This is a genomic window from Gilvimarinus gilvus (assembly GCF_030518155.1).
In the GTDB taxonomy this organism is placed as follows: Bacteria; Pseudomonadota; Gammaproteobacteria; order Pseudomonadales; family Cellvibrionaceae; genus Gilvimarinus; species Gilvimarinus gilvus.
Genome location: NZ_JAULRU010000731.1, coordinates 1 through 56,813 on the forward strand (window position 1 = coordinate 1; position 56,813 = coordinate 56,813).

The following is a 56,813-nucleotide window of genomic DNA, read 5'->3' on the forward strand; positions in this document are numbered from 1 at the left end:
ACTCACTGCCCTCAATTTTAGAGAGACTCAACATTCCCTCAACCGACTGGCTGGAAAGCTGCTGCCATATTGAAAGCCAATTCAGTCAAGCGATTGGCTCTGTAACCAAAATCACGGAGCTTTGTGAATCTCTAAACCAAAAATGGATGCGCGGTATTCAAAGCTGCCGACGACTATTTCCCGCTTAAAGTTAAACGTGGACCAATAACCAAAGATTATACCGAAAGGTAGGGATTTTTATTTCTGGAAATCACCGAATTGATTGAAATTCTCTTTACATACATTGAACTTTAACCTTTCCCCAATTTAACAAGACCTTGAAAACAACGCATGAAGAAAATCAAAGATTCCCTTTAATTTGTGGCTGTCCTAGTGTTTGCATTTAATTTGTGGCTGTCCTAGTGTTTGCCCAATTTAACAAGACCTTGAAAACAACGCATGAAGAAAATCAAAGATTCCCTTTAATTTGTGGCTGTCCTAGTGTTTGCATTTAATTTGTGGCTGTCCTAGTGTTTGGAGCAAGGATTACCAGATCACCCGTCTTGGCTGCTGGGCCCACGCCCGGCGCAAACTGATGGATGCGAAGGCCGCTCAGAAAAAAGGCAAAGCGGGCAAAGCCGATCAGGGCCTGGCGTTTATCCAAAAACTGTACGCCTTAGAAAAGTCCATAAAGGATCAACCGCCGGATGAGCGCTACCGAAGGCGACAGCAAGAGGCCAAACCGATCATCGATAAACTCAGAGCTTGGCTTGAAAAAAGCTTGCCTCACGTGCCGCCGCAAAGTGCGATTGGCAAGGCACTGTTATACCTGCACAACCAGTGGGACAGGCTCGTGCGCTACTTGGACGATGGCCATTACCCCATCGACAACAACCGGGCAGAGAACGCCATCCGACCGTTCACTGTGGGCCGTAAAAACTGGCTGTTCGTCAACAGCCAGGCTGGTGCCAAAGCCAGCGCTAATCTATATAGCCTGATCGATACGGCCAAGGCCAACGGACTCAACCCGTACGCTTACTTGAAGGTGGTTTTTAAAGAGCTGCCCAACGCGCAGAGCCTTGAAGCCATTGAGGCCTTACTGCCGTGGAACGCTAGCAAAAATTTAGACCAAGTGTAACTGGGTGGTTGGTTTGGCGCTTACTAGTGTTTCATCAAACCTGCACCACTAACCAAAGATTATACTGAAAGGTAGGGATTTTTATTTCTGGAAATCACCGAATTGATTGAAATTCTCTTTACATACATTGAACTTTAACCTTTCCCCAATTTAACAACACCTTGAAAACAACGCATGAAGAAAATCAAAGATTCCCTTTAATTTGTGGCTGTCCTAGTGTTTATATTCTCTGAACCAAAAATGGATGCGCGGCATTCAAAGCTGCCGACGACTGTTTCCCGCTTAAGCTAAAACCTGTTCCGAAAATTCAACGATTATGCCGAAAGGTAGAGCGCCGGGTGTCTGAAATTCATCGATTTGATTGAAACACTATTTATAGGTGTTGCGCTTTAACCATCTTAAAAATTTTTCAGCCTATTGAAAAATGATTTGGCGCAATCAAAATTTTCTTTCAGTTTATGGATGTCCTAGTGTTTTGTTTATGGATGTCCTAGTGTTTTTTAAGTTTATGGATGTCCTAGTGTTTTTTACGACACATTGAAAACAACGCATGAAGAAAATCAAAGATTCCCTTTAATTTGTGGCTGTCCTAGTGTTTGCCGTTAGGATTGTTTTTCAAATTTAGCACCAACAGAAGTTAGGTATGCAATGGCAATTATCGCTCCATCTGCCAACCCCATTAAATTCAATATTGTTACTTCATATGCAGTATGAATCCGGAGACCGTAGCATAGCCCAAGAACAACAGAGAAAAAATAGAATGCAACAAACCCAATTCTTGCGAAACGGTTAAAAAAGAATAGGCCTATTAATAATACCAGCCAAACAACCAACGTGCCCCAATATGTTAAGTGGCTGGTCGGAATTACCGCCCCAAAGCCATCTTGATCAAGTAGGTACAGCTGTTCATTTGAGAGCCACATGTAGTCGAAATATGGCATTGACCAAAATATGAGACTCAAAACGGCCGCAAAAACTACAAGACCCCTGAAAATTGATTCCATGTAAAAATCCTAACGCCCAAATATGTGGCGCCCGACGCAGGAGGGCGTCCGGCGCGTGAAACGCGCGTACATGATTTGATTGTTATGGCTAAACTTCGGTCTATCTAATTGAGCCATTCGCCCGATACCCTTCGCGATGCCTTTAATTCCAATATGCCCCTATAGACCAGAAACACTGACAGCAAAAGATACACGCCCATCCAAGCCCAGAAAACCCGCGGGGTCGCCGCGAGAGCGACTGTAGGGGCAGCCGAGGATGTCGCCAGATATGCTGGGCTTGCAAGAGTATAAAGCTCTCCGGTGTACAGGCCATAGACAGCCATTCCTGTGCAAGCCAAGGCGAGAAATATTGCCCCTATTCCGTCTGCTATAAGCCGTCGCTTACTCATTCGTTCCGTCCATAACGCCTCAAACACCGGCTTGGTGAAGTTGGCGGCTTTTTTGCGCAAGCGAAAAAGGTGACAGCTTTACCAATTCCGCGTGCTTTGACTTGTTAAGGTTGTCGTTGATCATTGCCATCTCGATCCATAAGCATCATTTCTCTAAAGAACGATTTGATACTGCCCTTATGTAAAAATTCATCCATACATTCATGATCAAGTAAAACCGGAAGAAAGCCCGAATCAATATTGAAGGCATACAAATTCCCCGCAAAGTCATCGCCAATAACTAGATAGTTGATGCCCTTCGTTTCGTACCAAGAGAAGTCTTCATCTTCATGACACAGAGCCGGCCTATTGTAGATCATGTACTGATCCTCTCGCGCAGAACCTGCGCCAATTTCCATTAGGTAAGAAGTGTATTCATTCGGCAATCCTGGGAACTCGAATTCTAGAGCTTTGCATTCATCTTCTGAGAGAATATCCCGCTCATTGTTTTCATCAGACGGATCTTCAACTCTTTTTAGAAACTGGATTTCGTCTTCGTACAAGATAAAACCTTAACGCCTTGCTCACCGGAAAATTAGGAGCACAGCGAGTAATTTTTCCGAGTGCAGCAACTTGTTAGCCATTTTGATGCTGCAGCGGTTTCCAATTCCCGAGTATTTGAGCATTTTTTTCTAATCTTTCTGATACTGTTTTTCGAAAAGCAAGAAACCTATCAGCCTCGGTAGCCTCTCCATTTTTTACTACCTCAGCTAAAGTGGCCCACGCTTCTTCAGCTTCTACATCCTCTAAATTAGAAAATGGCCCCTGCAAGGCAACGTAAATATCATTACCAAGCTCCTTTGCAAAATTAGATGATATTGGACTTGGCTCCCTAATAACCAAATAAAACACAAGGATTGTGTACACAGCTAAAAATGCAATTATCGCTGGTATTAAAATGTCTCTGTAAGGCTCAAAAGAGTAAGCCATACCACCCAGAACTGCTTCTACCATTAGAAGGATAAGCACTAAAAAAGTAAATGGATCTTTGACTTTATCCAGTAGTCCAGTATCGATGCCAGCCATCTTACGCTCCTATTACAGGAGGATTCTCACCTCTCGATTTCGTTAAATTGATCAGGGCTTTAGCTTCTTCTTCTGAGAGAAGGAAGTTGGTTGCCTGAGGAGCTCTAAACAAGAGAATATTCTTTAAGATAGCATCACCTTGAAGCATGGATTTTGATAGCCTTTCTCCAAATTTCTCCTTGTAAGTGACATCTACGCCATAACTGTTCCAGTCATCCTTTATATAAGGGTCTGAGTCGATTACTCCCCAACCATAAACTCCTTTGCGTTCATCAGGTCCGGCCATCCAGAAAAAAACATAGTCCCCCACCTTCATTTTTTTCCGGTAGCGCGTGGCATACCACGTATCTTTCTTATTTTTAACTAGCTCAGTTTCTAGATCAAAACGATCTGGAACTGATTGAAAAATATAAACGTTCATAAAAGATCCTGATTTCTTGATAATTCCTGGATGGCTAACAGTTAATTCAAAAGACTAAGTAAAATCCCCCGCGGCAATATAACACCCCGAGAAGTTAGACGAAAAAGTGTTGCTAAGCAATTGATATTACTGAAATAAGGAGCTATTTTTGACAGTTCCTTGTCCGAGAAAAGAAAGACTCTTTCTTTATAATTCTGACTTTATTCGTTTTCTTTGTTCTGAACAACCCCTATGCAACCTAATGATTGTATTGCGGTTTTTACAACCCTCCCTCGAATTGGCGTCAAACTTTACTTAAAGCTACGTGAAAAAGTGTTTTGACAAATTTTGCGGGGCAAATTAACCAGTTTGTCCATACAAACCGGCAATGACGATTTATGCGTCACGGAGCCACCTTTCCCCATCTCATCCAGCCGAATTCGAGCTGGTTTTGTGGGTTAATTGCACATAGGAAAAGTGAATGCCGGAAGTCCGACGTCTGATGAGCATAGAAAGTCTGACGTCCGACGTCTGATGTCGGACGTGAAAAAACAATCATACTACGAAGTTCCCGACCCCTCCCGTCGCATCCAGCCGAAGGCGAGATAATTTTGTGGGTTTATTGCACATGGAGGTGCAATTAAGGAAAAGCGCTGGGAAGCGATCTTTTCCGACCCTCAAAATTAGCTCGAATTCGGGAACCCGAAGGGCTGAGATGCGGGGCGCGTCTTTTGGTTACTTTTCGTCGCGTCACGAAAAGTAACTCGCCTGCCGGGCGAAATCCGGCAAATGACTAGAAAAGAAAAGTCTGATGTCCGACGTCAGAAGTCTGAAACAACCCACGATCAGCAAAATGCGCTACGGAGCACGCTTCACCCATCTCATCCAGCCGAATTCGAGCTGATTTTGTGGGTTAATTGCACATAGGAAATGTGAATACCTGAAGTCCGACAGGAATAGAAAGTCTGACGCCCGACGTCTGATGTCTGACCGAAAACAAGGCCATACTACGAAGTGCCCTACTCCTCCCATCGTATCCAGCTGATACGTAGGCCAATTTGGGTGGTTAATCGCGCATGGAAGAAGCGAATGTCAGACGTCCGACGTCTGATGTCTGATGTCTGATGTCTGACGCAAAACAAAACTATGCTACGAAGCCCCCTCCCCCATGCCACTGAGCCGAGTGGAAATTGATTTTAGTGGGTAAGCACGCATGGAAGCGTGCGCAAGTATCGTTAGGCCAGGGAGGGCCTATCGAGACGGCCCACTAAAATTAATTGGAGCGAGGGGACCCGACGGGCCAGTTGCCGGGGTGAGTTTCTTGGCTACTTCTTTGCTCACCAAAGAAGTAGCTCGCCCCACCCGGGCGAATTCCGGGCAAAATTAAAAAGCTAAGCGTGACGTCGGATGTCTAACGACAGATGCAAAAGAAACACACACTAAGACAACCAAACCATCAACGATTCCCCAACCAACTTAACCCCCGCAAACGCCAACAACACATAACACACCCCATAAAACCACTTATCCGATACGCGGTGGTGTAGCCACACCCCCAACCACACACCAATGGGCGCCAACGGCAACAGCACCAACGAGGTATACAGCGCGCTTAAATTGAGCTGGCCCATCCACACATAGGGTACAAGCTTGATGTAATTCACCACACTGAAAAATAACACCGTGGTGCCCACAAACAAAGTTTTCGGCAAGTGCTGAGGCAACAGGTAAATGGAGATGGGCGGGCCGCCGGCATGGGCAATATAACTGACAAAACCGGCCACTGTACTCCAGAAACTGCCGCGCACCACACTGGCCTTTTGCACCGCCACGCGCTGCAACACGTGTTTACCCCACACGTAATGGCCAACAAAGTACAGCGCCATTACCCCCACCATAAAACGGATTTTATCGGCGTCCATATAGGTGAACATCGCGGCGCCCAACGCCAGGCCAATCATGGCGGCGGGAAACATAATCAGCAGGTTGCGTTTATCCCACTTGCCGCGAAAGCTCCAAAGACTCACTAAATCCATGCTGCACAGAATAGGCAAAAGCACGGCGGCGGCTAAGCGAGGGTCCACCGCCAGCGACAGAACCGGTACGGCGAGCGAACCCAAGCCGCCACCAAAACCACCTTTAGAAAGCCCAACCAGCAGTACCACGGGCACCGCCAACGCGTAAAAAATCCACTGATCTATCATGGCTGAATCCGTAAGAGATTGACTCGCTTAAGCGTCAAACCGTTGAAAAATAAGCGACGTATTAATACCGCCAAAAGCAAAGTTGTTGGACATTACCCGCTGACACTCGATGGGTTGTACCGCACCAGTCAAATACTGCAAAGGGGCGCAATTGGGATCGATATTGTTCAGGTTTAAGGTGGGCATTAGCCAGCACTCGCGCATCATGTGCAAGCAGGCCCAGGCTTCGATTGCGCCACCGGCGCCAAGCGAGTGCCCCAGGTGGCCCTTGCAACTGCTTACCGGCACCCGGTCCTGAAACACTTGGTAAGTGGCGGCACTTTCCGCCACGTCGCCAAACTGGGTGGCGGTACCGTGTGCATTAATATAATCAACATCGCCGGCGCTTAAGCCGGCATCGTCCAGTGCCAACTGCATGGTGATTTGCATGCTGGCACTGTCGGGTTGGGTGACATGGCCGCCGTCGGAGTTGGTACCAAAACCAATCACCTCACCGTAAATCTCAGCGCCGCGCGCCAGCGCGTGATCGAGTGATTCTAAAATTAACGTGCCGGCGCCCTCGCCGATAACCAGGCCGTCGCGGTCCGCATCGAAGGGGCTCGGGGTTTGGGTTGGCATATCATTTTTGGTACTGGCCGAGCGAAAGGTATCGAACACCGCCGCCTCGGTGGGGCACAACTCTTCGGCGCCGCCGGCAATCATAATGTCCTGTCGGCCGCTGGCGATGGCCTCATAGGCGTAACCAATGGCTTGGCTGCCGGAGGTACAGGCCGAGGAAGTCGGGTATACACGCCCTTTCACTTCGAAAAATACCCCCAGGTTAACCGCCGTGGTGTGGCTCATCATTTTGATGTAGGTGGTGGCGGTAATGCGGGACAGGTCGCGGTCGGTAAGCATTTGCGCAAATTCGCGAGCGGCGTCGGTGCTGCCGGTCGAGGAGCCATAGGCAATACCAACCCGGCCACCTTGCAGGATTGGATCATTGAGTAAGCCGGCCATACTCAGCGCATCACGACTGGCCACGGTCGCCATTTGCGACACCCGGCCCATGCTGCGAATTTTTTTGCGCGGATAGTTCCCGGTTAAGGCAAAGCCGTCCACCGGACCACCGAGCTGAGTATTTAAACCTTTAATATCAGCCCACTCGTGCATCACACGAATACCGCTGCGGTTATTTTTTACCGCGTCGCTAAAGCCGGGCCAATCTGAGCCCAGTGCGGTTACCGCACTCAGGCCCGTGATCACCACACGGGTCATGAATCGCCGCGCTTAATAATCAGCGATGTGTTCACACCGCCAAAGGCAAAGTTATTACTCATGGCGTATTGGCAGTCCAACTCCAGACCATTGCCGGTAATGTAATCGAGCGGAGCGCACTCGGGGTCGATATTGTCTAAGTTAATGGTGGGCGCAAACCAGCCGCTGTGCATCATCTCTAAAGTCATCCACGCCTCCAGCGCGCCGCAAGCGCCGAGGGTGTGGCCGATGTAACTTTTCAGCGAGCTAATCGGTTTGCCTTCACCGAGCACGGCGCAAGTGGCCTGTGACTCGGCCACATCACCTTTAGAGGTGGCGGTGCCGTGAGCGTTGACGTAGCCAATATCGTCCGCGCTCAGTTGAGCATCGTCCAACGCCATGCGCATGGCATCGGCCATGGTAACGGCGCGCGGCTCGGTGACGTGAGCGCCGTCGGAGTTGGTGCCATAGCCCACAATTTCGCCGAGAATGTTTGCTCCGCGCGCCTTGGCGTGCTCGTAATCTTCCAAAATCAGGGAACAGGCACCCTCACCCAACACCAAACCGTCGCGGTCTTTGTCGAAGGGGCGCGGGGTTAATTCGGGTGTGTCGTTACTGGTACTGGTGGCAAACAGAGTATCGAATACCGCCACCGGAGTAACGTGAAATTCTTCCGCGCCACCGGCCACCATGACATCCTGCATGCCGTACTTAATCGCTTCATAGGCGTAACCAATGCCCTGGCTGCCAGAGGTACAGGCCGAAGCGGTGGGAATAATACGCCCGGTCATGCCAAAGAAAAGGCCGATATTAACGGTGGCGGTGTGGGTCATGGTACGCAGGTAGGTGGACGCGGTTAAATCCACGGTGGTGTTGTCGGTCACCACCTTGGTCAGCGCCGGCACATCGCCCGGGGTGCCAATACACGAGCCGTAAGACACACCGACGCGGCCACTTTTAAGCAGTGGGTCGTCGATTAAGCCGGCCATGGCCAGTGCGCGCTCGCTGGCATCCACGGCCATAACCGACACGCGGCCCATAGAGCGCAATTTTTTGCGCGGGTAATGTTTCGGTGTGGTGAATTCGAGCGGTGCGCCCAAGCGGGTGTTAAGCCCTTCAATAGCGTCCCACTCGGCAAAGGCTTGCACTTTATTTTTGCCCGCGCGCAGGCCGGCCTCGACGCTGTTCCAATCGTTACCCAGCGCGCTGACCGCACCCACACCGGTAATCGCCACTCTACGCATTACAACATACCACCGTTAACAGAAATAACCTGACGGGTAATATAGGAGGCTGAGTCACTCATTAGGTAACCCACCAGGCTTGCCACTTCGTCGACCTGACCAAAGCGGCGCAAGGGAATCATTTTTTTCGCCTCGTCGGCAAACACTTCGTCGATCATATCGGTTTCGATAATGCCCGGGGCTACGCAATTCACGGTAATTTTACGCTTACCTAATTCCAACGCCAATGATTTGGTGGCGCCAATTAAACCGGCTTTGGTTGCGCTGTAATTTACCTGGCCGCGGTTGCCGGCCAAGCCCGCCACCGACGATAGAGTAACAATGCGCCCGCCCTTGCGCGCCTGCACCATGGGCATAACCAAAGGTTGCAAAATGTTGTAGAAACCGTCGAGGTTGGTGTGTATCACACTGTCCCAATCGTCTTCGCTCATGGCGGGGAAGGCGTTGTCGCGGGTAATACCGGCGTTACACACCACACCGTAAAACGCGCCTTTGCGCTCGACAAAATCCGTGAGTACATTGCGGGTAGTGGCGCGGTCGGCTACATCAAAGCACAACAATTCACTTTCGCGCCCCAAAGCTTGCACTTCAGCGACGACGGCCTGCCCCAACTCTACGCTGCCACGGCAGTGCACAATGACATCAAACCCATCGCGAGCCAGTTGCAGTGCGATAGCGCGGCCAATGCCGCGACTTGAGCCGGTCACTAATACTTGACGAGCCATAGATAATACTCCTGTTAGGCGAGTTGCCCTGCTTGTGCAATGCGCTGCGGGTCACTGGCCTGCAGATACTCTTCGAGGCTATCGGGGCGAAACGCCGAAAACTCCCCCTCGCACACCCGTTGCTCAACACCGTCAACGCACTGCATGATTGTTCCGTGGAAGGCCACAATAGGACCATCGATAAAATTTACGTCTACGTGAATGCGCAGCGTAGCACCGAGCGCAAAACTCGGCTGCTGTACTTGCAACTGACGGGCACTGATAAGAAAGGCGGGGCGAATCTGCTCACCACCCTCGCCGGACGGATCAATGTCAGCACTCTCCCCGCCGGGCTTTTCGGCATCGTGCAGCCCTACCCACACGGCCGCCGTCTGCGCCATATATTCAATGGCCGTCCAGCTCGGCACGGCATTTAAGCTCGCATCAAAAAAAACATTGTTGCTGTCTACAACCGCTTGCGCCACCACCGACTCCGGTGCCTGCTCGAGCACAGTATCGATTAAACGAAACGGTGGCCGGTGGGGAATTAAATGTTCAAGCGTCATCAGCCAGCCCAATAATCAGTGCGGCGTTATTACCACCAAATGCAAACGAATTGCTTAAAAACACAGGTTGGCCGCTGGCCGCCAAACAATCGCCTGTGTTAACAAGGTTCAGCTGGGGCAGTGCCGGATCGTAATGTCCGTCGTAGCAATGAGGCGGTAGTTTACCACTGCCCCCGGTTAGGGCCAGCCACATCAAACCCGCTTCAGTGGCACCGGCTGCACCCAGAGTATGGCCAATTTGCCCCTTACTGCTACTTACCTGCGGTTGATGTGGGAACAAACGCGAGATGACCGCCGACTCCATCGCATCGTTAAGCGGCGTGCCGGTGCCGTGCAAGTTCACATAACCGATGTCCTCGCGACGCAAACCGGCCTCGGCCAGCGCCATGCTAATGGCGGCCTCGGCGCCGGCGCCCTCGGGATCAGGCGCGGATATATGATGAGCATCGGAGGAGGCGCCGGCCCCCAGTAATTGAATTCGGTGGCGCAGCGGCTCTTTGCTCACCACAAAAAAGGCGGCGGCTTCGCCAATATTAATACCGCGGCGGTTGGTACTAAAGGGGGAGCACATGGTGTCGCTGACCGAATCCAGCGCGGCGAAGCCATTGACCGTCAGCCGACATAAACTATCGGCACCACCGGCAATAACGGCATCCGCCATGCCGGTGTCCAACAGACGTTTGGCGGAAGCGAGGGCATGCGCACTTGAGGAACAGGCGGTAGATAACGTATAGGCAAGGCCGTCAAGCTCACAATAGGCGGCCACTAACTCGGCCAGATTGCCAATTTCTTGCGCGCGGTAGGCGTAATCCGGCGGGGTAACGCCCGACTGGCTATAGCTTGCCACGGCCCGCTCGCCCTCGGCAATACCCGAGGTACTGCTACCGGCCACCACCGCAATACGAGATGATTGATAGCGCGTTTTTAGCTCGCCAATAGTATCGGATAACTGATCGACGGCGGTTAACGCAAGTCCGGCATTGCGACTGCCATACGCCGCCAGACGTTCAGGTACCGGTGCTAAATGTGCGGCAACCGGCGCGACATAGGTCGCCTTGCCCGGCACCCAGTCACACGAAACTAATCCGCGATGACCGGAAAACAAAGCACGGCTAACGCCGGTACCATCACCGCCCAAGGCGTTCACTAAGCCTAAATCTGTCAGATAGCACGCCTGACTCATGGTGAGGATGTCCGTAACGTTAAGGTTATTTTTGTGGGCGCTAGGATAACAGAATCCGGCTGGGCTTTGCGCCATTGCCATACCGGTTTAGTGTTGGCAAATAAGGTAATTTCCGCATTATTCTCAATTCGCGAAAGACCCGCCTGGCTCATACAAGCGGCGCTCAATTGTTCGCGTACTTGCCACCAGTACACAGCGCTGATTAAGTTCTCGGGCGACATTCCGCGGTACAACGGTTGCCGATTCACCGCCACCGATTGCTCCGCTATTAGGCCATTGAATTGTGGGTTGCCCAGCGTATCCATAGCGATATAACGCACGCCACCGGCCTCGGGCTGAACGCGCAAAATCAGTGGTATCGGCGCCTGTTCAGGCTCGCGAACGGAGACCAGCAAGGTGCCCTGGGCAGGCGTGGGACACACGGCCAGTTGCGGCGTGGGCAAAGGGCTGCTACAGCCCGCTGTAAACAACAGCGCTGCCAGCGCAAAGCCCGGAATAATAAAAACCCGTGTGACTCGCATTAGGCCGCAGAGGAGCAGAACTCGGCTAAGGCACGCATTCTGCGACGAGGCTCGGCGACAAATGGATTTTTTTCATCCCAGGCGTAACCGGCCAATATAGATGAAATCATTTCCCGCACGTTGACTGATTGCTCAGGGTAAAAAATAATGTCCTGGAACAGACCGTCGTACCAGGCATCGACAAATACACGGAACGTGTCTACCCCTTTGCGCAGCGGTATTTCGTAGTCGTTTTGCCAATCGACGGCCTCACCGTCGAGTTGTTTGGCCAGCACCTCTACCGCCATACTGGCCGAGCGCATGGCGATGGTAACGCCCGAAGAAAATACCGGATCGAGAAACTCTCCGGCGTTGCCCAAAAGCGCGTAATTGTTATTGGCCAACGACTTAACATTGCAGGAGTAACCGGTAATTTGATTGGCGGGGTACTTAAACTGCGCGCGTTGCAGTAGATTTGCCAGCACCGGCGACTCGGCCAACATGGTTTGCACCAACTGCAGAGGTGTAGCGGCACCGCGTTTACGCAATTTCTCTTCGCTCGCCACTACGCCTACGGAACACTTACCGCCACTAAAGGGAATAAGCCAGTACCAAATGTCGCGCTCTTCAGGGTGTACAGTGACCAATATTTTATTGCGGTCAAAATCGGTGGACTCAATACCGTCGTCAATATGCGTAAAGGCAGCCTGACGCACAGGAAAGTCCGAGGGAGTTTCTAAATCCAGCAAGCGCGGCAGCACACGGCCAAAACCGCTGGCATCCAATACAAAACGACAGTCGATTGTACGCGACTCGCCTTCCGGCGTTGCATAAGTCACGGTGTTGCCGCCACCATCATGCAACTGGCAATCGCTAATGGAGTGACAGTAACGAATGTCGACGCCTTGCTTTTGTGCTTCATCCGCCAGCAACTTATCAAAGCGGGCGCGCTCTACCTGAAAAGTGGTACCGTGGCCGGGAGAAAACTTTTCTTCGAAATTGAAGTAGGTACTGCGCTCACCCCAACCAAAGGCCGCACCGTTTTTAAACTGAAATCCGGCATCGCGCACCGCCGGCAAAAAACCGGCCTGTTCAACGTATTGCATACACTGGGGCAGCAAGCTTTCACCAATAGAAAAGCGCGGAAATTGTTCTTTTTCAAAAACGATCACACTAAATCCACGCTGTTTAAGCAGCGCAGAGGCAATGGCACCGGATGGACCAGCACCAATAATTACAACGTCCACCTGATCAGGTACAGCTGCCATACCGAAACTCCACTCTCTATTACGGTCGTTGCGCCAAGGGCGCCAAGAAAAATGCCAATACAATTCCCACAAACACCGCCATACCAAACTGGGCAATAGCTAGCGTACCGCTCAGGGCGAGTAGGCCAAACGATAGCACGGTCGTCACGGTCGATAAACCAATGGCCAGCAATGTAGAACGCACTAAACCTGCCGACTCGCGTATAAATAGGGTGTAATCGATTCCGATTCCCAATACCAACATCAGTGCCATGATATGAAACACACTAATAGCGTGTCCCATCACCAGCAGTAAGGCTAAGGTCACCACGCTGGCCGCCGCCGGCGGCGTCACCACAGCCAACGCCCCAAACGCACCGTAGCGCCAACACAGCAACAGCCAAATAAGCGCGTAAGCGAGCAACAAAAGGCCGCTGGCATTGTGGCGATAATGTTCAAGCAATTGGTTGGTGCGCCCGACCGGATCTACCCAACTGACATGCGGCCGGGTACTCGCCAATTGTATAAGCGCCTCAGAGCTAAAGGGCGAATACAGGTTCACAACGCTATAGACGCTGCCCGCATGAGAAAACAGCAATGGCACCGCCGCATTGGCGCCCGCGCTATTGAGCAGCTGCCCGGGAGCGATAATAGGCGCGGTAGTCAGGGAGTCGACAATGGTCGCCCGCCCGGATTCGCCGACGCCCAGACGCGTTAATAACTGCTCCAAAGCGCCGGAATCAATTACCCTCTGCTGCCACAACTCCAGGTTTTTGCGCTGCTGACCAGGGCTTGGCAACCAACGATTAAGTGTATCGTAGTCAGTCAGTTGTTGCGCGTCGCGCAATGCAGCCAACGCCTGGTCGGTTTGTTCCAGCCTTGCCAACAACGTCGCAGCATCCGGTGCCTGCACTAACAAGTACTGAAGCGCCTGCCGCGCCCCCAAAGAGTCGCGGAACGTCTCTTCCATTTGCTTGAGCTCAGCGGGCGGACTTTGCATTTGTCGAATATCGTCATTGCTTTGCCACAATGGCCAAATCGTCAGCGCTACTATGCCAAGCGCTAACCCCCCCAATGGACGATATAGGCCGACAAAGATCGCGCGCTGCATACCTTGTATAGCGTACAGCAGAGCCAATAGCGTTGGCGATGAGCCTGTGGCGTTGGGGCGGGCCAACAGCAGTGGGAATAAACCCATTACCGTAACAAAAGCGGCAATCAGTCCCGCGCTCGACATAACCGCCACCTGGGTAAAACCCGGAAAGCCGGTAGCGGAAAAACTCAAATAACCGGCGACACTGGTGAGTAATCCCAGACTCAGTGGCGCCAGTAAACGGCGGTAACCATCACTTAGTTGCCAGTGCGCGGCGGCATCAAAGCGCTTCGCGTAAAAATGCAAAGTGTAATCAATAGCGACGCCCACCAGGGCCGAGCCAAACACCAGTGCGATTACATGAACATGACCAAACCACCACTGCACCACGCTAAGCCCGGCTAACACTCCAACCCCAATGGGTACAAAAGCCAACACTAGCAACGACGGGCTTCGAAACACCCATAGGAACAGGCACACAATACCGAGCAGTGAGCCCAGGCCCACAGTAGATATTTCGCGCTTGGCCTGTTCGGTGCCAGCGTGGGTATAAAAAAGCGCGCCGGTGGTTAATATATCGGCACCGGGCAAGGTACGCACCTCAGCCAGTGCACTATCGAGCGCTTGAATCGCCGCCTGTTGCACTTGCAGACTAAACGGCGAGGCTGCCAGCGTTAACCGCACTAGTAGATACGATTTCCCATCGACATCTACTTGTGCAAAGCCTGCATCGTTAATGTGGAGCTTGTCTCCGGTTGGTTGCCAGTTGGCTTTAAAAGCCGCCAGCGTTCCCAGCGGGTCGGTTGCAAGCTCTCGCGAAGAAAATCCGCCGGGGCGCGTCATTAACCTGCGCCAAGCACTTTGACTTAATTGCTCCGCGCTCAGTTGGTTAAGTTGCGTGCGCGATGCCGGCGTTAATAACAATGCCGGATGCTCTGAGGCAAGACGAAACGGCTCATCCGCCATATCAATGGCTTTTATAGCCACTTTACTAAAGCACTGGCATTGCACTAGCTGTGCCTGGGCTTTTTCTAACGGTTGTTGCAGCTGTTCTACTTTGGTCGTGTGGACAAGAAGCAGTATTTCTCGCTCGACTTTTTGCGCACGGTGCTGATCCGCAATACTCTGTGCCGAACGCGCATCCTGCCCCGGAAACAACGCCAGAATGTCATTGTTAAACGTCAGCCTAGGCAAGGTCGCAACACCCAAGGCTACCGCGGCCAGCATAAGCACTAAACAGAGTATTTGAATGCGCCGCAGTGATCGCTTCATGTGCGCCACCGGTTACGGCTTTTTGCTACGGTAAATAAATTCGATTTGGCTGAAGTCGCCGTTTGGCTCCCGTACGGTGACCCTACTCATCTGTCCTTGCTGACCACTCACCACAATCGCAGCAATGGCCGAAGCTAAGCGATCGTTGTTCGGTTGCAATCGCAATTGCCAAGGTTCGCCTAACCCCTCAGCCGGCACCTGCAGAGTAAAAAAGCGATGCAATCCATCGAGTTTGAGCTCAAACAGTTTGCTGACAATTTGAAAAAAACCATACACGGATGGTTCGGTGCGTGCAGAAATTTCTAATTGCTCGCCATCGAGTGTTCGCAGTATCCGATCATCGCGCACCTGATAGAGTACCGGGAAGGGCTCTGTTACCGACCAGTCGATATCGCCATTTTCCTCCAATAAAAACTCGCCTTTCGACTGCAGAGGTTGCTCCAGTATGGCCATGTGCTTTTGTTGCACCATTGTGCCGCTTACCGGCAATGAGGCCGATAATTGTTCGGCAATTTGCTGCAGGCGCTGCTGGTCGGCTTCCAGGGTAGCCCGCCATACAACAGAGTCGGCATCAACCCGAGCGGGAGAGTCTGCCGCTGCGGTTAGCGCAGTCGCGAGCAATAATAACAAGGCAGGCAGTTTGGACATCGCTTAATTTACCTGCTCGGGCGTTTGGCTCTGTGTGTCCCAAAACGCTTGTAACTTTTGCGCAAATAGGTCGGGCATGGCATAACACATTTCGCCGCTGGCGAGATCCACGGCAACCTGCACGCTGTAGCCTTTGGTAAGAACATCGCCACTTTCAACATCGACAATGCGGTAGGCAATTTTTAAGCGGACTTCCCACTCTTGCAGCGTAGCTTCGATACGGATGGCACGATTAAAGCGCGCCGGGCGCACATACTTGATGCGAATATCCACCACCGGAAAGCCATAGCCGGAATCGCGCATGGCCTGATAATTGTACGCAAGCGCATCCAGTAATTCGCAACGCGCGTCCTCAAAATATTTGACGTAGTGACCGTGCCAGACGATGTCCATACTGTCGACATCGTAAAACGGTACTTTGCGATCTAGCGTAACCGACATGGCGTTGGCGTTAGTCATTTGGGTAAAGCTCCCAGCGTTGATCCCGGATAAGTTGAATCGTCTGACGCAAGACGCCTTCGAGCGCCCGATCTTCATCGACAATGTCAAAGTACTCGCGCACTTCGGCATACATGCTTTCCAGTGTCGGTGTTATGGCGCTGTGGTCAAAATCGCTCTGTTGTTTGCGCAAATAAAAGGCCTGAGTAGCCGTCAATAACCCTGCCGCCACCACTTGCTCGGTCAGCTCCAGTACCCGCTCACAATCGCGCGCAGCAATGGTGCCCATACTGACCTTGTCCTGATTGTGGCACTCGGTTGAGCGAGAAAACACGCTGGCCGGCATGGTGTGCTTGAGTGCCTCTGCGGTCCAGGCCGATGTTCCTATTTGTACGGCCTTAAAGCCGTGATTGATCATTGCCCGGTCCGGAGTCGCCCCGGAAAGGTTCGATGGCAGGCCATTATTGAACTTTACGTCCATAAGTAACGCCATTTGGCGATCCACCAAGTCAGCAATATTGGCAACCGCCACTTTCAGCGAATCCATTGCAAACGCAATGTGACCACCGTAGAAGTGGCCACCGTGTAAAACGTGCTCACCTTCGCCATCGATAATCGGGTTGTCGTTGGCACTGTTGAGCTCGGTTTCAATAAACTGGCGAAACCAGGGCAGCGAGTCTTGCAACACGCCGATAATATGTGGCGCGCAGCGCACCGAGTAGCGGTCTTGCAAACGATCGGAGTTGCGGGCCACTTCGGCCGCCTGTAGGTCGTCGTGAATCCAACGGGCGATTTGCCCCTGGCCCGGATGCGGCTTTACCGAAAACAATTTGCCATCGAAATGGTTGGTGTTGCCTTTGAGCGCAACACTGACCATAGCGGTGAGGCGGGTTGCCAACTTGGCCAGGTACTGCGCACGGTCAAACGTCAAACAGGCGATGGCTGTCATAACCGCCGTGCCATTCATAATCGCCAAGCCCTCTTTCGGGCGCAACTGCAGTGGTGCTAAACCTTGCGCCTGTAAAACCTCGGCGGCGCTTTTGCGCTCACCTTTAAAGTACACATCGCGCTCACCCACCAATGAGGCCGCCACGTATGAGAGCGGCGTTAAATCACCGCTGGCGCCAACGGAGCCTTCCTCCGGCACCACCGGTACGATGTCGCGTTCAATGTAACTTGCCAGGCGATCGAGTAATTCCATGCGCACGCCAGAGTACCCGCGCGACAATGACGCCAGACGCGAGGCGAGAATGGCGCGACCATGGGCGCGGTCAAACTCCCGGCCCAATCCGCAGCCGTGAAAACGCGTGAGGTGCAGGGGCAACTCCTCGACCAGATGCGGCGGAATCGATACGGTACAAGAGTCGCCGTAACCGGTGGTGACTCCGTAAATAACCCCCTCTTCTTGCCACAGGTCTTTGACAAATTGAGCGCTGGCCTCAATGCGCTGGCGCGATGCCGCATCGTCGGTAACGCGAGCGCTTGCGCCTCGCGAAATGGCAACAATATCTTCAATTGTGACCGGCTTACAGCCGAACTCAATGGTGTTTCGCGATGTGTTAACGGTCATTGTGGCCAGTTACTCCTGCATCTCGCTTATTAGTGTTTTGGTCATCGTTCCAGTAGTCAAAAAAATTGAACCACTGCAGCGGGTACTTACGGCACAACGCCTCTAAGTGTTGCAAATAAGCCCCTAAAATTTCCTGGCAAACGGCGTCGCGGTGACTGCGCGGCACCCGCCCGCCATCGTACAACAGTTCGAGGCTCGCTTCGTAGCCTGCGGGCGTTGTGTAACCCGCCATAAAGAACACCGGTACATCCAGCATTAAGGCCAACCAAAAAGGCCCGGTGGGAAATTGTGCCTGCGCACCGAGAAAATCCGCGCTGAAAAAGCGCTCACTGTTACCCGGGGGTAAACGATCCGCCAGCAAAATTAAAAACTCGCCCTGATCCAGCTTTTCTTTCAGCATCATAGCGGTCGCCGGGGTCACTTCTGTGACCTGAATCAAACGCACCTCTGCTTTATCGCTGGCGCTGCGCAACAGTTCGTTAAAATTTTCGGTATTGGCGGTGTGCAATATTACGTTTAGCTTGAGTGAGCCGTCGTTTTCCACCACGGCCCGGCACATTTCCAGGTTGCCAAAGTGCGCCCCCAGCAGTACCCCGCCCTGCTTCTTTTTTTGCAATTCCAGCATGGTGGCGTGGCCGGGGAAGCTTACATTCGTGCGCTCAATGCGTCCCATCCAGGCGCCGAGCCGGTCCATTAAGGCGCGGGCAAATGCCATATGATGGCGCCACACTTGCCAACGCGTAACGGGCTTATTGGTGGCTCGCTGTAAATACAACGCCGAGTGACGGCGCGTGGCGCTGCGCGTCAGGTAAAAATAGAACACCACAACGCACACCACCGGGTACACCAAAAAACGACCGCCGTGGCGATAAAACCAAAACAGCAAACGCATTGCCTGCAAATTGCCGCGCTCGCGAATATCCGTCCATTCGGGACGGCCGTGACCGTCACTCATGACAACACCTTGCGCAGTTTACGCGCCAACAATACCGGGGAGCGCAACAACATACCGGCCACCAGTTTTGTGTGCATCCAGCTGATGGCGATGTTGTCCCCCCAAATGCGAAAATTAGAAACACCTTGCTCAGGGTAAATGACTTTTGTCGGTACCGAAATGACGTCCAGCCCGCGCCAATATAAGCGCACCAATATTTCGGTATCAAAGTCCATTCGCTCGCCTATTTTGACATCGCGCGCCAATGCAATAACCGGCGCCAATGGGTAAACCCGAAAACCACACATGGAATCTTTTATATCCAGCGACAAGGTTTCTACCCACACCCAAAAATGCGTAATGTAACGGCTGTATAAGCGATGCTTAGGGACCGAGGCATCATACTGGGGAATACCCGCGACAACCGCCTCAGGTTGTGTCTGCGCGCGCGCAATAAAAACGGCGACATCTTCAACGCAATGCTGCCCGTCGGCGTCTATTTGCACCGCGTGGCTATAGCCTAAATTATAAGCATGGTGCATACCGAGCAGCACCGCCGAGCCTTTGCCACCGTTGGGGTATTGCTCTATCAGCTCACTGGCAGTCTCCACACTGAGGGCTTTTAACTGATCACTGGCCGCATCATCCCCACCATCGTTAACCAAGATACAGGCAATGCCCTGAGCGCGAAGATGGCGCAAGGCAGGCCCAACCAAGTGCGCGTGGTTGTACACGGGAATAACAACACAAGCGCTGAACGTGGGGCTCACGCCGGCAACTCCTCGACGCGCAGCGCGCCGCGCGAGCAATCACCCAAGCCATTGCGGTAGTGAAACTTTACCATCTGCTTTTGCGGCAGGTATTGTAAGGTCAGGTGCAGGGTTATGGGCGGCCGCACCAACTGCTGAAATTTATTGGACTGTAAGGCCTGAAATTGAAACTTGCGTGCAAAGTAGTGTTCTGCCAAGTGCAGCGCCCAACCTATTTGCACCACGCCGGCGAGCACCGGCAGGCCGTCGAAGTGGCCGACAAAGCAGGGAAAATCGTCAGTCAGTGGCAGTGACAACTCAACTTTGTTGTCACTGCGCTCAAGCACGCGCGCGGCGGGAGGCTGCAACATATTTATACTCGCGCCTCCAATAGGTTTTGAATATCCACAGCCAGTATCTTGCCCTGCGTATTGCGCGGCATAGCGTCGAGGTAGCGCCAGCGCCTGGGCAGCAAAGGCAATTCAAAATAATCCTGCAAATGTCGTTTCAGAATAATGTTCACGGGCCGTTTACCACGTACGGCAATAGCATCGAGCCCCGCTTGGGTCAGCGCCGCCACCACGCCGACTTCGTCGCGCCGACCGCGAACTATCGCTACCCGGCTCTCCAGCACCCACTCGTGCTCATTAAGGCGGGTTTGCATTTCATTGAGCGATAACCGCTTGCCTTCAACTTTAACCACGGTATCCGCGCGGCCCAGCAGCAAGAAGCGACCGTCGGGCTGAAGCTCTACACGGTCGCCCATCACAAATTCCGGCAATCCACCCAAATGATTGCCGCGTACGCGCAAACAGCCGTTTGGCGATTGATCGACGCTGACATTGGGCAGAGCAGTCCAGCACTCGGACTCATTTTGACGACGGTAGGCAACCCCCCCAGTTTCAGTACTGCCGAGAACCTCTATGGGCGCACGGCCTAACACTTCAGTTATGGCCAAGGCATCTGTCTTGGCCAATAGGCCACCGGAAGAAAAAACGCTGGAAAATGCTCCAGCCTGCGCACAGAAGGGTTCAGACTGCGGCAATCGGGAAAGGTGCGTCGGGCTTGACACCAACACAACCGGCGCCAGCTTTTCAGCTTGCTCGGCCAAGACCTCCGGGTAGTGACAGGCTGTTATCGCGAAAGGTGCCCGTCGCACCAACGGCCACAAGAGCACATGCAACAAGCCGTAAATATGCTGATGCGACACGGTCGCCAGTACCGGATGCTGTTGCACCTCGCCGGCAAAAGCCTGTTCCAGCTCGACCAGTTCGCCGTGCAAATCCGCCAACGTTTTGCGTACAGGCGTCGGTTCAGACGTGGTGCCAGAGGTAAACAAAATCATCTCCACCGAACCCACCCCGGCGGACTCGCTAAGCGCTTGTAAGGCTTCAGGTTTAGCTGTTGTTGCCAACAACCCGGCCGGGTGCCACTGCGGGCAATCCAAGGCCGGTAGCGGCTGATCGGTTATCAGTGCGGAGAAATAATCATTCATTTGACCTGCGGCCCCGGCCTGCAGGTTATGTGGCATAACGATGCGCTTACCGGCCAGTGCCAGTGCGGCGAAAATGCAGAGGAAGTCCCAGGGGGAGCTCAGCCACAGTCCAACGCTGTGTTCGGCTTGTTGTGCAATACTTGCGTAAAAGCGCTCTACCCGCTGTTTAAAGTCGTCGGCACTGAAGACGGTGTCGCCATCGACGGCAACGATATGGTCGCCACCTTGCAGCGCAAGATACCCTATGTCCAAAGGTTCAGTCATAACGCGTGTTTTTTATGAAATATTAAATGCCGGTAGGCGAACTCACCGCCAAACAGCAGTCCCATCAGTAGATAGGCAATAACCCCGTTGTACAGTGCCCAGACCTCTCGGCTGGCGAACAAGGCCGTCACCGCGGCCAGTGCGGCATTGACAAGAAAAAAACCCACCCAAATACGCGTCACCCAAGTGGTGTAGGTCAATACAATATCGGGTAGACCTTCGGGATAATCCAGTGCGGCAACTCGGGCAGGCAATGTCGGCGGGTGTACAAGGCTGTACATAAAGAAGCCCGCCATGGCCACATTAATGGCTGTCGGTAACAACTTTAGTAAGGTTTCATCGTTGCTCCACCACAAGACGGCGGCGGCGCTAGTCAGAGCGGTCACAATCAACAGCCGCTGCCACCAATGCTTTACCTTGCAAGCAAACCGCAGCAAGTAAACCGTAGCAATCGCCAAACCGAGGACTCTCGGTTCTAGCCATTGCATACCTACGTACACCAGCAATGGATACAGCAATAGCACGATCATGGCTACCACTGTGAGAACGCGCATCAGCCTTTACTCAGTAACTCGTCAACCACATCGACGGCGTCGCCGATCGTGCGCACGCCTTTAAACTGTTCCGGCTTGAGTTGCTTGCCCGTTACACTGTGAATTTTGGCGGCCAAATCAATAGCGTCGATGCTATCAAAATCCAAATCTTGATAGAGATCGGCGTCCAGCGAAATATCGTCCTCATCAATCATAAAGGATTGAATTAGGACCGATTTGAGTTGGTTGTAAATTTCTTCTTTAGTCATGGAACTGTCTATTGCCCGGTGCGTTACTGTGCCTGTTGTGCCAATACAAAATCTCGCAAACTGGCAACGCTGCGAAAGTGATCTTTATTTTGCTCGGAGTTCGCGTCAATTTTAACATTAAAGCGTTTTTGTAATGCCAGACCAATCTCCAGGGCATCGATAGAATCCAAGCCCAATCCGTCGCCAAACAACGGCGCTTCGGTTTCAATATCCTCGACACTCAGGTCTTCGAGCTCCAACTCCTCGATTATCATTGTTTTAATATCGTTATCAATATCGGTCATAGCGTTGTAAGCCTTCCTCAAAATACTGTTCCAGATAGCCGGTCAACAGCCGGGCCGCCCTGGGCTTATCATCAAAATCATCCACAATGTCACGTGGCTCTAGTACCTCGTGCAAATACACATCGATATAGGCTCTGCTGGGCGGAACCTGGTACCATTTTTCGCCTTTGACCAAAGTCAGCGGCTTGCAAGTAATAAACGCTGTCAGCAGTGGTGCCCCGGTGCGAACGGCAACGTTGGCAAACCCGCGCTTGAACGCCAATGACTGCCCCGCCGTGGTACGCGACCCCTCGGGAAAGATCAATACCGCCTGCCCGTCCGCCAGAGAGCTGCGACAACCTTGCAGCAATTTGTCCGCATTCTCATTGCTGATAAAACCCGCCGAACGCATCACCCCGCGGGTGAAACGACTGCGCCACAGTTCGCCTTTCACCACACAGTTTGCACCGGGCAGAGCGGCAAATAGAATTACCACATCGATCAGTGTTGGGTGATTGGCAATAACTATGCACCCAGGGGCTTTCTGTAAAAGGGCGCTATTATGCAACGTCACACGGATTAGTCCCAGCACTTCCATCATCTTGACGAAGCCTGCAAAGCTTTTTTGCTGCAGGCGGCGAATTTTACGGGTTTTTTCCGGCGAATTGGCGCAAAAAAGATGGTAAAGCGGAAACACAAACAAGGTTTGCGCGAGCGCCGCACCAGAAAAGCTAGCAAAACAAAAGCCGGTGGCGCAAATTCGCCAGGATCGATCCAGCCACTTAACCATGAGCGGCCACGCGCGCCCAACACCATTGATGACTAGCGCTGGCATGGGTAAATCGCGCCTTGTGGCCAAACCAGCCGGCGAGAAAGTTAATCATCATACTGTGGCGGGAGCGCGGCCCCTGTGCCTGTGCCATAGTCAGCTCTACCGCGTCGGCGCCCGCAGTTGGCGCCCGGTGCAGCAATATCCCAACCGCGGCGGGCATATCCAGTTCATCGCGATAAGGCTGGTAAAAATCGGCCAATGGCTCATCAGTATGCACCAGTAAAACCTGCTCGCGGCCTGTCGCCAGCCAGGAACAGGCCTCCTGCCAGGCAGCGGCCAAGGTATCCGAGCCCGCCGCCAAAGCCAGCGATGGCGTATGGATGTCTTTTAGAATGGTAAATAAACCCAGCGCTGAATTGTGTACCGACAAGCTAAACGCGTTGGGGCTTAAGGGCTCACCACTGGCAAGGTCCCGCAACAATTTAAATGTGCGTGCCGTATCGCCGTGGCGGGACGAAAAGATAACGGGCGTTTGCTCGGTCAGAGCGGGCGCCAGCGGCTCGGCGACTTCCATTGCTTGCCGGCCCCAACGCGTTAAGCGTCGACGCGTCATAGCCGGCACACCGCCTGCCGCCGGTTTGTCGTCACCCAGCGGTAGCTCATCTGCGCAAAAACCCTGCCAGTCAGCGCCGGTGCTCAGCCCTGGGGCCCAGGCGTGAAGTTGTGATACCCACACTTGCATAGAATCTTGTGCCCTTAAGTTGAATGCTTCACGCGCTCACAGCTGCAATACCAGCCAGTCCCGGCCGCTTTTTACAGCGAGGCAGGCATTTTACACCAGAGCGGTTGCCCCTCGCACCTTAATGGCGTATTTGCCACCCCGGCAAGCTCGTCGCGATTGCTGGTTAACAGGATCGCGCCAAAAAAGGTATAGTTGCGGCTTTCACGTGACACCCACTGAGGTCATCCATTGCTGAGCTTAGAGCGCGTTAGTTTTGCATATCGCAAACGGCAAGCCTGTATTGACGGGCTCTCACTGTCGCTGGGCGCGGGCCAAACCTTGGGCTTGCTCGGGCCCAATGGAGCGGGCAAAACCACGCTAGCGTCACTGGTTACAGGCCAACTTACCCCAACCTCGGGGCAAATTCTGTTTGCGGGGAAACCCGTCTGCTTGGGGCAGCAGGGTATTGCGCTGGTACCGCAAGAGTACGCGTTTTACGCGCGCCTCAGCGGCCGGGAAAACCTTATGTTTTTCGCCGGCTTATTGAATTTGCCCAAAAACGAGCAGCAACTGAGAGTCAATCGAGCACTGGCCAGCACCGAGTTGGCAGCCTATGCCGACCAAAAAGCGGGGACATTTTCGGGGGGATTGAAACGTCGGCTCAATTTTGCCATTGCCTTGCTGCAACAACCTCAGCTGATGATTCTCGATGAGCCCACAGCCAACGTCGACCCGCAATCACGAGCTTTTTTGTTAGGCACCATTGCCAAACTCAAGCAAGAGGGCGTGGCTATTATTTACACCTCACACTTGTTGTCGGAAGTAGAAGCTATCGCCGATAAGGTCGCGCTGCTGCATCGGGGCAAGATTTTACTGGCAGGCGAGCTCTCTGAGCTACTGGCCGAAGATCACCGCTACCTTTATATACAGCTCGCGCAAACAGCACCGGCCACTTGGCTGGACGCGTTAAGTATGCAGCGAGAGGCCGACAACTGGTATCGCTGCTCTATGCAAGAGCGCCGTCACAGTCCCGGTGAGATCATTAGCACTTTAGAACAAAAGGGCGCCGACATTCGGCAGATACGTCACGGTCAGCATCGCCTGGAAGAGGTGTACTTGCGCGCACTGGCCGATGCCGAGGCAAGCTTATGAATGCCTTGCTCGCAGCGCTAAAAAAAGAAACGTTGCTGTTTCTACGCGACTGGCACGCACTCGCGCTACTGTTCATTATGCCGATGGTTTTTATCGTCATTATGTCGCTGGCATTACAGGAGCGCTTTGGCGGTAGCGATGGCCTTCAACTTAATGGACAGCTACACGACCTGGCCCAGTCACCCAACAGCGTTCGGTTTACCCGCGAATTGGCATTGAGCTCGCACCTTAAACTTAACAGCGACCATGGCGAGCTAAACCAACAACGCGACTTGTTTGCATTGACACTTGAGCCAGGTTTCGAGGAGTCGTTAGCTGGCGAGAACCGTCAAGCGGGCGCCACCCTGGAGTTTGCCGCTGAGCTGGGCAAACGCGAGCGAACCTTGATTAGCGCGGCGGTACGTGAAGCTTTTGCAGTGTTAAACAGCACTCTATTGGCTGAAGAGATGGGCTATGACCGGCAATACGCTGAGCAAGAATTTCTGCGACGAGGATTTGTTGCCACACGCGAACACTCAGCGTTGGCAAACATAGACCCTACGCCTAACGCCGTGCAGCAAAGTGTACCTGCCTGGCTTATTTTCGCGATGTTTTTTGTCGCTGTACCGCTATCCACCGCGGTGATTAGTGAGCGCCATAACAGAACACTGACACGGGTAAAAACCTTTGGCGCCACCACCACGTTAATCTATGCGGCCAAATTGACGCCCTACTTCGTCATCAACATGCTGCAGTTGGCCTTAATGCTATTACTTGGCAACCAGCTTTTACCCGCGCTTGGTGCCGAAGGGCTGGCATTGAACGTAGCTCTTACTCCCCTGTTTATAATGGGTATATGTACCAGCTTTACCGCGTTAGCGCTCGCCAGTTTGATCGCGGCTCTGGCTTCAAGTACCGAGCAAGCAACGGTCACCAGCGCTACAGTCAATATACTATTGGCCGCGATTGGCGGCGTTATGATTCCGGTTTTTGTGATGCCACCGGTTATGCAGGCGGTGGCCGTCTGGTCACCCATGGCCTGGGCCCTTGAGGGGTTTCTCGCGGTATTGGTGCGCGGTGGCAGCTGGACTGCAATCGCACTGCCTGCAACAAAACTTTTACTGTTCGCCAGTACCTTGATGCTGCTGGCCATCGCACTATTAAAGAGAGGAACACAGGATGGTTGATAGCGTCACTGACGAGCTAAAACTGCGCCTTAAACAAATTATTATCGAGGAGTGTGACAAAGACGAATTAACCCCCGCAGATATTGCCGATGACGCTCCACTGCTCGGAGAGGAACTTGACCTTGATTCTCTTGATGTACTGCAAATATGTATGGCGGTAAAAAAAGAGTATGGCGTGCGTATTGAAGGCAACACCGCAGCGAGGCGGGCCTTAAAAAGTATAAACACTCTGGCTCAAACCATTGCGGATGACGCCCGCTAATGACTGTCTACCTACGTCACTTTGCAGCAAGCTGCAGTTTGGGCGCAAAACTATCGTCATGTATCGACAATTTAGAAAGTTGCCGACAACCTAATCCCGTGCCGCGAATATTTCACTGCGATGAGGAACAGGTTGTCATGCCTTACTTTCGCACGGCCCAAAGAACACCCACCAACTTTTATCAATGGCTAATCGAAGAACTTGATCAGCTACTTAGGGACGCCAAACTGGATGCCGATGCACGCCGCCAAACCGCACTGTTAATTGGCTCATCGTCGTTTGATGTGCACGTTTCAGAGCAACAGTACCGAACGGAAATCGCGAACCTTGGTAGTGAGCAAGCCGTGGCCATGCCTATAGTGGGTTATGGCAAATTGGCCGAGCGCTGTGGCGACGAACTTGGACTTTCACCACACCGCCACACCTACTCCACCGCTTGCACCTCAAGCGCCAACGCGATGATTTATGGCAAGCAGCTGATCGAACAAAGTCTGGTTAAACATGTATTGGTACTCGGTCTCGAACCTGAAAACAACACAAGCGCTTTGGGATTTTACGGGCTGGGGCTGATCTCTCCCAGTGAACAAATGCACCCGTTCGACAATGATCGCGATGGTTTAGTATTAGGTGAAGGGTTGGGGGCGGTGCTTTTAAGTGATAAAAGCCAAACACCTGAGCACGAGCAACGTTTTCGCCTTATGGGGGGGGCAATCGGCACAGACAACCACAGCCTTACCGCCGCACATGTGGACGGCGCCGAAATAGCGCGTGTTATTGAGCAAGCTTTAGCACAAGCCAATATTAAGGCACAAGATATTGCCGCCATTAAAGTTCATGGTACGGCGTCATTGAAAAATGACGAAGCCGAAGCCGCGGCTTTACACCGCGTTTTCGGCCCGGCCTTGCCCACCGCCTTTGCCTTCAAACCCTATATTGGCCACACTCTGGGCGCCTGTGGTGCATTGGAAGTGGCACTGACATTGGGCTGCCTGCAGGTAGGAAAACTTCCCTGCACCCCCAACGCCAAGGGTGACGGTGATCTGGGCATCACCATAACCAACAAGCCATTGCCAAGCCCAACCGGCTATTACTTGTTTAACTGCTTTGCCTTTGGTGGCAATAACAATGCGTTACTTGTGCACGATCAGGGGGCTGAGGCTAGACACTGATGTACATTGAAAATAGCTACTCACTACTTCACAAGGTGGATGCCAAAGCACCAGAGCTTGCCGATGCGCAAAGTGTTATTCAACACTGGCATGGCAAACGTATACGCCGTATTGATCGCTATATTCAACTGTGTGTGGCCGGCGGCCTGGCCTGCACAGAGAAGCGCGAACTGCCCGGCAATACCGGGGTTTATCTCGCCACACGGTGCGGCGCCGTATCCACCTCAGCGCTGGTGATGAAAACCATTGAGGCCGAAAACGAACTGCCCAAACCGCTGCATTTTATTAACACTCTGGGCAACTCGGCGGGTTTTTATTTAACCCAACTGCTGCAAGTAACCGGTACCGCTCTGGTACTGTCGAAAGAAGCCCATTCTTTCGAGGCGGCTTTGCTCCACGCACTCATGGATCTGTCTTTAGGCAAATCAGAGTACGCCTTAGTGGGTGCTTTTGATGAGGTAGCGCTGCCCGTAGAGCACCAACTAAAACGATTGAACTTCGCACCCGATGCGCCGGCACTTTTTGAAGGTAGCCATTGGTTGTTGCTAAGCAATCAACACAAGGCCCTCAATGTTTCTCTGCCCATTTTTGCCAACTCTCTGGTAGAAATTGTGAGCGTAACCCAACCTGCGGCAACCAATGTGCAATTGAGCTTCGCACCAACCGATGCCGAGCGAGAGCAGCTCAGCGAATATCAGGTCAATGTATTTTGCCAGCGCGAGCTCGATCAGGGGGTAGCGCCCCATGGCGCATTCAGTGCGGCATCACTGATCGACGCAGTATCCAAAACCGTTCCCATGTTACATATTAGTCGCAGCGACAACGGTTATTACTGCGCCGTGGCCCTTAATGACTAAGCAGTGCACGCAGCAGGGCCTCGTCGTCAGCAGCGGCAGCGCCCGAGGCTCCCACCGCACCAATGACGCCACCTTCATTTTGCAAAAGTACTCCGCCGGGATTAGGGTTAAATTGCCCGTAACTGGCACAGCTCAAAGCGCTACTAAAAGCATCTGAGAGCACACCGGCTTGGCGCAACCTTTCGAATTCCCGGGTATCGAACCCCATCCCCAAGGCTGCGTTCGCCTTGCCTTGAGCAATGGCCGGGCGCAAAGTGCCCACCCCATCCTCACTAAACGCAGCTTTGATAACCCCTCTGGCATCCAGAATGACCAGCGCCATTGGCGGCAATTGTCGTTGACGCGCAAGCGCAATGCCCTCGCTTAGCAGCTGCCATGTGTATTCCTGAGTGAGTGATCTCATCAACTTTTTCTCCTACGTGATCGGTAGGTGAAGATTATTGGCTAACAGAGGTGTAATAAACCCAAAATTGGTACATTCACTGTATACTTAATATATACAATAAGCCGTCATGGGGGGCACATGGATAAGTTGGCGTGTATGCGGGCATTTTGCGCCGTGGTTCAGCAGGGAAATTTCACCAAAGCCGCTGCACGGCTCAACACTTCCAAGGTATTGGTCAGTCGCAATGTCTCCCAGCTTGAAAGCCACCTCGGTGTTCGCCTGCTACAGCGCACCACTCGCCAGGTCACACTGACCAATGACGGCAGAGCTTATTACGAGCGCTGTCTGCCGCTACTGGAAGAACTTGATGATTTAAATCTATCGGTCAGCGAGCACAACGGCACTATTTCTGGGCGGCTGCGATTGTCCCTGCCCAGCGCGGATTTCAGTGAGTCCTATGTGCTACCGGCGCTGGTAGAATTAGCTAAGCGCTACCCTAATATATCGCTGGATATGGAGATGAGTGACCGGCAAGTCGATTTGGTGGCGGAAGGCTTTGATGCGGCCGTGCGTATTGGCCAACTGGAAGACAGCTCACTGGTAGCGCGCAAACTCTCCAGTATGAACATTATTGTTTGCGCCACCCCAAAGTCACTTAGCCAATGGCCACCTATAACCACCCCTCAAGACTTGGCCAACCTCCCCTGGGTTATCGACGCCAACTACCGGCGAGGCAGAAACGTAGAGTTTCAACGCGCCGAACAAAAAGTGCAAATTTCCGCCGAAGGTCAATTTCGTATTAACAGCGCCCGTGCGGTTAAAACAATGCTGTTACAAACGCCCGGTATTGGCTTGATGCCAGACTTTGTCGCGCGCGACTCACTTGCCAGCGGTGAACTGGTGCAAGTACTCAGCGACTGGCAACTTGGCAGCGCGGGCATTTATTTGGTTTACAGCCACCGTCGCCATCTAAGCCCCAAGTTACAGAAGTTGTACGATGCACTTTATGAGCATCTAAACGCTTAGCTCAAACTGTTTACTTATTGTTAACAGTTTATAACATTCATACCAGATTGTTATATTTTCTGCTCGGTGAGATAGTCAGTGCCACAGCAATTTGTGGAGGACTACACCATGCTTTATCAAGGAAAATGGCAACAAAACTGGAACCCCTATCAAAAAACCGGCGACAACGGCGATTTTGTACGTCAGACCTCGCAGTTTCGCTCGCAGGTCACACACGATGGCCGCGACTACGGTTTTAAGGCTGAGCCTGGGCGCTACCATTTGTATCTGGCCAAGATATGCCCCTGGGCCAGTCGCACTTTGATGGCTCGCGCGCTGCTGGGGCTAGAAGATGTTATTAGCGTATCGTTTGTCGAGCCTTTTCTGACCGACAAGGGCTGGCGCTTTGGCAATTACCCCGGTGCCGGGCCAGACCCACTGCATAACTTTCAACACGTCCATGAACTTTACACCCATGCCGATGCTCAGGTTACCGGCCGTGCCACGGTACCCATATTATGGGACAAACAGCGCGACACTCTGGTGAACAATGAGTCGGCAGACATTCTAAAAATGCTTAACAGTGTTTTTGCGCCTCTCGGCACTCGCCCCATTAACTTGCGTCCCGAGCCGCAATTGAACGAGCTAGACGCGCTCAATGACGACCTCTACCACCGTCTCAATAATGGTGTATACCGAGCAGGCTTTGCTAAATCACAAACCGCTTATGACGCTGCGGTAGACGATGTATTTAGTGCGTTGGATGATATGGAAGTAAGACTGAATCAGCGCCGTTTTCTGCTCGGCGAAAACCTGACCGAAGCGGATATTCGCCTATTTGTCACCTTGGTAAGATTCGATGCTGCCTACCACGGTCTATTTAAATGCAACCGCCGCACGTTGGCCAGTTACGCAAATTTGTCCCACTACCTGGAACGGATATACCAACTGCCCGGCATTGCCGAAACAGTCGATTTAGACCATATAAAAGCAGGGTATTACTCGGTGAAAGCGCTCAACCCTACCGGAATCATTCCAACCGGACCGGAACTGAACTGGAGGGCGGCGTCATGATGCCCAGTTTATTTTTATCACACGGTGCGCCGGACAGAATCTTGTCCAATCACCCCGCGCGGCAGTTTCTAAAACAACTGCCCGCCTACCTACCGCAAGCGCCAAAGGCGGTAGTGGTGGTGTCTGCGCACTGGCAAAGCCCGCGCCTTGCCATGACAGAAACCGGTACACACAACATCCAATATGATTTTGGTGGTTTTACCGAGGCGATGTACCAATTGCAGTATCCTGCGGTACAACCTGCATGGCTTACAGATCAGTTAGAGCAATTGCTAAACGCGGCCGGGCAAGAGGTACAAAAGAGCGACCGGCCTCTGGATCACGGTGCCTGGACCGTACTAAAAAACAGTTTTGCCAACGCCGATATTCCAGTGGCGGCTGTCAGTTTGACACTATGGCGTGACATGGACGCCTTTATCAACCTCGGCAAAACTTTGGCACCACTGGGGGAAGATAATATTTTGCTGATTGGCTCTGGCAGCGCAAGCCATAATTTGAGTCAACTCAACCGGTTCAATGAACAACCGCCATGGGTGCGTGAGTTTATAAGTTGGCTTCAGGAAAAGGTTGAGCAGCGGGATATTGGTTCGCTTACCCAAATGTATCAACGTGCTCCGCACGGGCCCATGGCACACCCAACGGCCGAGCATTATTTGCCCTTGTTGGTCGCTCTAGGTGCAGCAAGTGGCGACCGGGTCCAACGGCTACACGACAGCTATGAACTGGGCACGCTCAATAATTCAAGCTGGGCGTTTGGTGGTTAAGATTTTTCTACTTGAGAACGGCTAGCACCGCTAGCCATACCATGTTAGCAAACGGTACCGAGTAGATATAATATACTCGAAACTTAAGTCGACTGTTTACACCAGCTCTTCAACTGCAGCCAAACCTGTTTCTCTTGTTCTGCGCACGCGCGCAATTTATCAGAGATCCTCTTAAGGTTTATAGGCTCTTTTGATTTACATTCTTTCACCACAATAAGTGCGAACTCTCGCCAGGTATCGCCCACGTTGGTCATCGCTTTGGATGCGTCCGTCAGGGATTCGTCTCCGAGTAGCTTGGCCGATTCCTGCAAAAACGAGGCATAAACAAAACGAAAACCTGCACCACCGGTGCCGATCTCTTCTTGCATACGCACAATATGGCCGAGATACAGTCGCTTATCTTTTTCGCTACCGTTGAGTTTGTCGATTTTTTTAGCCAGGTAATGAATCCCGCGAATGCCAATAACAGGTAAAGGAGCACCTGTCATCACCTTAACGTTCTTGGCAATGGCTGCGCTGATCACTTTGGGGTAATCAATCCTCTCCGGTACGGAATCAATGGTATACATTAACCCCTTCGGCGCCAGTGGACCGCGCACAAACCGCGCCTTATTCAAATCTCGCGGCGCTATTTCCATCGGTTCTTCAAACACCGGATCACTGATTTGATAAACCGTTTCGCGCTTGCCGTAAACCAGAAGGTTATGTGCATTAAAATGAAAGCGCATTTCTTCGGGAAAATACGGCAAGTAATACACCGAAGTTTGCAGCCCCACCAAAACGTTTTTTTCGACCAGGTCGTCCAATGCGTTGGCCGCCGTCATGGGGTCTTTAAACTTGTGAAACTTCACCTCGACCCCCAAGCGCTTACACAAGCCCTTAATGATGGCACGGGGTGGTAGGCGATAGGCGATCAACGGCTGTCCACCCAGCTTTACAATCGGGATGTAAGCAAATGCCAATGCGTTCGCCAAACCAAATGCCATAGGCTCGCTAATGGGCAGGCCGTGATGGGTTAACAACGACGAGATAACACCGCTTTCGCAGTGTGCCGATTGGCTGTGGCTAAAAGTCATTCAGGTTTTTCCGGCAGAGATTGTATATAGGTGACGGGTCGATCCATGGCCTCGGCGTAGCGCTGCAAAACAGATTCATTTAAACGTACGAAGTGGCGGGGGTTAAAATGGCGCTTGACGCGCCAGCGCCATATACCCGTTAGCTGGCACAATAAAGGCAGGTCCATGCGACAGTCATACATATGAAAATACAGCGGTGATTTCGCGCCGGCAATGACCTCACTCCGGGCCTGCTCGGCCCACAGCTCAAACTGCGCCACCGCATCAAGAGTGGCGGTGGCTTCCACGTCCCAGCCGGTACTTTGCACCCCCTGATACTGACCGTCCTGACCCTGGGCGTAGAGTAGCTTCTTATGCCCGGCGTAGGTACTGCTTTTGTCCTGAGGAACGTCATCGGCGCGCACAAGGGCCTCCTTGTTAAACCACTTCTAATAGCATATAAGAAACAGAAAAACGCCCACTCTCCGGTATATAGCACAAGAGCTTTTCACCGCGTTTTAGTTGCCCACTTTTAAACAAGTCATCAATCATTATATAAATGGATGCCGCCCCGGTATTGCCCTTTTCTGGCAAGTTAGTGAACCAGCGCGACTGATCAATAGCAAAATCGGCGTTTTGCATACACTGATCCAAACGCTCACGAAAATAATGTGAAGAGTAATGCGGCAAGAAGTAGTCGACCTGCTCGGGTGTCATACCGTATTTGTCACGCAGCTTTGGCAAAGTTTTTTCCGCCGTATAGGGCATAATGTGTTCATTGAGCTGTTTAACATCTTGCTTAACCGACATAAAACTATCGGCGGCCGCCTCAGTGCGTTCCACCGCCTGCCAGCCGGTTAGCTCGCCGCTGTGTTCCTTGCGTGCTCCTGCGTACATACAGGCGGTCATTTCATTCGCGTACGACAGCACATCAATCCACTCAATTTTTAGCGCCAGCTGGTCCGCAGGCTTTTCGCGTTGAAGCACCATTGCACCGGCGCCATCGGACAACATCCAGCGCAAAAAGTCTTTTTCAAAGGCAATTTCCGGATTGGCTTCCAACTCAGCAATACGTTGCTCTAACTCGGGCGAGAAGTTGTCCGCTTTCATGGTATAGGATGCAGCCTCTGATGCCGCCGCCACCGCCGAACAATGAACACCGGCGGCAACGCTTAAGTAAGCGTATTTGAGGGCAGTCATGCCACTGACGCACACACCTGAGGTGGTCGCTACTTCACAGGGAGGATTACCTAGCTCGCCATGCACCATAGCAGCATGCCCAGGCATCAACTGATCGGCAATACTGGTGGCCGCGGCCAAACAGGTTATCGCCCCTAAGGGCACCTCATCACCCAGCGCTTGCTTAACCGCTTCGGCGCATAGCTGTGCATTGGTGTAATTGTGTTTGCCCGTCACAGGATCAATAGCGTAGTAACGGGTTTTGATCTGATTGCTACGCAAAATAATTTTGCGCGAACGCGAGGCACGGGCGCCCACTTGCCCCAACAAGGCTTCCATATCGTCATTCGCGACAGGCTCGTTGGGCAAAAAACTACCAGTATGTGTAATGTAAACCGAATTTTCAGACATCTTGCGTATATATTTCCAAAACTATCTAATCTTCGCCTGAAGGCCAGGCATAATATTGTTTCTGCTGGGCTATGCGTTGTTTCATTAACGGCCCGAACACGAACTTAAGCAAGGCTGTAATCGGCACAACTGTCAGCAGCATTAACACCAAAAAAGCGATATAAAATGCGGCTAAGAGTCGACGCGGTGTTGATGTAGGATCACCGCAGGCCAGAAACAACTTACCCCACAAATAAAAACTGCGAGTAACAAGTTTTTCGCTGGCAATCAGTTTGTCATTTACCTTAACTGCACCCAGCCCATTGAGTACCGTCTCGTCCAGATCCTGATTTTGCTCAAGGCGTTGCAACAGCGCCGTCCCGAATCTGGGCGCCTCTTTTATGTCTTTCTCGCTAACGCCTGCCGGCGGCACCAGACCAAACCAGTGCGGGCCTTTGCGGCCTGTTAGCACCCACAGTGGAGTTGCGAAAAAGCTAGCAACCGAACCTGCCGCATCGACCAATACAACATTACCCACCAGCTTTGCGTTTAAGCGCTGCAGATGTTGCTTTACTTTTTCCTGCGCTTGCAGCCACATATTGCGACAGGCTATGACGGTAACAACGGGTGTATTAGCCATTAACTTGCTCGCCAATTCACTTTGCAAAAACGACGATACCGGAATTGACGGAGCTAAATACCATACCTGATAGGCCAGGACTACGAGGTCGTACTCTTGGGCTAAGTGTGCAGTGCCTAAATTCAGCGCACAGGGAACCTGGTGAGCCGACTCTGGAAACGCGTTGATAAAGCGCAGCATCGGCCAGGGAAACGGGTAGTCCTGCTCAGGCCGTATATTGAGAAAATCAACATCCACGGTCGTGGCCTCAACCAAGGGTTCCACAACCGCTTGTGCGACACGATCTAATTGGCCGGTTTGCGAGTAGTGAACCACCAAAACACGCTTGTTTGCTTTTCGTTGGGTCAAACCGCTGCCTCCACTTCGATGGTCAGTTATCCAATCTCATTATCAAAGGGATCAGGCCCTGCTAAACTGCCCGCCAGTTTACCATATCTGAGGCAAGGTTAATGGCCAGATTCCGCCATCTGATGGCGCTCTTTATAACTTACCTCCCCTGCAGCGTCGGGGCACAAGACTATGCCCTTACCGTGACTGAAAACGCACTGCCAGAGAAAAACCTCTACATTGCGTTTTACCCAGAGTCAGCGGGGGGGTGGGAGGCCGAGCCGAGCCTAGAACTGAAGTTTGAACTGCCGCCCGAATCAAAAATCACCTTTCCCTTCAGCATTGCGAGCGGACGCTACGCCGTGCGCGCCTTTGTTGATTTGGATGCCAACGGAATCCTAAATACTCAAGCGTCAGGCCGCCCCCTTGAGCCGTTTGCCATCGGGATTGGCAATGACCGCAGGCGCCCATCGCCAAGTTTTCGCAAAAGCTTGAGGGAAATATCCAACCATCACCCCACAGTAGAACTCGAGCTGCGATACCCCAAGGGCTGGCAGGAAGTAAAGAGAGACTCTGCCGCCCCGCCAAACTAGCTCACCGGGCCCAAAAGCAACTAAGCGTTGGGCTGCGCAGTGAAGCTCGCGGTTAAGCGGCATTCACCGGCCACAAGCAACTGCACCTTGCCTTTGGGCCAGCGCGACTCATCCCACACAATGCGCACCTCATCGCCTGGCAACACGGCGCCCTGAAATTTTACCTTACCAAATTGAGTTAAAACGGACTCAGGGAAGCGCTCGATGAAGGTCTTGTGGATCATTCCTAATAAGTAGGCCCCCGGGGCAATAGGAGCTCCCGGGAAGTGCCCTTGCACACAGGGAGATTGGGACGTTACGGTAAACACTTCTGACATGGTTTATCATACCCGGTAACAAATCTATAAATGAGTAACCATGGAATATACCACCCGTATCGAACAGTTGCTGCCGCACGCGCCACCCATGGTGCTGATCGATTCTATCATTGAGCACAGCGATGCACATATTGTGTGCCAGACAAATTCACACCTCGACGGCGACAACCCCCTGCGTAGCGACGGTGTAATGTCGGTATTTGTGGGCATTGAGTACGCCGCTCAAGCCATGGCCATACACACGCGGCTGTGCTCACAGGGCGCGAGCCCTAACACCCCGCGCAAAGGGGTTATCGCCGTTGCCTCAAAGCTGACGGCGCACACCCAACAACTTGATGATTTCCCGCAGCCCCTACAAGTTCGCACCGACATTATCGCTCAAACAGCCGACAGCTCGCTGTGCAGCTTTGCGATCAGCGCCGGCGCGCAGACTGTGCTCGAAGGCCAACTAACCGCCCTTGTAATGGATGACTGAAGCAACAGATGGCAAATACCCACCTACATGTTGTGAATTTAAACGCCTCCTGGCTGTGCGAAAACGCTGAGGAAAGGGCCCGTCATTGGCTAACCCATGAAGAATGGCAGCGCCTGCAAGCGCTGCAAAACGTTAAAGTGCGTCAACAACGAATGCGCCAAAAGGTGGTCTTTTACGAACTGCTTAATTTTTACTTGCAGCTACAGGGTCAGCGGCCAGAAATCTCTATCGGAAAATCCGGCAAACCCTTTTTGCCACACCAAACAAACCAACACTTTAACCTCAGTCACAGTGGTGACTGGCTGGCCATAATATTGTCACAGGCGGGTCCGGTCGGCATTGATATTGAGTCTCCTCGAAAGTCGCGAGACCTAATGGCAATCGCCCGCCACTATTTTCACCCCCGCGAGATTGAACATATGGCTACTTTAAATGGTGCCGAACAACACAAAGAGTTTTATCGCCTGTGGACATTGAAGGAGGCCTTCTTCAAAGCCCGTGGTACTGGTATTTCCGAAGGGCTAGCAAAAATTGACTTTACCGTTAGCAGTGCCCCCGAATCGGACCAGAACTGGCCAGTTACGGCTTGGCAATACCAACACCAACAGCTTGTTACCACACCACAGCCTGTTTACCTGTCATACGTTCTACCCAACACAGACGCACTGCCCGGGCTGAGAAGAGACTTCCCCCTTAACCTGAGCTAAACTTATACAAAGCGCACAATTTGGTCAGGCAAATGCTCCCAGCCTACAAACTCAGCTCTGCCCAAGTACGGACACTGATCACTGTGTTGGCGGTCAGCACGCTAGCGCTTTGCGTAAACCATGCAATCGCAAACGAAACCTCTACTCAGGTTGACGCCTATGCTTACCGCACACCCGGCTCCAGTGCCGACCACAGACTGTCCTATGAAGTAGAGTTGCTGCGCCTGGCACTCGACAAAACTGTTGCAACCTTCGGCCCCTATACATTGCAACCAGCCAAAGCGATGAATTTACCGCGCACCATGGTAACGGCGCGCAGCAGTAAAGAGGCGCTAATTTTTAAAACCAGTTACTCCCAAACCCTTACTCAAGAATTTCGTTATCCGACTTACCCAATTGATCGCGGAATATTCAGCTACCGTATCTGTTTTGTTAACAATCAAATTAAGGACAAAGTTAGCCAGGTGGATAATCTGGACGATTTACGTCGCTTCATCATTGGCCAGGGGGTGGGCTGGCTGGATGTCGATATCTTAGAACACAATGGGTTTTCGGTCAGGGAGTCTTCGGGCTACGAACAACTGTTCCCAATGCTGGCCGCGGGAAGGCTGGATTTGGTGTGCCGGGCGCAAAATGAAGTTCCTGCCGAGTGGGAAATTTTTAGTCACTTGGGTGGATTTTCTATCGATCAGAGCTTCGCACTGTTCTATCCATTGCCCCGTTTTTTTTGGGTACATAAAAGCCAGCCGCGCGCCTTCGAGCGTTTGAATCTGGGTTTAAAGATATCCTATCAGGATGGCTCAGCACTTAATCTCTGGAAACAGCACTACCAGGCTAACCTCCGCAAAGCGTCCCTTAAAAACCGCCGCCTGTATATTCTGAGAAACCCGTACCTCGATGGAATATCTCCTGAATACAAACAGTATTTTCTGGATCAGCGCACAAAAATGTGCGAGTCAAATTGTTAAACCTGTATTATGCACCGCTTTGAACAAACGCCAACTCAATCGTACAATAGATCTCAACTTGGCAATTTAACAACAGAGACTTAAGAAACCTGTAATTAAGTCTCCAGCGGCCTCTGGCTTACAAAGTTTGTTGAGCCCAAGGCTGCGAGATGAAAGCGTTCTGGCCGCGCGGTGAAGTGAGCCAACACAGAGATCGGAAAACTCTGCAAGCCCCGAAGGGCGCGGCCAAAACACTCCCTACGCAACGTTGTTTTTCTTGCCATGGGCTACGGCCATTACCTGCGAAAAACGCCTTAGGTACTGAGCGTTTTGGACTCGCGCAGAGACGACTGCAGACTTAGCCAGAGGTTCCTTGAATATGTGTGGGCGTATGAACATCAGTGATGATCCATTTTCTCAGTGGGTTTGCGACTTACTCGATATTTCCTTTGCCACAACTGCCAATGCCGATTTACGTCCAACCCAAAAGGTGGCTACAATTGCCGCAAACAACACACAGCTGCAGCAAGTCAACGCGGCCTGGGGCATCAAACCTCACTGGGCAAAGAAAACTCTGATTAATGCACAAGCCGAATCGGTGGCAGAGAAACCCACCTTTCGTCATGCCTTTTCAACCTACCGCTGCATCGTTCCCTGCAGCGGCTTTTACGAGTGGCAAACGCTGGCCGGAGGCAAACAAAAATGGCTGTTTGCGCGAGAAGATGGCCAACCTCTTTTTATGGCCGGAATACTGTATCCAACCCAGACAAACACACCTCAATTGGTTACATTGACCACCAAGCCGAACCAGAGATTCGCAGGCTATCACCACCGATTCCCGCAGTTTGTTCACAGCCAAGACATCCATAGTTTTTTGACGGGTGACGCCGACCTCGCGCTAAAAATCATGATGGATAACGACGACCGCGAAATTCAGGCCAATACAGCCAGATAGCGGGGACACATTCAACAGACACAAAAAAGGCCGAACCTGTCATCAGGCCCAGCCTTTTTGCCTCAGACATTCAGCGAATTAGTACATCCAACCTAACTCAAATAATGCCGTACTCAAAGACGGGTTGCTATCAGCTCGGTCAATATCCAGCCAACGCTCTTGATAACCGGCCCGAATAAACATAGTCGGACTGATATCAAACCGCACACCCGCACCCACACCGTATGAGAAAGTGTCTTCTGTATAAGTAGGCTGGTAGTCGTTACAAATATAACCCCACCAGGGGTCCCACCAACAAACACTGCTTGGAGGCCCGCTGGCAATATTGGAGTCGACGGCCGCCCAACCAACCTGACCACTGATATAAGGCGTAAAATCTCCCTTTAAGAAATAATAGTCGGCCATAAGGCTGGCGGTGAAACCATCGAGCACACCGCGCACAGGCTCTTCCGTCCCCTCACCATCATCAAGAACCCGAACCGAATCGTAACTGGTGGAATTCCATAAAAACTGCCCGCTCACATTTAAGTGGTCGGAATGGTTAAATCCGGCCCTAAATCCGAAGCCCGGATCAGCATTCAAGGTTGCGCTCGCGCCGCCATCAAATTCAAATGTTTCGCCCGTAAGATAAGGAATAGTAAAAGCGAATTCGTACTTCTGCCCCCTATCGGCCGCACTCGGCAAGGCAAGCATCAGAATGCCCCCCACTGTGATTACTTTAACGATTGACCGCCATGTATCCATTGTTGCTACCTCCTAGTGATGTTTGACGCAAGTTTATACTAATGCCAAAGTGCAATACAGATAAAAAGTAACACACCGCGAAGCAAAGAATACTGAATCGTATTCACATTAGGCCGCCATATCCCAGCGCTGTGGGTTGGCCCGCGCCCTATGCTCACTAATAATATTCGAGCTGACCGCAAAAGCTGAAGCAACAACCGCCCCCCCTCTACACCGCACACCCGTTTATGCCATTAGTTTATTGCGGCTTCATGAATGCTTATTTTCGCGCCAAGAAATACCACTACTGTATTACTATCTACACATTAGCCAAACGTGTAATATAGTATTTTGACCACAATTAAAGATAGAAAAAATTTAGCCAAGACCACATAACCAGTTTGCTTTTGTTGTAGCAAGTTTGTTGTTAGATGCGATATATTTACTGTTGAGTGCTACTTGATTGGGCAATGTAGCAATATGTTCTGTGAGTGGCGCCAGTTCAGGTCACCCTGTACACCCATTATGCAATACAGGGAAAGCTCATAAAAGTAACACCTTCACAGGTGCATTAATTGGCGAGATTAACCCCGGCGCTGCCGGTTTTTTGAGCTCCCATCAACCACAGATACGGTTACGCAGAATGAAAAAAGCACTATGGATAGCCACTATTTTCTGTTCCGCTTGCTCGCTCCAGGAAATAAAGCAGGAAGCCGACGCGACCAACTCGGCAGCCACCATTCAGGGCACACTGACTACCACTGAACCCGCATACCAAAGTTACGCTGGCGCCTTCTCCGTTAACGATGGACATTATTTGCTTAGAGCCACAGCTAAGGTTGACGGCGGTTCGTATAGCATAACACTCCCCCCGGGAGACTACGCTGTAGGTGCCTACACAGACATTAATGGCAACGGAGCGTTTGACGCAGATGTAGATTTATCCGCCTACTGGAGCAACCAAGACGGCTCACCCGTCGTTGAGCGGCTCAATGCGAATTCTGTGAACAATGTTCCTCCGTTGGCACTGACCAGTCTTTCAAGCAATAAATTTAACCCGGACTTACACAGTCGCAATTACAAAGCTTTGGAAAATATGGGGCGCGTTGTCGCCCTGAGTGATCCGATGTTTTCCGATGAGTCAGCCAAACTGGGTGTCTGGCAGCCCCTCACATATCTCGAAACTTACGGCGGCGGACTGATGTTCTTGCAGGAGTTTGAGGAAAATAAAATACCGGTTATCTTTGTTCACGGTATTTTCGGCAGCACGACGAGCTTTTCCGACGTGATTGACGGCCTGGATACCTCTGTATACCAGCCATGGGTACTGCAATACCCCAGCGGATTAAGCCTTGGCCTAATCAGTGACTACTGGGTAAAAGCCATCGATGAGCTTAGCAATACTTATAAATTTGATCACTTTCAAGTGGTCGCACACAGCATGGGCGGCGTCGTTACCAGAGATTTTGTCAGAAAATTCAGCGCTCAAAACCACAGTGCCAGCATAAGCAAAGTTATTACCGTTAACAGCCCACTTATGGGAATGCCAAGCGCTCAGAAAGGGGTTAAATACTCCCCTATTGTGGTTCCATCCTGGCAAGATGTCGCCACAGACAGTGATTTTATAACGACTCTACACCAGTGGTCATGGCCAGACGACTTAGATTATACGCTGGTGGCATCTTACCTGCCGGGTGAGCCCGGCGATGGCATTGTAGATCTCACAAGTTCGACATCAGACCGACTACAGAACGAGGCAAGTCAATTTTATTTAATGCAGGGTGAACACACTCAATCTCTGTCGAAGCCTGTATTAGTTAACTTTCTACTGGACGAGATACATTCAGCCTCACCGTAGCGGAATTACAATAAACAGCATGCAAGAATATGAACTTGTTTACCTAACCAGCGAGACAATCAATCGCGGTTGGAGCATATTGCAGTTTTGGGTGAGCGTGACGTTTGGGTTGCTCGCCATGTCTCAACTAGCGGTACGACATCTAAATGCTGGTTTACTTTTTGTCATCACGTTTCTATATATTGATTTCTCGCTGCTTACCTCGAGGCTTATAAAGTTCAACGGCACGGTGGTCAGGGGGTACATTAACGAACTACAAGCCTTACCGTCGACAAGCGCAGGCACCCATGCTTTTATTAATAATGCACCCAGCTCTATGGAAATCGCGCTAAGCCTATCTAGCGTATTTTACGGATTATTTTTTGGCACGGTTATTTTCTGTTGGTATAGCTATGTTCGGGTAAAGCAGAAAACCAAGAAAAGACTTGCCAGAGAGTCTAGCAGGTTGTAGCACGGAAAGTTGGCATAATTGCTATCCCCTTCAGCCTAAATAATTGGGCCAAGCTCCCCCGCTGGGCCTTTCATACCCATTAGTGAACCAGGAACATAAATATGGACATACCTAAATTATTGGCAGTGTTTTCCTGCCTTACGTTCTCAGTGCAGGCGCTAGCACAATCAGCGCCGACCATGAAAATGACCACCGATATTCCCCCTGCTATTGTGACTCCAGCGGCTGTGGATACGCGACTTGGCAAGCTTAAGTTTGAAGACGGCATTCCCACCGAAGAAACCGCAACGCTACTTTATGACAACCTCGATTTTATGCGCGGGGTAGAAGTCTTTATGAGCGCCATGCCCGGCGCTTCAGCAGAAGCTTTGCGTGCAGGGTTTGTGAGTAAAGGGGCTGACAACAATACGGTATTAATTTTTGAATCCCTGATGGACTCCAAGTCATTGTTCCTGACGCCGAACACGGAAAGCATTTACAACTTAATGTGGCTTGACACGTCAGACGGGCCCTTGGTGATCGAGACACCGCCGAACATCCTCGGCATCATTGACGACCACTGGTTTGAGTATGTAGGCGACCTAGGTAACGCCGGCCCCGATAAAGGTAAAGGCGGTAAGTATCTGCTGTTACCTCCGGGTTACAATGGGGATATACCTAAGGGCTATCATGTTATGCAGTCTCGCACCTACGGTAATCTTTTTTTCTGGCGTGGGTTTATCGACGCAAAAGGCAGCACTAAGACAGCGGTAAATAACTCTAAAAAATATGCAAAGGTATATCAGCTATCTCAGGCAAAAAATCCGCCTAAGATGAAGTTTATTAACGTGTCTGGTAAACACTTTAATACCATACACGCTAATGATTTTGACTTTTATAATGAAGTCAACGAAATTGTTCAAAATGAGCCAAGTGACTCTTATCACCCCGAAGTGCTGGGTGCTCTGGCCTCCATTGGCATAGAAAAAGGCAAGCCTTTTGCGCCGGATGCGCGCATGCGCAAAATCCTCACCGAAGCAGTTGCCGTGGGTAATGCGACAGCCCGAGCAATCTTGTTCCGCACCAGAATGGAAGAAGCTTACTACTATCCAGACAGCGCCTGGTTTACGGGCTTTGTGGGAGGCGACCATCAGTTTTTCTCACAGCCCGGGGTACGCAACCTTGATGCGCGCACATTATTCCATTATTACGCCACCGGCATAACACCGGCTATGGCAATTCAGCGCGTAGGGATTGGATCACAGTATGCTATTGCGGCAACCGACACCAACGGAGATATACTTGACGGCAGCAAAACCTACAAGGTTCATCTCCCCCCCAATATCCCGGCACAAAACTTTTGGTCTTTCGTGGCTTATGACAACCAAACGCGCTCCATGCTGCAAACCGACCAGCAGTTCCCGAGCATTGGCAGCCAAAATAAATCATTAGTAGTTAATGACGATTCGTCTGTCGACATTTGGTTTGGCCCCAAGCCAGTACAAGGTCATGAGAACAACTGGGTACAAACAGTACCGGGTAAGGGCTGGAACCTAGTGCTTCGCCTATACGGCCCCGATGAAGCTTGGTTCGATAAAACCTGGCGCCCTGGTGAGTTAGAGCCAGTAAATTAGTATGATCTAAGGTTGTCAGCCGGTCAGGAAAATCTGGCTGACAACTTTTGTTAGCATGTGCCTATCAGTTTCACATTGTATGTAATAATTTTGCGCTGAACCTTCCCATTGTCGATAAACGGCATAGGAAGGAGCTGGCGGCTGTAAATTAAAGCAAGCCGGCAACGACTACAGCCTGTGTGCCAACCGATATTGTCCGGCCACCATGCTTTTTTGAATAGGCGTTCGCTTCAGATAATGTTGAAAACCATAAGTTAGTATATCCGGCATCTGGTAACGTTAAAGAATAATGCGCCAACACTTGTTGTGGGTGCAATTCAATGCTGCGTCGGTAAAGTGCCCAGCTGTTGTAACCTGCCTCTACCGCAATGAGCTGCAATAGGTGTTTACGTTGAATCAAACTATTGCGGCGATAGAGTTCAATCAGTGACATGTCTCGCAAAACTTTACTTGCAAGCAGCCGTCTTAATATTGGCAAAGCTCTTTGTTTTGACTCTGAACTGGCCGCACGATGCAGCCGTTTAGCTTCGCGCAATAGTCGGCTAATCAGCAATGAGTGGTTGTTCTTATCGGGGGAGTGGTTACAAGTGCGCATATCGCCTCCTTTTATTGGCCCACTCGCTATCGGCCAGAGATGATATGCAAGCTAAGCTTGCCATGTGAACAGTTGGTGAAGATACTTTTGCGAGGCGGGCGCCCAATAAGCCCAGCGCAATTATGGTACTTCCCGACCTAAGTTGTCAATTTCATAGGACTTAGACCAAGGAAACCATCACTGCGCGGGCCGGCACTTTTCTAAGGAGCCTCTGATTAAGTCCTCAGTGGCCTCTGGCTTACAAGAGCTTTTCGAGGTCAAGGCGGCGATCCGATGGCGTGCCGATGGCCCGGTGAGGGGAGCCAACACAGAGATCGGAAAGCTCTGAAAGCCCCGAAGGGCGCGGCCAAAACGTCCATCCGATGTGTTGCACCTCTTGCCAAGGACTATGGCCATTGCCTGCGAAGCGCGCCTTGCCGAGTGAACGTTTTGACTCGCGCAGAGACCACTGGAGACTTGATCAGAGGCTCCCTAGCAAAGGGAACCACCCTGTCCGTCGAGACAAGGCACGACATCTGCACGCTTCGGGCCTCGCTGAGCATGCAAGGGGTTTTTCAACAGCCTGCTAGCGGTGCGTTAGGTTCCTAAGGTCTTTTTTGGTGAACCAGCATATCCATAAATTTATCAAATCGTTTCTGTCTGGTTGCAGGCTTCTTTGCAGACGTTAAGCCGTGAGCGATAACATAGCGGCTCGACTTGTTGAGCTTTGAGAAAAACTGTTTCGTTGCAGGGTTTTTGTCGAGCTCGGCCAGGAAGTCTTCAGGCACAGTCATTTCGCTTACGGCGTAGGCGCTATCCCAGCGACCATCGGCTTGTGCAGCCTGAACATGTACAAGCCCGGATTTCTGCATGCGCCCTTCACTTATTAAGCGCGCTGCATGCGCCCTGTTTCTTTTGGACCAGTTGCTTCGGGTTTTTCTTGGGGTTATTCGTTGCAGGTAGGAGTGCTCATCCAGGGATTTTTTGACGCCGTCAATCCAGCCCCAGCACAGGGATTCAATCACAATGTCGTCCCACGTCACGCTGGCAATTCCACTGCCTTTTTTAAAGATTTTAACCCACAGCTCGCTTTCGGTAGAATGATTCTTTAAAAGCCATCGGTTAAGGTCTTTGGGTTCTGCGAATGCCATAATCTTTGTTGGATCGGCTTCAGGCATTAACCCCCCCTTTTGTCGTTATCAACTTTGACGCGTGGAACACAAGAATGATGTGTACTCTCAATATACTTTGCTCAATATTGAGCCCGCAATACTCATATGGGATTTTGCCGACATAATCAGCGCTAACTTCTCCCGTAAAATGGGCTTTTGCAGTCCTTTCTCCTCTCCCTGTTCTTGAGCACTTTTTTCTGCATCCATAAGGCTTTGCTTAAGTGCTGGATACTCATCACGGGTAAACTCGTACAATGTGCCACAGGAGTCCACCTCCGCCAGTGGTTTACTCTCTAGCTTTACATCGATCACACACGCAATCGCCAGTATGCGGTAATCGGACGCCTGACTCTCAAGAGATTTCAGGTAAGCTGTATCGTTTGTCGCTAAGCAGATCGATGGGATAGTCAGTATTAAAGCAAATATAAATGATTTCATGTTTTTCTCTTATAAGCTGGCGCGAGGGGCTGAGGTCCGCAGTGTAGCAATGCATTTATGGGGTTAAATTTCACTATTTGCTTCCGGTTTGAAGCGGTAGTGTCCGGTTATTTCGTAGTGAAACAGCATGTCATCAAGCTTGGGTCCAGCCCCAATATTGTGAACTATGAGTGGATTCCCGGTGACCTCAGATAGTGTCTCAGTCACTATGCCAATATGTGGCAGGTTGCCAGGAAGCATCCAGGTGACAATGTCACCGGCTTGGTAGTCTTGCGCCTTCTGGGTGACGGGAAGAGTATCTCCATGTCGGGAGAAGAATGCTTGTAGATTAGGTACGCGACGATGATCTATATTTTTATCGGGTTTGTTCAAGCCCCAAATACGTTTCGACGGGTAAGCATCGAAATTATTTTTCATATCTTTGTGTACTAAAACCTGCAAGTCGGTTCCGATGCTACGATAACTGCGAATTACAACGTCTGTGCATACGCCAATATTGGCGGGAACATCTCCATTGGGGTACGCAATTGAATAGTATGCGCCATTGTAAGTGATTTCATGCTTGGTGCGCTCAACCGCAGCGGCCACCAGCTCTTGTTCAAATGCATCCGCCAGACCGTATTGTGATAGCAGCAATACAGCAACGACCGTCATTTTTCTCATATATTCTACCCGGAATTTAATGCGCTACCTGCAAGGTACCAAAAAGTCTACATGATAATGTTCATCATGACGTACCCACGAACGCTTTTTAGAAAATTGAATGTTGTCCTTCAGGCACTGGCCGTCACTTGTACTGTATAAGTGTGGCTGAAGTGTGGGGTCAAATATTACCCGCCAAATTCCGAAGCCTAAAGCTTTTGCTGCCTAGTTCCGTCGTTTGGTTGTTTAGACGGGCGGCATCTGTAGAAAAGGGTACGTACACGGTCTGACATCTCCTTGTCTTAGCGAAGTGCGACATACTATAGCTAATCATTTTTTACTGTTGCGCAATCGATAGTGGCTCATTGGCAAAACATTCCATTCTATCGGTTGCTTTATGGGTCTAAGGACATTCGTGTCCATCATCAGACATCAGACATCAGACATCAGACATCAGACATCAGACATCAGACATCAGACATCAGGCGTTTCCTCTTTTCCAAGCCAAACCAAAAAACATCAACCCCAGTATAGCGGTGGCCGCACCCACGTAACCGGTAGAACTCCAGCCCATTCCTGCGGATATCGCAAAACCGCCCAGCATAGGGCCGATGGCGTTGGCCGTGTTAAAGGCGGCGTGGTGGGAGGCGGCTCCTAGGGTACGGGCACCTACAGCGACATCCATTAGGTGAGTTTGTAGGGGCGGCGATATGGCCGCAATTGTTCCGACAAAAAATACCGCGGGCAGTAGCGTCCAAAGGCTGTCGGTTGTAGACGGGTACACCAGCAGTACCAAAATACTCCATATCAGTAAGCCGCCCACGGCTTTAAACTGAAATTTATCGAACAGCCAACCGCCAAGAAAGTTCGCACAAAAACATCCAACACCGAATACCGCCATGGCCACCGGTATCCAATTTTGATCCACTTGAGTTACGTTCAGGAGGGTTGGGGCAAGGTAGCTAAACACGCAAAATACACCGGCAAAGCCCGTGGCACCAATCATTAAGGCCAGCCAAACTTCGGGTCGGTTAAACGCTTTAAGTTCCGCCAAGGGGTTATTGCGAAGTTGGTTCTGATTAAGTGGCACGTAAATATAAATCAACCCCACCGTCAGTACCGATATGCCACCTACCAACGCAAACGCATAGCGCCAACTAATGGACTGGCCCAGCCAGGTCGCCATGGGGTTGCCAATTAATATAGCAACGGTTAGCCCTACCATCACGCGGCTAACCGCTTTGCCCCGTTGGCTGGGCGGAACCAGGCTGGCCACTACCAGTGCCGCCACGCCAAAGTAAGTACCGTGCGGCAACCCGGCAATAAACCGAAAACCCAGCAGTGTTTGGTAGTTGGGGGCGAGAGCGCTGGCAATATTGGCGATGGCGTAAAAGCTCATTAACAGCAACAACAAGTTGCGATGAAACAGTTTGGCGCCAAATACAGCGAGTAGCGGAGCCCCCACAACCACACCCAATGCGTAGGCACTGATAACGTGGCCCACCTGTGGCTCGGAAACTCCAAGGCCTGCGGCGATTGGCGGCATTAGGCCCATGGTGGCAAACTCGCCGGTGCCAATACCAAAACCGCCAATGGTCAGGGCGATCTCAATCATCCAGATAGCGCCTTTGCTGAGTTTCGGCTGCTCTAGTGAATCGGTTACTGGCGTTTGCACGTCTTGCGGCTTGTTAATGGTTGGTTCCACGTTGTCATTGACTCATAAAGTGTCGCTACCCGGTATCACGCGAGGCGTGACCGGTCTGGACTCTGCTCAATTGGGATTATGGGATTATCAGGAGGCGGTATTGTAGCGCACCGTATTCGCTTTGAGTGTTAAGTAGAGTTTAACTCTCTGTTAAGGCGCGGCTACACTCTCCCTGAAGGCACTGGGTGTGGTCGCCGTGACCCGGCTAAATTCGCGGTGGAACTGCGATTTGGTGCTGAAGCCCGCTTCCAGATAGATGTCGGTCATGTTCATGTTGGGGTGGCCAAGCAAGAGTTGTTTGGCTTTTTCAACCCGTACATTGTTTAGGTGCTGAGAAAAGCTCGCCCCGTACACGCCGTTCACCGCCTGCGATAATTGACGCGCAGGCACGCCCAACATTCGGGCGGCGCGACTCAGGGTGATGGTCGGCTCGGCTCGGTACAGGCTCTGCTCCTCTACCAATGTTTGCCAGCGATTAAAAAGGCTCTGTTTCTCTTCGTCGCTTATCGCCTGCGTGCTCGAGGGCAACTTGAGTTCATGCATCCATTCTATCAGTGGCACCCTTGCGACCATCAGCAGTAGCGTGGTGGCGTGAAACAGCGTGAACACTGCGCACCCGAGGTACAACATAATACTTTGCGCAGGTGGCTTGCCTAGTCGTATTTCAATATTCAAGGCAACTTCCAACAAGATATTGATGGCCATAATTGCAACCAGTACCCACAACCAGCGAAACGCCACACTGGGCACGGCGCTGGTTGAATGTTGCGTACGCTTAAGTTGCCACAGTGTTGCCAGCCAGTAGCCGATAAAGCTTGCGGTAATTGCGAAATCAACAATGGCCCACCATTTCGCCAACAGTGTGACAGCCATAGCGAGGGCTGGCGCTAAGTGCCATGGGGATAAGCGTTTACCTGGGCGAAGCACACTGACGAAATAGGCGTATAGAGCGGGGCCAAGAAACATCGCCAGTTCTGCTCTGACTAAGGCCCCATTGGGCCAAAGGCCGCTAAAAACTAACCCTCCCAGGCTCGCTTGCAGTGTGAATAACGCGTAGTTTAGACCCAGCATGCGAGCACAGCTTGGATTTATGGCCCGGCTCGTTAAGAGCCCAATGGCCAGCATTGCGCACATCAATGCGGATAAGCCAAAGCAGATGATTAATACAATGGGATAATTCATATTTAAGGCGAGTGTTACCGTCCCAGATTGCGTTTTCTGTGTCCTAAATAGCGTTTTAGGACGCATGATACAGGCTTTGGCGGCATTCTGGGGGCATTGTTATTTACTCTGTTAAAGGAACCGACCCATGCCACTATCACGAAGCTTTACCCCTCGACTGCTGCTTGTTGCAGTACTTACCTATGCCCTTGCCTGCGCGCAGTACGCCTTTGCCGATACAGCGGCATTGCTGATTGAAAATGCACGGATTGTGTCGACCACGGGTGTTTCCGAGCCCCGTGATGTGCTCATCGAAGCGGGCACCATCACCGAGATTGGCCCGGGGTTACGTCCATCGGTGGCCGAGAAGGGCGTACGCATTATAGACGCCGAGGGCCGCTTTTTGAGCCCGGGGCTTATCGACAGTCACGTACATTTGATGGGAGTGCCCGGAGAGTCGGACGCCTTACCTGCCGAGGTGCGCGACCAGGCGTTGGCGCAAATACCCAAAAGTTACCTGTATTTTGGGTTTACCACCGTATTGGATTTGATTAGCGCTGACGAACCTATGGTGCAGTGGAACAACCAGGCATTGGCACCTACGGCGTTTCACTGTGTTGGTGTTCCCATACCGGGGGGCTATCCAATGGCGTGGCTGCCGCAAGAAGAACAGCTCGCATCGCCCATTGCCGACTACTACCTGTACGATGAAAATCAGCCGGCACTAATGGCGGCGACGCCAGGTAGCGAGCAACATAAGCCCAAGGCGTTGGTTGAGCGTATTGCTAGCACTGGCGCTCGCTGTATCAAAACGTTTTACGAGACGGGCTTTGGCCGTTTGCGCAATTTACCCGTGCCCTCGCTTGAGTCCATGAAGGCGCTGATTCGCGAAGCACACAAGCATCATCTGCCGGTGTTTTTGCATGGCAACAGTCGCAAGTCCTATGAGTTTGCACTTGAGGCTGGGGTCGATTTACTGGTACACGGGCCGTGGCATGGTGTTAGCGCCAGTGATGCGGAGGCTCTAGAAGCGTTGGCTGAAAAGGTCGTGCAGGCGGGTATCGGTGTGCAGCCAACGATGCAGGTGATCGTTGGGGAACGTGAATTATTTAGCCCAGATTTCTTTGCCCGCCCAGAGGTAAAAGCGGCCGTGCCAAGTGCGCTTCGCCAGTGGTATCAATCCGAAGCCGGACAGTGGTTTGTTCAGAATATGAGCCATGGTTTTGGTGGGCCAGATGAACCCCACTTGCACGACAAAGTACACGCTGCAATGGCCAAACCGATAGGGGGGGTGCAAGCATTCACTCGCGCTCTGGCTGTCGCCAATGGAGACCTGGTGTTTGGCAGCGACACGCCCAGTGGCCCGGTGTACACCCAGTTTCCCGGTTTAAACGGTCACCAGGAAATACAGCATTGGGCCAGTCAGGGGGTAACGCCCCCGCAAATATTTGCCGCACTGACAGTGCGCAATGCTGAGCTCTTAGGTTTGGCGGAGACGTTGGGATCTGTGGCTGAAGGTAAGCGCGCAGACCTCTTACTACTAACGGATAATCCGTTGGAATCTGTTGATGCTTATGATTCGATTGCTTGGGTTATTGTGAAGGGAGTGCCGGTTGAGCGATCCAAACTTGCCGCCAACTAAACATCAGCGGCGCCCCAATGTATGCAAGAGCGAGTGGGCGGCACGACACCGCCCGGTGATTTTTATCGGTCGGGCAAGGTTACATTAAGCTCCAGCACCGAGCAGTCGTCGTTGTCATCGAGCTGAACCGATACCTGGTCTTGATCGATTTCAATATACTTGCGAATCACCTCGATGATCTCTTGTTGCATCAACGGTAAGTAGTCCGGTTGATTGCGGTGGTTGCGTTCGTGCGCCACCACAATCTGCAAGCGCTCTTTAGCCACGGAGGCCGAAGAGGGCTGCTTTTTCTTAATAAAGTAATCAATAATGCCCATTACTTTCCTCCCAGGAGGCGCTTCAAAAAGCCCTTCTTTTGCATTTCCAGGAATCGATGTTCTACGTCTTCGCCGACTAAACGTGCTACCGCGTCGGAGTATGCCTGGCCCGCTTCCGAGTTCTCATCGAGAATAACCGGGGAGCCCTGGTTCGAGGCTTTTAGTACGGCCTCGGATTCAGGAATGACGCCCAGTAGTGGAATGGCGAGAATTTCTTCGACATCGGCCACACTCAGCATTTCGGCGCTGGCGACGCGCTCTGGGTTGTAGCGGGTTAACAGAAGGTGTTCTTTAACTTGTTTGCCCTGTTCGGCCAGGCGAGATTTGCTTTGCAAAATTCCCAGAATGCGATCGGAGTCCCGCACAGAGGACACTTCCGGGTTGGTTACGACAATGGCTTCTTCGGCAAAGTACAGGGCCATTTGCGCGCCCTGCTCAATACCGGCTGGTGAGTCGCAAATAATATAATCAAAGTCTTCGGCCAATTCATTTAATACCGCCTCGACACCGTCGTGGGTGAGGGCGTCTTTATCGCGGGTTTGCGAAGCCGGTAAAACGTAGAGACCTTCGGTGCGCTTGTCTTTAATCAGCGCTTGCTTCAGGTTCGCTTCTTTGTTGATGACATTGACAAAGTCGTACACCACGCGTCGCTCACAGCCCATAATTAAGTCTAGGTTGCGCAGACCTACGTCGAAGTCGATCACGACGGTTTTGTGACCGCGCAATGCTAAGCCTGTTGAAATGGCGGCGCTTGAAGTGGTTTTACCAACGCCACCTTTACCGGAAGTTACAACAATAATTTTAGCCACGGTGTTTCCTCAAAGTGTTGGCACTGTCACAGTGCTGCAATTTCAATAGAATCGTCTTGTAAAAATACTTGCGCAGGTTTTTTCCAAACCGCTTCACTAAAGCTGTCGTTCAAAATAAAGTGACCGGCGATAGATACCAACTCAGCTTCCAATTTTTGACAAAAAATTCGGGCGTTGGAGTTGTCGCGAACACCCGCCAGTGCGCGGCCACGTAAAGCGCTATACACGTGAATGTTTCCATCCGCGATGACCTCTGCCCCTTCGCTAACCGGTGCGAGCAGTATTAAGTCAGCCCCTTCGGCGTATACCTGTTGGCCCGAGCGCACCGGCTTACTGATCACCTTGGTCGGAGTTGGGTTGCTATTGGCAGCGGGTTGTGGGGTGGGTTCCGATGCTGGCGCCTCCGGTGCTTGTTCCGTGCGCGGGCGCGGCGTCGGTAAATGTACCAAGCCGGCATCTTTTGCCATTTGCGCCACATGCTCTTCGGCGCCGCGAAAGCCATAGAGCTGAAAGCCTGCACTGCGGCACTCGCTCACTATGCTCTGCATCTGAGTTTTGTCCATACCACCTGTGAATGAGGCAAGGTTTAAAAAAAGTGGCGAACCGGTAAAAAATAGCGGGGCAGTTTCGATTTTCTGGCGCAGTGTTTCGGCAAACTCATCGCGTTGATAGCGGTAGAGGTCAAGCACCATTGAGGTGACGCTGGTGCCTTTAATATGAAAGCAGGGGTCTGCCATCGAATAATCCTGATTCGTGCGTTGAGCAGCACTGAGTGCTACTTGATCAAATTGAGTAGAATAGCAACGGTTTTTTCCACTTAAGAGTACTGTGAGTTGCTAAACGTAATGGCCCCGCAATATACCAAATATTGCGGGGCCAAAATATGGGCAGAGCCTTACTCGGCGATTATTTTTTCAGCGATGTGACCGCATCGTAGGCGGGCTTACGTTGATAGTCGCGGTCAAACAGCAAGGGGTAGTTGGTGCGCCCGCGCACGGGGAAGCCGTTTTTCCACGATTCACCGTCGCCGGTACCCCAAAATGTGACTCGGGCGATTTTATTGCGGTGCTTTAAAAACAGTTTAAACCACTCCACGTAACGTTCGGTGAGTTGTTGTTGAACATCGTCGGGCAAACCTTCTGCGTAGGGGTTAAGTTCATCAGAGTAGGCAAAATTATCTGAAATTTCGGCGCCCATATGCTCCCAGGCAACCGGCAGCACGTCTAAATCCAGCTCGGTAATATGCACCGCGCAACCGGTGGCTGCGTAGGCTTCTATACTTTTTTCAAACTCTTGAATGTCCGGATAGCCGAGGCCGATATGGCCCTGCATGCCAATACCGTCAATCGGAGTACCATTTTTCTTAAAGCGTTCGACCATTTCGACGACGAATTGGCGTTTCCCCGGGTTATGCATGTTGTAGTCGTTGTAAAGCAGGTGGGCTTCCGGGGCGGCAGCTCGGGCGTATTGAAAGGCGTGGTCGACAAAGTCGGCCCCTATTTGATTGAACCAAGGGCTTTTGCGCCAGCCCTTGTCTTCGTCGATGGCTTCGTTGACCACATCCCAGGCTTGAATACGGCCCTTGTAGCGTCCCGCGACAGTATCAATATGATTTTTCATGCGCGCCAGAAGGTCGCTGCGCGATAGGGGAGTGCCGTCGGGGTGATTGAACACCCAGCGTGGCGTTTGCGAATGCCACACTAAAACGTGACCCACAGCAAACATGCCATGCTGCTCGCAGAAGTCTACAAAGGTGTCGGCAATATCCCAATGATACGTATCCGGCTCGGGGTGAAGGCGCTCCCACTTCATGTCGTTTTCCATGGTCATGGCGTTAAATTCGCGCGCGACCAAATCATGAAAGCCATCCGGCGGGGTCATCATTCTGGTTTTGCTGATGGCCGTGCCAACAAAAAAGTCGTCTTTGAATGCATTGGCAATTCCGGTGACGTCAGCGGCGGCGGCCATGGCTTGCTGTTTGGCTAAAGCAATTGCACCGGAGGCGCAGAGCGAGCTTAGTAAGAACTTTCTTCGGTTAACAATCATAGTATTACCTGGCGCAGGCTCAGGGCGAGAACCGTACCCGAGTCGCTGCGTTATTTCGTTATTATTGAGAGAGCCCGCGACAGTGCTGTGAGTAACGGCCTCTTTTGGTCAATAATACTATAAGGGCTGTGTGGATTACTCGCAAGTATTGATGATTGCGGCGGCGGCTAGTTTGCTGGCCTCCAGTATCTTGCTTTCTTCATTGCTCATTTCTGCGCGAATACTGAACATCGCATTATCCACCAGTACATTTAACGTTTTAAACCGGCCTACACCGCCCCAGGCTGCGTGGTCTCCGAGGCCCGGTATGCTATCCCACTGCATTTTATTAATAAGGCTTTTGGCGAAGTTTTTGCCCTCTTGCTCATATCGCTTGTCGATTACGCCATCGTCTGCTTTGGCTTGAACCGCCTTTTCCGCGCGCTGTGCTGCTTGCGCCTTTTCTTCGCGGCTAATGGTTCGGTGTTGGTGTAAAAAGGTGTCGGCGTCCACCTTGCGAATATTGCTGAGAGAGATGCTGTCGTTGATATCGACCTCCATCGCGTAGTTACCCGTGCCTACCGTAGATGTGCGACCGGCGGACCAGCTAACGGTGCAACTTGAACTGTAGGTTGAAACATCTTGGTCGATAGCAGCGTCGCTGGGGGTCATGGGAAAGGTGGTGCGTGTTAATTCAATACTGAGTAAATCGCATGGTGATTGTGCGGCCTGTAACAAACACGCCGCGGTGCCAACCGATGCGTTCGCGGTTTTGCCTGAGCCCGGTGGGTTGTCTGAGTCACTGCAAGCGAAGAGCGTAATACTTGCGCCGATTACCAAAGTGGTTGCGCATCTTTCCCATGGTTTCATTGATCATTCCTTCGATACTAAATTGTAGATTTACTAATAACCTGAGAAGAATAACCAGCGACGGTGATTCGTTCAACTTAAATTGAGCGGCCTTTACAATAATTGAATAACGCCGCTCATTTGCCATCGCCTGAGTCGTAAAATGACTCTGAGCTTTAGCGCTTGCTTACAACACCTGCCCAGCCTCCGCCACTGGCCAAACGTACTTGCAGCGTCTCGCCCGCGGTAATACTGCGTTGCTCACGCTTATAGTCTTCGGCGTAATGCTGTGTGTTGAGGCCATCGCGCACTAAATCAAGGGTGTATTCGCCCGCGCCGAGAAAGTCGAAGTTGACGTTCAGGGTGCGTGCAGTGTCGTCCGTCATGGCACCTAAATACCATTTGTCGCCGTGGCGACGGGCCACCAGAATATAGTCAGCAACCGAGGCATCCAGGACCCGGGTTTCATCCCAGACGGAGGGGAACTGGGCGATAAATTCGGTAATTTGCGGCTCCTTTTGGTAGGTGGTGGGAGATTCACACAGCATTTGCAGAGCGCTTTCGTAGACCGCGTACATGGCAACCTGGTGCGCACGTGTTCCCAAAGCTACCGGTCGGAAATGGCTGACATGGTGCTGTGGTAGGTGAGCGTTGCGCAGAGCGCCCGGCGTGAAATCCATAGGGCCTGCCAGCATGCGGGTAAACGGCAGCGTGACGGTATGCTCAGGGGTAATGTCCTGGCTCCACTTGTTGTTTTCGTTACCTTTTACCCCCTCATAAGTCATAACGTTGGGGAAGGTGCGACGCAGGCCGGTGGGTTTAAAGCCACCGTGATAGTCCACCAGTAAGTGATGCCTGGCCGCTTCGCGAGCGATTTTTTCGTAGTAATTAACCATGTACTGATCGGCGCGCTGCATAAAGTCAATTTTGATTCCGGCAGCACCCCATTCGCCATAGGTTTTCAGAATATTTTTGTAGTCTTGATCTAGTGGTCCCCACAGGGCCCACAGAATAATGCCGACACCTTTCTCCTTGCCGTACCGGATGAGTTCTTTCACGTCCATGTCAGGGTTGTTATCGATAATGTTGGTGGTGGATTTGGTCCAACCCTCATCGAGAATGACGTACTCCAGACCGTGCTCGGCGGCAAAGTCGATATAGTATTTGTAGGTTTGCGTGTTCAGGCCGGCTTCAAAGTCGACACCGAATAAGTTGTTGGCGTTGTACCAATCCCAGGCTATACGACCGGGTTTAATCCAGTCGGTATCCGCCAGCTGATTTTCGCGTGACAATAACCACACCAGTTCACTTTCAACGAGCTTTGCGTCCGACTTATTAATCATGGCTACACGCCAGGGAAATTTGCGTTGACCGGTAGTCTCGGCAATATGATCGGCAAACGTCAGTTGCTGATTGCGGTCCTCAGAGCCCGGAGTGGGCGTGGCCTTAGTGACAACGCCCGGGTGCTTGGCTTTAACGCTGTCAGTGCCAGTGGCGTCGATAAATAAGCCGGGATAATCAAATACGTCGGCTTC

The 56,813-nt window shown here is 51.7% G+C and carries 60 protein-coding genes and 2 pseudogenes (1 of these 62 running past the window's edge); 18 read left to right on the forward strand and 44 right to left on the reverse strand.

The features are described 5' to 3' along the window. Both QWI17_RS18175 and tnpC read left to right on the forward strand, forming a co-directional pair. Positions 1-188: pseudogene (locus tag QWI17_RS18175) on the forward strand (hypothetical protein); the annotation flags it as partial. Positions 189-523: 335 nt separating this feature from the next. Beyond that, positions 524-1,117 (forward strand): annotated as a pseudogene (gene tnpC / locus QWI17_RS18180) (IS66 family transposase); the annotation flags it as partial. A gap of 602 nt (positions 1,118-1,719) precedes the next feature. On the opposite strand, the gene QWI17_RS18185 reads toward tnpC, so the two are convergent. From QWI17_RS18185 to QWI17_RS18305, 25 genes are all read right to left on the reverse strand, one after another. Further along, entirely contained in the window at positions 1,720-2,121 is a 402-nt protein-coding gene (locus tag QWI17_RS18185) for a hypothetical protein (protein ID WP_302723945.1), read from the reverse strand. Between the two features lie 493 nt (positions 2,122-2,614). Beyond that, positions 2,615-3,052 carry a hypothetical protein gene (locus QWI17_RS18190; RefSeq protein ID WP_302723946.1) on the reverse strand — a complete coding sequence of 146 codons (438 nt, stop codon included), beginning with the start codon at positions 3,050-3,052 and terminating at the stop codon, positions 2,615-2,617. A gap of 73 nt (positions 3,053-3,125) precedes the next feature. After that, positions 3,126-3,575, reverse strand: a complete 450-nt coding sequence (locus QWI17_RS18195) for a hypothetical protein (RefSeq protein WP_302723947.1) — start codon at positions 3,573-3,575, stop codon at positions 3,126-3,128. Position 3,576: 1 nt separating this feature from the next. Beyond that, complete coding sequence (locus tag QWI17_RS18200) at positions 3,577-3,996, reverse strand: EVE domain-containing protein (protein ID WP_302723948.1); 420 nt, start codon at positions 3,994-3,996, stop codon at positions 3,577-3,579. A gap of 1,418 nt (positions 3,997-5,414) precedes the next feature. Further along, entirely contained in the window at positions 5,415-6,179 is a 765-nt protein-coding gene (locus QWI17_RS18205; RefSeq protein WP_302723949.1) for a sulfite exporter TauE/SafE family protein, read from the reverse strand. A gap of 27 nt (positions 6,180-6,206) precedes the next feature. Continuing rightward, a complete protein-coding gene (locus tag QWI17_RS18210) occupies positions 6,207-7,436 on the reverse strand; it encodes a beta-ketoacyl-ACP synthase (RefSeq protein ID WP_302723950.1) in 1,230 nt (409 codons plus the stop codon). Next, positions 7,433-8,659 (reverse strand): beta-ketoacyl-ACP synthase, encoded by a 1,227-nt coding sequence (locus QWI17_RS18215; RefSeq protein WP_302723951.1) that lies wholly within the window; start codon positions 8,657-8,659, stop codon positions 7,433-7,435. The genes QWI17_RS18210 and QWI17_RS18215 overlap by 4 nt, the downstream gene beginning before the upstream one ends. Further along, the gene (gene fabG, locus QWI17_RS18220) at positions 8,659-9,384 is read right to left on the reverse strand and encodes a 3-oxoacyl-ACP reductase FabG (RefSeq protein WP_302723952.1); all 726 of its coding nucleotides are present in this window, start codon (positions 9,382-9,384) and stop codon (positions 8,659-8,661) included. Before fabG ends, QWI17_RS18215 begins: the two co-directional genes overlap by 1 nt. 14 nt (positions 9,385-9,398) lie before the next feature. After that, positions 9,399-9,929 (reverse strand): hotdog family protein, encoded by a 531-nt coding sequence (locus QWI17_RS18225; protein WP_302723953.1) that lies wholly within the window; start codon positions 9,927-9,929, stop codon positions 9,399-9,401. Next, the gene (locus tag QWI17_RS18230) at positions 9,919-11,112 is read right to left on the reverse strand and encodes a beta-ketoacyl-ACP synthase (RefSeq protein WP_302723954.1); all 1,194 of its coding nucleotides are present in this window, start codon (positions 11,110-11,112) and stop codon (positions 9,919-9,921) included. The genes QWI17_RS18225 and QWI17_RS18230 overlap by 11 nt, the downstream gene beginning before the upstream one ends. Continuing rightward, positions 11,109-11,633 (reverse strand): hypothetical protein, encoded by a 525-nt coding sequence (locus QWI17_RS18235; protein WP_302723955.1) that lies wholly within the window; start codon positions 11,631-11,633, stop codon positions 11,109-11,111. The genes QWI17_RS18230 and QWI17_RS18235 overlap by 4 nt, the downstream gene beginning before the upstream one ends. Continuing rightward, a complete protein-coding gene (locus tag QWI17_RS18240) occupies positions 11,633-12,880 on the reverse strand; it encodes an NAD(P)/FAD-dependent oxidoreductase (protein WP_302723956.1) in 1,248 nt (415 codons plus the stop codon). Before QWI17_RS18240 ends, QWI17_RS18235 begins: the two co-directional genes overlap by 1 nt. 19 nt (positions 12,881-12,899) lie before the next feature. Next, entirely contained in the window at positions 12,900-15,224 is a 2,325-nt protein-coding gene (locus QWI17_RS18245; protein WP_302723957.1) for an MMPL family transporter, read from the reverse strand. A 12-nt stretch (positions 15,225-15,236) separates the two neighbouring features. Then, on the reverse strand, positions 15,237-15,872 hold the full coding sequence (locus QWI17_RS18250; RefSeq protein WP_302723958.1) for an outer membrane lipoprotein carrier protein LolA: 636 nt from the start codon (positions 15,870-15,872) through the stop codon (positions 15,237-15,239). 3 nt (positions 15,873-15,875) lie between these two features. Continuing rightward, the gene (locus QWI17_RS18255) at positions 15,876-16,331 is read right to left on the reverse strand and encodes an acyl-CoA thioesterase (RefSeq protein ID WP_302723959.1); all 456 of its coding nucleotides are present in this window, start codon (positions 16,329-16,331) and stop codon (positions 15,876-15,878) included. Further along, the gene (locus tag QWI17_RS18260; RefSeq protein WP_302723960.1) at positions 16,324-17,880 is read right to left on the reverse strand and encodes an HAL/PAL/TAL family ammonia-lyase; all 1,557 of its coding nucleotides are present in this window, start codon (positions 17,878-17,880) and stop codon (positions 16,324-16,326) included. Before QWI17_RS18260 ends, QWI17_RS18255 begins: the two co-directional genes overlap by 8 nt. Continuing rightward, on the reverse strand, positions 17,870-18,835 hold the full coding sequence (locus QWI17_RS18265) for a lysophospholipid acyltransferase family protein (RefSeq protein ID WP_302723961.1): 966 nt from the start codon (positions 18,833-18,835) through the stop codon (positions 17,870-17,872). Before QWI17_RS18265 ends, QWI17_RS18260 begins: the two co-directional genes overlap by 11 nt. Then, positions 18,832-19,584 carry a glycosyltransferase family 2 protein gene (locus QWI17_RS18270; RefSeq protein WP_302723962.1) on the reverse strand — a complete coding sequence of 251 codons (753 nt, stop codon included), beginning with the start codon at positions 19,582-19,584 and terminating at the stop codon, positions 18,832-18,834. The genes QWI17_RS18265 and QWI17_RS18270 overlap by 4 nt, the downstream gene beginning before the upstream one ends. Continuing rightward, entirely contained in the window at positions 19,581-19,934 is a 354-nt protein-coding gene (locus QWI17_RS18275; protein WP_302723963.1) for an ApeI family dehydratase, read from the reverse strand. The genes QWI17_RS18270 and QWI17_RS18275 overlap by 4 nt, the downstream gene beginning before the upstream one ends. A 2-nt stretch (positions 19,935-19,936) precedes the next feature. After that, on the reverse strand, positions 19,937-21,322 hold the full coding sequence (locus QWI17_RS18280) for an AMP-binding protein (RefSeq protein WP_302723964.1): 1,386 nt from the start codon (positions 21,320-21,322) through the stop codon (positions 19,937-19,939). Further along, positions 21,319-21,876 (reverse strand): COG4648 family protein, encoded by a 558-nt coding sequence (locus QWI17_RS18285; RefSeq protein WP_302723965.1) that lies wholly within the window; start codon positions 21,874-21,876, stop codon positions 21,319-21,321. The genes QWI17_RS18280 and QWI17_RS18285 overlap by 4 nt, the downstream gene beginning before the upstream one ends. Beyond that, positions 21,876-22,124 carry an acyl carrier protein gene (locus QWI17_RS18290; RefSeq protein ID WP_302723966.1) on the reverse strand — a complete coding sequence of 83 codons (249 nt, stop codon included), beginning with the start codon at positions 22,122-22,124 and terminating at the stop codon, positions 21,876-21,878. The genes QWI17_RS18285 and QWI17_RS18290 overlap by 1 nt, the downstream gene beginning before the upstream one ends. Before the next feature lie 23 nt (positions 22,125-22,147). Continuing rightward, on the reverse strand, positions 22,148-22,408 hold the full coding sequence (locus QWI17_RS18295) for a phosphopantetheine-binding protein (protein ID WP_302723967.1): 261 nt from the start codon (positions 22,406-22,408) through the stop codon (positions 22,148-22,150). Beyond that, positions 22,395-23,222, reverse strand: coding sequence for a lysophospholipid acyltransferase family protein (locus QWI17_RS18300; RefSeq protein WP_302723968.1), 828 nt, complete (start codon positions 23,220-23,222; stop codon positions 22,395-22,397). The genes QWI17_RS18295 and QWI17_RS18300 overlap by 14 nt, the downstream gene beginning before the upstream one ends. Further along, positions 23,170-23,901: a beta-ketoacyl synthase chain length factor gene (locus QWI17_RS18305; protein WP_302723969.1), complete on the reverse strand. Its 732-nt coding sequence runs from the start codon at positions 23,899-23,901 to the stop codon at positions 23,170-23,172. The genes QWI17_RS18300 and QWI17_RS18305 overlap by 53 nt, the downstream gene beginning before the upstream one ends. A 228-nt stretch (positions 23,902-24,129) precedes the next feature. Between QWI17_RS18305 and QWI17_RS18310 the strand changes: the two genes are divergently transcribed. The 5 genes from QWI17_RS18310 to QWI17_RS18330 all read left to right on the forward strand — a co-directional run bounded on the left by QWI17_RS18310 (position 24,130) and on the right by QWI17_RS18330 (position 28,486). Further along, a complete protein-coding gene (locus QWI17_RS18310) occupies positions 24,130-25,032 on the forward strand; it encodes an ABC transporter ATP-binding protein (protein WP_302723970.1) in 903 nt (300 codons plus the stop codon). Then, positions 25,029-26,198, forward strand: coding sequence for an ABC transporter permease (locus tag QWI17_RS18315; RefSeq protein WP_302723971.1), 1,170 nt, complete (start codon positions 25,029-25,031; stop codon positions 26,196-26,198). The genes QWI17_RS18310 and QWI17_RS18315 overlap by 4 nt, the downstream gene beginning before the upstream one ends. Continuing rightward, entirely contained in the window at positions 26,191-26,460 is a 270-nt protein-coding gene (locus tag QWI17_RS18320; protein ID WP_302723972.1) for a phosphopantetheine-binding protein, read from the forward strand. The genes QWI17_RS18315 and QWI17_RS18320 overlap by 8 nt, the downstream gene beginning before the upstream one ends. A gap of 137 nt (positions 26,461-26,597) precedes the next feature. Next, complete coding sequence (locus QWI17_RS18325) at positions 26,598-27,629, forward strand: beta-ketoacyl synthase N-terminal-like domain-containing protein (protein WP_302723973.1); 1,032 nt, start codon at positions 26,598-26,600, stop codon at positions 27,627-27,629. After that, positions 27,629-28,486 (forward strand): hypothetical protein, encoded by an 858-nt coding sequence (locus tag QWI17_RS18330; protein WP_302723974.1) that lies wholly within the window; start codon positions 27,629-27,631, stop codon positions 28,484-28,486. The genes QWI17_RS18325 and QWI17_RS18330 overlap by 1 nt, the downstream gene beginning before the upstream one ends. On the opposite strand, the gene QWI17_RS18335 is transcribed toward QWI17_RS18330, so the two are convergent. Next, positions 28,476-28,889: a GlcG/HbpS family heme-binding protein gene (locus QWI17_RS18335; protein WP_302723975.1), complete on the reverse strand. Its 414-nt coding sequence runs from the start codon at positions 28,887-28,889 to the stop codon at positions 28,476-28,478. The genes QWI17_RS18330 and QWI17_RS18335 overlap by 11 nt on opposite strands. Before the next feature lie 120 nt (positions 28,890-29,009). On the opposite strand from QWI17_RS18335, the gene QWI17_RS18340 reads away from it, so the two are divergent. From QWI17_RS18340 to QWI17_RS18350, 3 genes are all read left to right on the forward strand, one after another. Beyond that, complete coding sequence (locus QWI17_RS18340) at positions 29,010-29,897, forward strand: LysR family transcriptional regulator (protein ID WP_302723976.1); 888 nt, start codon at positions 29,010-29,012, stop codon at positions 29,895-29,897. Positions 29,898-29,975: 78 nt separating this feature from the next. Next, positions 29,976-30,950, forward strand: coding sequence for a glutathione S-transferase family protein (locus QWI17_RS18345; RefSeq protein ID WP_302723977.1), 975 nt, complete (start codon positions 29,976-29,978; stop codon positions 30,948-30,950). Then, positions 30,947-31,714: a DODA-type extradiol aromatic ring-opening family dioxygenase gene (locus tag QWI17_RS18350; RefSeq protein ID WP_302723978.1), complete on the forward strand. Its 768-nt coding sequence runs from the start codon at positions 30,947-30,949 to the stop codon at positions 31,712-31,714. The genes QWI17_RS18345 and QWI17_RS18350 overlap by 4 nt, the downstream gene beginning before the upstream one ends. 83 nt (positions 31,715-31,797) lie before the next feature. On the opposite strand, the gene darH is transcribed toward QWI17_RS18350, so the two are convergent. The 4 genes from darH to QWI17_RS18370 are packed head-to-tail and all read right to left on the reverse strand — an operon-like array spanning position 31,798 to position 35,326. Then, on the reverse strand, positions 31,798-32,790 hold the full coding sequence (gene darH, locus QWI17_RS18355; RefSeq protein WP_302723979.1) for a BtrH-related acyltransferase DarH: 993 nt from the start codon (positions 32,788-32,790) through the stop codon (positions 31,798-31,800). Next, positions 32,787-33,194, reverse strand: coding sequence for a DarG family dialkylresorcinol biosynthesis protein (locus QWI17_RS18360; RefSeq protein WP_302723980.1), 408 nt, complete (start codon positions 33,192-33,194; stop codon positions 32,787-32,789). The genes darH and QWI17_RS18360 overlap by 4 nt, the downstream gene beginning before the upstream one ends. A gap of 13 nt (positions 33,195-33,207) precedes the next feature. Next, a complete protein-coding gene (locus QWI17_RS18365; RefSeq protein WP_302723981.1) occupies positions 33,208-34,359 on the reverse strand; it encodes a beta-ketoacyl-ACP synthase III in 1,152 nt (383 codons plus the stop codon). 25 nt (positions 34,360-34,384) lie between these two features. After that, positions 34,385-35,326, reverse strand: a complete 942-nt coding sequence (locus QWI17_RS18370) for a dialkylrecorsinol condensing enzyme (protein WP_302723982.1) — start codon at positions 35,324-35,326, stop codon at positions 34,385-34,387. A 101-nt stretch (positions 35,327-35,427) separates the two neighbouring features. Between QWI17_RS18370 and QWI17_RS18375 the strand changes: the two genes are divergently transcribed. Next, on the forward strand, positions 35,428-35,898 hold the full coding sequence (locus QWI17_RS18375; RefSeq protein ID WP_302723983.1) for a DUF2141 domain-containing protein: 471 nt from the start codon (positions 35,428-35,430) through the stop codon (positions 35,896-35,898). Positions 35,899-35,918: 20 nt separating this feature from the next. Here QWI17_RS18375 and QWI17_RS18380 read toward each other — a convergent pair whose 3' ends face one another. Beyond that, positions 35,919-36,215, reverse strand: coding sequence for an ApeI family dehydratase (locus QWI17_RS18380; RefSeq protein ID WP_302723984.1), 297 nt, complete (start codon positions 36,213-36,215; stop codon positions 35,919-35,921). A gap of 40 nt (positions 36,216-36,255) precedes the next feature. Here QWI17_RS18380 and QWI17_RS18385 point away from each other — a divergent pair, with 40 nt between their 5' ends. From QWI17_RS18385 to QWI17_RS18400, 4 genes are all read left to right on the forward strand, one after another. Then, entirely contained in the window at positions 36,256-36,690 is a 435-nt protein-coding gene (locus tag QWI17_RS18385) for an ApeP family dehydratase (protein ID WP_302723985.1), read from the forward strand. A gap of 8 nt (positions 36,691-36,698) precedes the next feature. Beyond that, complete coding sequence (locus tag QWI17_RS18390) at positions 36,699-37,397, forward strand: 4'-phosphopantetheinyl transferase family protein (RefSeq protein WP_302723986.1); 699 nt, start codon at positions 36,699-36,701, stop codon at positions 37,395-37,397. 32 nt (positions 37,398-37,429) lie between these two features. After that, positions 37,430-38,365, forward strand: a complete 936-nt coding sequence (locus QWI17_RS18395) for a transporter substrate-binding domain-containing protein (RefSeq protein ID WP_302723987.1) — start codon at positions 37,430-37,432, stop codon at positions 38,363-38,365. Positions 38,366-38,735: 370 nt separating this feature from the next. After that, a complete protein-coding gene (locus QWI17_RS18400) occupies positions 38,736-39,299 on the forward strand; it encodes an SOS response-associated peptidase (RefSeq protein WP_302723988.1) in 564 nt (187 codons plus the stop codon). A 78-nt stretch (positions 39,300-39,377) separates the two neighbouring features. Here the strand turns inward: QWI17_RS18400 and QWI17_RS18405 are convergent, their stop codons facing one another. Then, positions 39,378-40,043 carry an outer membrane beta-barrel protein gene (locus QWI17_RS18405; protein WP_302723989.1) on the reverse strand — a complete coding sequence of 222 codons (666 nt, stop codon included), beginning with the start codon at positions 40,041-40,043 and terminating at the stop codon, positions 39,378-39,380. A 622-nt stretch (positions 40,044-40,665) separates the two neighbouring features. On the opposite strand from QWI17_RS18405, the gene QWI17_RS18410 reads away from it, so the two are divergent. Continuing rightward, on the forward strand, positions 40,666-41,880 hold the full coding sequence (locus QWI17_RS18410; RefSeq protein ID WP_302723990.1) for an alpha/beta hydrolase: 1,215 nt from the start codon (positions 40,666-40,668) through the stop codon (positions 41,878-41,880). 552 nt (positions 41,881-42,432) lie between these two features. Next, positions 42,433-43,944, forward strand: coding sequence for a DUF1254 domain-containing protein (locus QWI17_RS18415; RefSeq protein ID WP_302723991.1), 1,512 nt, complete (start codon positions 42,433-42,435; stop codon positions 43,942-43,944). A gap of 148 nt (positions 43,945-44,092) precedes the next feature. Here the strand turns inward: QWI17_RS18415 and QWI17_RS18420 are convergent, their stop codons facing one another. The 6 genes from QWI17_RS18420 to QWI17_RS18445 all read right to left on the reverse strand — a co-directional run bounded on the left by QWI17_RS18420 (position 44,093) and on the right by QWI17_RS18445 (position 49,546). After that, the gene (locus QWI17_RS18420; protein WP_302723992.1) at positions 44,093-44,539 is read right to left on the reverse strand and encodes a hypothetical protein; all 447 of its coding nucleotides are present in this window, start codon (positions 44,537-44,539) and stop codon (positions 44,093-44,095) included. Positions 44,540-45,123: 584 nt separating this feature from the next. Further along, positions 45,124-45,696: a YdeI/OmpD-associated family protein gene (locus QWI17_RS18425; protein WP_302723993.1), complete on the reverse strand. Its 573-nt coding sequence runs from the start codon at positions 45,694-45,696 to the stop codon at positions 45,124-45,126. A 60-nt stretch (positions 45,697-45,756) separates the two neighbouring features. Then, positions 45,757-46,128: a hypothetical protein gene (locus QWI17_RS18430; RefSeq protein WP_302723994.1), complete on the reverse strand. Its 372-nt coding sequence runs from the start codon at positions 46,126-46,128 to the stop codon at positions 45,757-45,759. A gap of 63 nt (positions 46,129-46,191) precedes the next feature. Beyond that, positions 46,192-46,791, reverse strand: a complete 600-nt coding sequence (locus tag QWI17_RS18435) for a DUF1287 domain-containing protein (protein ID WP_302723995.1) — start codon at positions 46,789-46,791, stop codon at positions 46,192-46,194. Positions 46,792-47,251: 460 nt separating this feature from the next. Beyond that, on the reverse strand, positions 47,252-48,475 hold the full coding sequence (locus tag QWI17_RS18440) for an MFS transporter (protein WP_302723996.1): 1,224 nt from the start codon (positions 48,473-48,475) through the stop codon (positions 47,252-47,254). Between the two features lie 150 nt (positions 48,476-48,625). Continuing rightward, positions 48,626-49,546, reverse strand: a complete 921-nt coding sequence (locus tag QWI17_RS18445) for an AraC family transcriptional regulator (protein WP_302723997.1) — start codon at positions 49,544-49,546, stop codon at positions 48,626-48,628. A 238-nt stretch (positions 49,547-49,784) separates the two neighbouring features. Here QWI17_RS18445 and QWI17_RS18450 point away from each other — a divergent pair, with 238 nt between their 5' ends. Beyond that, entirely contained in the window at positions 49,785-51,278 is a 1,494-nt protein-coding gene (locus tag QWI17_RS18450; RefSeq protein WP_302723998.1) for an amidohydrolase family protein, read from the forward strand. 62 nt (positions 51,279-51,340) lie between these two features. Here the strand turns inward: QWI17_RS18450 and minE are convergent, their stop codons facing one another. The 6 genes from minE to QWI17_RS18480 form a co-directional block, all read right to left on the reverse strand. After that, positions 51,341-51,595 carry a cell division topological specificity factor MinE gene (minE, locus tag QWI17_RS18455; protein ID WP_302723999.1) on the reverse strand — a complete coding sequence of 85 codons (255 nt, stop codon included), beginning with the start codon at positions 51,593-51,595 and terminating at the stop codon, positions 51,341-51,343. Beyond that, the gene (gene minD / locus QWI17_RS18460; protein ID WP_302724000.1) at positions 51,595-52,404 is read right to left on the reverse strand and encodes a septum site-determining protein MinD; all 810 of its coding nucleotides are present in this window, start codon (positions 52,402-52,404) and stop codon (positions 51,595-51,597) included. The genes minE and minD overlap by 1 nt, the downstream gene beginning before the upstream one ends. 26 nt (positions 52,405-52,430) lie before the next feature. Next, positions 52,431-53,141 (reverse strand): septum site-determining protein MinC, encoded by a 711-nt coding sequence (gene minC, locus QWI17_RS18465; protein ID WP_302724001.1) that lies wholly within the window; start codon positions 53,139-53,141, stop codon positions 52,431-52,433. A 169-nt stretch (positions 53,142-53,310) separates the two neighbouring features. Beyond that, the gene (locus QWI17_RS18470) at positions 53,311-54,450 is read right to left on the reverse strand and encodes an endo-1,4-beta-xylanase (protein WP_302724002.1); all 1,140 of its coding nucleotides are present in this window, start codon (positions 54,448-54,450) and stop codon (positions 53,311-53,313) included. 135 nt (positions 54,451-54,585) lie between these two features. Further along, positions 54,586-55,299 (reverse strand): hypothetical protein, encoded by a 714-nt coding sequence (locus QWI17_RS18475; RefSeq protein ID WP_302724003.1) that lies wholly within the window; start codon positions 55,297-55,299, stop codon positions 54,586-54,588. Between the two features lie 155 nt (positions 55,300-55,454). After that, positions 55,455-56,813: the 3' portion of a glycoside hydrolase family 97 protein gene (locus QWI17_RS18480; protein ID WP_302724004.1), read on the reverse strand. Its footprint extends 624 nt past the window's final position; 1,359 of the gene's 1,983 nt are visible here — the last part of the coding sequence; the start codon falls outside the window, past its right edge — the gene reads right to left on this strand; it ends in the stop codon at positions 55,455-55,457.

Coding starts and splice junctions, on each gene's coding strand:
- QWI17_RS18330 (WP_302723974.1), top strand. CDS start 27,629: ATGTACATTGAAAATAGCTACTCACTACTTCACAAGGTGGATGCCAAA.
- QWI17_RS18445 (WP_302723997.1), bottom strand. CDS start 49,546: ATGCTGGGTCTAAACTACGCGTTATTCACACTGCAAGCGAGCCTGGGA.
- QWI17_RS18395 (WP_302723987.1), top strand. CDS start 37,430: ATGCTCCCAGCCTACAAACTCAGCTCTGCCCAAGTACGGACACTGATC.
- QWI17_RS18430 (WP_302723994.1), bottom strand. CDS start 46,128: ATGAAATCATTTATATTTGCTTTAATACTGACTATCCCATCGATCTGC.
- QWI17_RS18375 (WP_302723983.1), top strand. CDS start 35,428: ATGGCCAGATTCCGCCATCTGATGGCGCTCTTTATAACTTACCTCCCC.
- QWI17_RS18195 (WP_302723947.1), bottom strand. CDS start 3,575: ATGGCTGGCATCGATACTGGACTACTGGATAAAGTCAAAGATCCATTT.
- QWI17_RS18420 (WP_302723992.1), bottom strand. CDS start 44,539: ATGCGCACTTGTAACCACTCCCCCGATAAGAACAACCACTCATTGCTG.
- QWI17_RS18435 (WP_302723995.1), bottom strand. CDS start 46,791: ATGAGAAAAATGACGGTCGTTGCTGTATTGCTGCTATCACAATACGGT.
- QWI17_RS18230 (WP_302723954.1), bottom strand. CDS start 11,112: ATGAGTCAGGCGTGCTATCTGACAGATTTAGGCTTAGTGAACGCCTTG.
- QWI17_RS18470 (WP_302724002.1), bottom strand. CDS start 54,450: ATGATTGTTAACCGAAGAAAGTTCTTACTAAGCTCGCTCTGCGCCTCC.
- QWI17_RS18400 (WP_302723988.1), top strand. CDS start 38,736: ATGAACATCAGTGATGATCCATTTTCTCAGTGGGTTTGCGACTTACTC.
- QWI17_RS18300 (WP_302723968.1), bottom strand. CDS start 23,222: ATGCCAGCGCTAGTCATCAATGGTGTTGGGCGCGCGTGGCCGCTCATG.
- QWI17_RS18285 (WP_302723965.1), bottom strand. CDS start 21,876: ATGCGCGTTCTCACAGTGGTAGCCATGATCGTGCTATTGCTGTATCCA.
- QWI17_RS18425 (WP_302723993.1), bottom strand. CDS start 45,696: ATGCCTGAAGCCGATCCAACAAAGATTATGGCATTCGCAGAACCCAAA.
- QWI17_RS18240 (WP_302723956.1), bottom strand. CDS start 12,880: ATGGCAGCTGTACCTGATCAGGTGGACGTTGTAATTATTGGTGCTGGT.
- QWI17_RS18200 (WP_302723948.1), bottom strand. CDS start 3,996: ATGAACGTTTATATTTTTCAATCAGTTCCAGATCGTTTTGATCTAGAA.
- QWI17_RS18450 (WP_302723998.1), top strand. CDS start 49,785: ATGCCACTATCACGAAGCTTTACCCCTCGACTGCTGCTTGTTGCAGTA.
- QWI17_RS18385 (WP_302723985.1), top strand. CDS start 36,256: ATGGAATATACCACCCGTATCGAACAGTTGCTGCCGCACGCGCCACCC.
- QWI17_RS18225 (WP_302723953.1), bottom strand. CDS start 9,929: ATGACGCTTGAACATTTAATTCCCCACCGGCCACCGTTTCGTTTAATC.
- QWI17_RS18265 (WP_302723961.1), bottom strand. CDS start 18,835: ATGAGTGACGGTCACGGCCGTCCCGAATGGACGGATATTCGCGAGCGC.
- QWI17_RS18335 (WP_302723975.1), bottom strand. CDS start 28,889: ATGAGATCACTCACTCAGGAATACACATGGCAGCTGCTAAGCGAGGGC.
- minE (WP_302723999.1), bottom strand. CDS start 51,595: ATGGGCATTATTGATTACTTTATTAAGAAAAAGCAGCCCTCTTCGGCC.
- QWI17_RS18280 (WP_302723964.1), bottom strand. CDS start 21,322: ATGACTGAACCTTTGGACATAGGGTATCTTGCGCTGCAAGGTGGCGAC.
- QWI17_RS18390 (WP_302723986.1), top strand. CDS start 36,699: ATGGCAAATACCCACCTACATGTTGTGAATTTAAACGCCTCCTGGCTG.
- QWI17_RS18340 (WP_302723976.1), top strand. CDS start 29,010: ATGGATAAGTTGGCGTGTATGCGGGCATTTTGCGCCGTGGTTCAGCAG.
- QWI17_RS18365 (WP_302723981.1), bottom strand. CDS start 34,359: ATGTCTGAAAATTCGGTTTACATTACACATACTGGTAGTTTTTTGCCC.
- darH (WP_302723979.1), bottom strand. CDS start 32,790: ATGACTTTTAGCCACAGCCAATCGGCACACTGCGAAAGCGGTGTTATC.
- minC (WP_302724001.1), bottom strand. CDS start 53,141: ATGGCAGACCCCTGCTTTCATATTAAAGGCACCAGCGTCACCTCAATG.
- QWI17_RS18235 (WP_302723955.1), bottom strand. CDS start 11,633: ATGCGAGTCACACGGGTTTTTATTATTCCGGGCTTTGCGCTGGCAGCG.
- QWI17_RS18210 (WP_302723950.1), bottom strand. CDS start 7,436: ATGACCCGTGTGGTGATCACGGGCCTGAGTGCGGTAACCGCACTGGGC.
- QWI17_RS18415 (WP_302723991.1), top strand. CDS start 42,433: ATGGACATACCTAAATTATTGGCAGTGTTTTCCTGCCTTACGTTCTCA.
- QWI17_RS18260 (WP_302723960.1), bottom strand. CDS start 17,880: ATGACCGTTAACACATCGCGAAACACCATTGAGTTCGGCTGTAAGCCG.
- QWI17_RS18380 (WP_302723984.1), bottom strand. CDS start 36,215: ATGTCAGAAGTGTTTACCGTAACGTCCCAATCTCCCTGTGTGCAAGGG.
- QWI17_RS18305 (WP_302723969.1), bottom strand. CDS start 23,901: ATGCAAGTGTGGGTATCACAACTTCACGCCTGGGCCCCAGGGCTGAGC.
- QWI17_RS18475 (WP_302724003.1), bottom strand. CDS start 55,299: ATGAAACCATGGGAAAGATGCGCAACCACTTTGGTAATCGGCGCAAGT.
- QWI17_RS18295 (WP_302723967.1), bottom strand. CDS start 22,408: ATGACCGATATTGATAACGATATTAAAACAATGATAATCGAGGAGTTG.
- QWI17_RS18205 (WP_302723949.1), bottom strand. CDS start 6,179: ATGATAGATCAGTGGATTTTTTACGCGTTGGCGGTGCCCGTGGTACTG.
- QWI17_RS18255 (WP_302723959.1), bottom strand. CDS start 16,331: ATGACTAACGCCAACGCCATGTCGGTTACGCTAGATCGCAAAGTACCG.
- QWI17_RS18320 (WP_302723972.1), top strand. CDS start 26,191: ATGGTTGATAGCGTCACTGACGAGCTAAAACTGCGCCTTAAACAAATT.
- QWI17_RS18250 (WP_302723958.1), bottom strand. CDS start 15,872: ATGTCCAAACTGCCTGCCTTGTTATTATTGCTCGCGACTGCGCTAACC.
- QWI17_RS18245 (WP_302723957.1), bottom strand. CDS start 15,224: ATGAAGCGATCACTGCGGCGCATTCAAATACTCTGTTTAGTGCTTATG.
- QWI17_RS18410 (WP_302723990.1), top strand. CDS start 40,666: ATGAAAAAAGCACTATGGATAGCCACTATTTTCTGTTCCGCTTGCTCG.
- QWI17_RS18275 (WP_302723963.1), bottom strand. CDS start 19,934: ATGTTGCAGCCTCCCGCCGCGCGCGTGCTTGAGCGCAGTGACAACAAA.
- QWI17_RS18315 (WP_302723971.1), top strand. CDS start 25,029: ATGAATGCCTTGCTCGCAGCGCTAAAAAAAGAAACGTTGCTGTTTCTA.
- QWI17_RS18290 (WP_302723966.1), bottom strand. CDS start 22,124: ATGACTAAAGAAGAAATTTACAACCAACTCAAATCGGTCCTAATTCAA.
- QWI17_RS18185 (WP_302723945.1), bottom strand. CDS start 2,121: ATGGAATCAATTTTCAGGGGTCTTGTAGTTTTTGCGGCCGTTTTGAGT.
- QWI17_RS18405 (WP_302723989.1), bottom strand. CDS start 40,043: ATGGATACATGGCGGTCAATCGTTAAAGTAATCACAGTGGGGGGCATT.
- QWI17_RS18350 (WP_302723978.1), top strand. CDS start 30,947: ATGATGCCCAGTTTATTTTTATCACACGGTGCGCCGGACAGAATCTTG.
- QWI17_RS18325 (WP_302723973.1), top strand. CDS start 26,598: ATGCCTTACTTTCGCACGGCCCAAAGAACACCCACCAACTTTTATCAA.
- fabG (WP_302723952.1), bottom strand. CDS start 9,384: ATGGCTCGTCAAGTATTAGTGACCGGCTCAAGTCGCGGCATTGGCCGC.
- QWI17_RS18215 (WP_302723951.1), bottom strand. CDS start 8,659: ATGCGTAGAGTGGCGATTACCGGTGTGGGTGCGGTCAGCGCGCTGGGT.